The sequence below is a fragment of the Dactylosporangium sp. NPDC051087 genome, from assembly GCF_055586325.1.
In genome coordinates this window covers 207255-263710 of sequence record NZ_JBVJIJ010000002.1, presented here as the reverse complement: position 1 = coordinate 263710, position 56456 = coordinate 207255, and the positions used below count along the sequence as shown (strand labels likewise).

Annotated in this window: 54 protein-coding genes and 1 pseudogene (1 of these 55 only partly in view); 14 read left to right on the top strand and 41 right to left on the bottom strand. The window is 72.3% G+C overall.

Annotated elements, in window-relative coordinates; translation table 11 throughout:
• The 15 genes from lepB to ftsY all read right to left on the bottom strand — a co-directional run.
• Positions 1-720: the 5' portion of a signal peptidase I gene (gene lepB / locus ACZ6TV_RS04655; protein ID WP_465296106.1), read on the bottom strand. It extends 105 nt beyond the left edge of the window; only the first 720 of its 825 coding nucleotides appear in the window; it begins with the start codon at positions 718-720; its stop codon lies beyond the left edge, outside the window.
• An 808-nt stretch (positions 721-1528) separates the two neighbouring features.
• Positions 1529-1885: a 50S ribosomal protein L19 gene (rplS, locus tag ACZ6TV_RS04650; protein WP_465295360.1), complete on the bottom strand. Its 357-nt coding sequence runs from the start codon at positions 1883-1885 to the stop codon at positions 1529-1531.
• 99 nt (positions 1886-1984) lie between these two features.
• Complete coding sequence (gene trmD, locus ACZ6TV_RS04645; protein ID WP_465295358.1) at positions 1985-2701, bottom strand: tRNA (guanosine(37)-N1)-methyltransferase TrmD; 717 nt, start codon at positions 2699-2701, stop codon at positions 1985-1987.
• Entirely contained in the window at positions 2698-3246 is a 549-nt protein-coding gene (gene rimM / locus ACZ6TV_RS04640; RefSeq protein ID WP_465295356.1) for a ribosome maturation factor RimM, read from the bottom strand. Before rimM ends, trmD begins: the two co-directional genes overlap by 4 nt.
• Positions 3247-3249: 3 nt before the next feature.
• Entirely contained in the window at positions 3250-3507 is a 258-nt protein-coding gene (locus ACZ6TV_RS04635; RefSeq protein ID WP_033357826.1) for an RNA-binding protein, read from the bottom strand.
• Entirely contained in the window at positions 3482-3952 is a 471-nt protein-coding gene (gene rpsP, locus ACZ6TV_RS04630; protein WP_465295353.1) for a 30S ribosomal protein S16, read from the bottom strand. The genes ACZ6TV_RS04635 and rpsP overlap by 26 nt, the downstream gene beginning before the upstream one ends.
• Positions 3953-4106: 154 nt before the next feature.
• Positions 4107-4766 carry a ribonuclease FAU-1 family protein gene (locus tag ACZ6TV_RS04625; protein ID WP_465295351.1) on the bottom strand — a complete coding sequence of 220 codons (660 nt, stop codon included), beginning with the start codon at positions 4764-4766 and terminating at the stop codon, positions 4107-4109.
• On the bottom strand, positions 4763-5413 hold the full coding sequence (locus ACZ6TV_RS04620; protein WP_465295349.1) for a ribonuclease FAU-1 family protein: 651 nt from the start codon (positions 5411-5413) through the stop codon (positions 4763-4765). The genes ACZ6TV_RS04625 and ACZ6TV_RS04620 overlap by 4 nt, the downstream gene beginning before the upstream one ends.
• 7 nt (positions 5414-5420) lie before the next feature.
• Positions 5421-6515 carry an amidohydrolase family protein gene (locus tag ACZ6TV_RS04615; RefSeq protein WP_465295347.1) on the bottom strand — a complete coding sequence of 365 codons (1095 nt, stop codon included), beginning with the start codon at positions 6513-6515 and terminating at the stop codon, positions 5421-5423.
• On the bottom strand, positions 6499-8031 hold the full coding sequence (ffh, locus tag ACZ6TV_RS04610) for a signal recognition particle protein (RefSeq protein WP_465295345.1): 1533 nt from the start codon (positions 8029-8031) through the stop codon (positions 6499-6501). The genes ACZ6TV_RS04615 and ffh overlap by 17 nt, the downstream gene beginning before the upstream one ends.
• A gap of 56 nt (positions 8032-8087) precedes the next feature.
• Positions 8088-10331, bottom strand: coding sequence for a [protein-PII] uridylyltransferase (locus ACZ6TV_RS04605; RefSeq protein WP_465295343.1), 2244 nt, complete (start codon positions 10329-10331; stop codon positions 8088-8090).
• A 7-nt stretch (positions 10332-10338) separates the two neighbouring features.
• Positions 10339-10677, bottom strand: coding sequence for a P-II family nitrogen regulator (locus ACZ6TV_RS04600; protein ID WP_033358035.1), 339 nt, complete (start codon positions 10675-10677; stop codon positions 10339-10341).
• 27 nt (positions 10678-10704) lie between these two features.
• Positions 10705-12081, bottom strand: coding sequence for an ammonium transporter (locus tag ACZ6TV_RS04595; RefSeq protein WP_465295341.1), 1377 nt, complete (start codon positions 12079-12081; stop codon positions 10705-10707).
• A gap of 173 nt (positions 12082-12254) precedes the next feature.
• Entirely contained in the window at positions 12255-13043 is a 789-nt protein-coding gene (locus tag ACZ6TV_RS04590; RefSeq protein ID WP_033357818.1) for a phosphotransferase enzyme family protein, read from the bottom strand.
• Positions 13044-13098: 55 nt separating this feature from the next.
• Positions 13099-14322 carry a signal recognition particle-docking protein FtsY gene (ftsY, locus tag ACZ6TV_RS04585; RefSeq protein ID WP_465295338.1) on the bottom strand — a complete coding sequence of 408 codons (1224 nt, stop codon included), beginning with the start codon at positions 14320-14322 and terminating at the stop codon, positions 13099-13101.
• A gap of 104 nt (positions 14323-14426) precedes the next feature.
• Here ftsY and ACZ6TV_RS04580 point away from each other — a divergent pair, with 104 nt between their 5' ends.
• Entirely contained in the window at positions 14427-16091 is a 1665-nt protein-coding gene (locus tag ACZ6TV_RS04580; RefSeq protein ID WP_465295336.1) for an alkaline phosphatase D family protein, read from the top strand.
• On the opposite strand, the gene ACZ6TV_RS04575 is transcribed toward ACZ6TV_RS04580, so the two are convergent.
• The 6 genes from ACZ6TV_RS04575 to ACZ6TV_RS04550 form a co-directional block, all read right to left on the bottom strand.
• Complete coding sequence (locus tag ACZ6TV_RS04575) at positions 16084-16494, bottom strand: NUDIX hydrolase (RefSeq protein WP_465295334.1); 411 nt, start codon at positions 16492-16494, stop codon at positions 16084-16086. The two genes, ACZ6TV_RS04580 and ACZ6TV_RS04575, sit on opposite strands and share 8 nt — an antisense overlap.
• Before the next feature lie 77 nt (positions 16495-16571).
• On the bottom strand, positions 16572-18353 hold the full coding sequence (locus ACZ6TV_RS04570) for a discoidin domain-containing protein (RefSeq protein WP_465295332.1): 1782 nt from the start codon (positions 18351-18353) through the stop codon (positions 16572-16574).
• Positions 18354-18362: 9 nt separating this feature from the next.
• On the bottom strand, positions 18363-19286 hold the full coding sequence (locus tag ACZ6TV_RS04565) for a substrate-binding domain-containing protein (RefSeq protein ID WP_465295330.1): 924 nt from the start codon (positions 19284-19286) through the stop codon (positions 18363-18365).
• Positions 19283-20248 carry an ABC transporter permease gene (locus ACZ6TV_RS04560; RefSeq protein ID WP_465295328.1) on the bottom strand — a complete coding sequence of 322 codons (966 nt, stop codon included), beginning with the start codon at positions 20246-20248 and terminating at the stop codon, positions 19283-19285. Before ACZ6TV_RS04560 ends, ACZ6TV_RS04565 begins: the two co-directional genes overlap by 4 nt.
• Positions 20245-21735 (bottom strand): sugar ABC transporter ATP-binding protein, encoded by a 1491-nt coding sequence (locus ACZ6TV_RS04555; protein WP_465295326.1) that lies wholly within the window; start codon positions 21733-21735, stop codon positions 20245-20247. The genes ACZ6TV_RS04560 and ACZ6TV_RS04555 overlap by 4 nt, the downstream gene beginning before the upstream one ends.
• On the bottom strand, positions 21732-23120 hold the full coding sequence (locus tag ACZ6TV_RS04550) for an aldehyde dehydrogenase family protein (protein ID WP_465295324.1): 1389 nt from the start codon (positions 23118-23120) through the stop codon (positions 21732-21734). Before ACZ6TV_RS04550 ends, ACZ6TV_RS04555 begins: the two co-directional genes overlap by 4 nt.
• Positions 23121-23305: 185 nt before the next feature.
• On the opposite strand from ACZ6TV_RS04550, the gene ACZ6TV_RS04545 reads away from it, so the two are divergent.
• Positions 23306-23788 carry a glutathione peroxidase gene (locus ACZ6TV_RS04545; protein ID WP_465295322.1) on the top strand — a complete coding sequence of 161 codons (483 nt, stop codon included), beginning with the start codon at positions 23306-23308 and terminating at the stop codon, positions 23786-23788.
• Between the two features lie 44 nt (positions 23789-23832).
• Here the strand turns inward: ACZ6TV_RS04545 and ACZ6TV_RS04540 are convergent, their stop codons facing one another.
• From ACZ6TV_RS04540 to ACZ6TV_RS04530, 3 genes are all read right to left on the bottom strand, one after another.
• Positions 23833-24429 carry an HAD-IA family hydrolase gene (locus ACZ6TV_RS04540; RefSeq protein ID WP_465295320.1) on the bottom strand — a complete coding sequence of 199 codons (597 nt, stop codon included), beginning with the start codon at positions 24427-24429 and terminating at the stop codon, positions 23833-23835.
• Positions 24426-27998: a chromosome segregation protein SMC gene (gene smc, locus ACZ6TV_RS04535; RefSeq protein ID WP_465295318.1), complete on the bottom strand. Its 3573-nt coding sequence runs from the start codon at positions 27996-27998 to the stop codon at positions 24426-24428. The genes ACZ6TV_RS04540 and smc overlap by 4 nt, the downstream gene beginning before the upstream one ends.
• 489 nt (positions 27999-28487) lie before the next feature.
• The gene (locus tag ACZ6TV_RS04530) at positions 28488-28682 is read right to left on the bottom strand and encodes a hypothetical protein (RefSeq protein ID WP_033357811.1); all 195 of its coding nucleotides are present in this window, start codon (positions 28680-28682) and stop codon (positions 28488-28490) included.
• A gap of 305 nt (positions 28683-28987) precedes the next feature.
• Between ACZ6TV_RS04530 and ACZ6TV_RS04525 the strand changes: the two genes are divergently transcribed.
• Both ACZ6TV_RS04525 and ACZ6TV_RS04520 read left to right on the top strand, forming a co-directional pair.
• On the top strand, positions 28988-29641 hold the full coding sequence (locus ACZ6TV_RS04525; RefSeq protein WP_465295316.1) for a CAP domain-containing protein: 654 nt from the start codon (positions 28988-28990) through the stop codon (positions 29639-29641).
• A 26-nt stretch (positions 29642-29667) separates the two neighbouring features.
• Positions 29668-30435: a spherulation-specific family 4 protein gene (locus tag ACZ6TV_RS04520; RefSeq protein ID WP_465295314.1), complete on the top strand. Its 768-nt coding sequence runs from the start codon at positions 29668-29670 to the stop codon at positions 30433-30435.
• A gap of 137 nt (positions 30436-30572) precedes the next feature.
• Here ACZ6TV_RS04520 and mutM read toward each other — a convergent pair whose 3' ends face one another.
• From mutM to rsmD, 9 genes and pseudogenes are all read right to left on the bottom strand, one after another.
• Positions 30573-31439 (bottom strand): bifunctional DNA-formamidopyrimidine glycosylase/DNA-(apurinic or apyrimidinic site) lyase, encoded by an 867-nt coding sequence (mutM, locus tag ACZ6TV_RS04515; protein WP_465295312.1) that lies wholly within the window; start codon positions 31437-31439, stop codon positions 30573-30575.
• 17 nt (positions 31440-31456) lie between these two features.
• Entirely contained in the window at positions 31457-32668 is a 1212-nt protein-coding gene (locus ACZ6TV_RS04510) for a mannosyltransferase family protein (protein ID WP_465295310.1), read from the bottom strand.
• Positions 32661-33344 carry a ribonuclease III gene (rnc, locus tag ACZ6TV_RS04505; protein ID WP_465296103.1) on the bottom strand — a complete coding sequence of 228 codons (684 nt, stop codon included), beginning with the start codon at positions 33342-33344 and terminating at the stop codon, positions 32661-32663. Before rnc ends, ACZ6TV_RS04510 begins: the two co-directional genes overlap by 8 nt.
• A 50-nt stretch (positions 33345-33394) precedes the next feature.
• Positions 33395-34545, bottom strand: a pseudogene (locus ACZ6TV_RS04500) (phosphate acyltransferase PlsX).
• Between the two features lie 13 nt (positions 34546-34558).
• Positions 34559-34732 carry a 50S ribosomal protein L32 gene (gene rpmF, locus ACZ6TV_RS04495; protein WP_033357807.1) on the bottom strand — a complete coding sequence of 58 codons (174 nt, stop codon included), beginning with the start codon at positions 34730-34732 and terminating at the stop codon, positions 34559-34561.
• Between the two features lie 5 nt (positions 34733-34737).
• Positions 34738-35301 (bottom strand): YceD family protein, encoded by a 564-nt coding sequence (locus tag ACZ6TV_RS04490; RefSeq protein ID WP_465295307.1) that lies wholly within the window; start codon positions 35299-35301, stop codon positions 34738-34740.
• 91 nt (positions 35302-35392) lie between these two features.
• Positions 35393-35893 carry an ATP synthase subunit B family protein gene (locus ACZ6TV_RS04485; protein WP_465295305.1) on the bottom strand — a complete coding sequence of 167 codons (501 nt, stop codon included), beginning with the start codon at positions 35891-35893 and terminating at the stop codon, positions 35393-35395.
• A gap of 94 nt (positions 35894-35987) precedes the next feature.
• The gene (gene coaD, locus ACZ6TV_RS04480) at positions 35988-36467 is read right to left on the bottom strand and encodes a pantetheine-phosphate adenylyltransferase (protein ID WP_465295303.1); all 480 of its coding nucleotides are present in this window, start codon (positions 36465-36467) and stop codon (positions 35988-35990) included.
• Positions 36468-36525: 58 nt separating this feature from the next.
• Positions 36526-37092, bottom strand: a complete 567-nt coding sequence (rsmD, locus tag ACZ6TV_RS04475) for a 16S rRNA (guanine(966)-N(2))-methyltransferase RsmD (RefSeq protein ID WP_465295301.1) — start codon at positions 37090-37092, stop codon at positions 36526-36528.
• 315 nt (positions 37093-37407) lie between these two features.
• Here rsmD and ACZ6TV_RS04470 point away from each other — a divergent pair, with 315 nt between their 5' ends.
• Positions 37408-38706, top strand: coding sequence for a hypothetical protein (locus tag ACZ6TV_RS04470; protein ID WP_465295299.1), 1299 nt, complete (start codon positions 37408-37410; stop codon positions 38704-38706).
• Between the two features lie 440 nt (positions 38707-39146).
• Here the strand turns inward: ACZ6TV_RS04470 and recG are convergent, their stop codons facing one another.
• Positions 39147-41339 (bottom strand): ATP-dependent DNA helicase RecG, encoded by a 2193-nt coding sequence (gene recG, locus ACZ6TV_RS04465; protein ID WP_465295297.1) that lies wholly within the window; start codon positions 41337-41339, stop codon positions 39147-39149.
• A gap of 4 nt (positions 41340-41343) precedes the next feature.
• On the bottom strand, positions 41344-43191 hold the full coding sequence (locus ACZ6TV_RS04460; protein WP_465295295.1) for a DAK2 domain-containing protein: 1848 nt from the start codon (positions 43189-43191) through the stop codon (positions 41344-41346).
• Positions 43192-43410: 219 nt separating this feature from the next.
• Here ACZ6TV_RS04460 and rpmB point away from each other — a divergent pair, with 219 nt between their 5' ends.
• On the top strand, positions 43411-43602 hold the full coding sequence (gene rpmB, locus ACZ6TV_RS04455; protein ID WP_033357799.1) for a 50S ribosomal protein L28: 192 nt from the start codon (positions 43411-43413) through the stop codon (positions 43600-43602).
• A 133-nt stretch (positions 43603-43735) separates the two neighbouring features.
• On the opposite strand, the gene ACZ6TV_RS04450 is transcribed toward rpmB, so the two are convergent.
• Both ACZ6TV_RS04450 and ACZ6TV_RS04445 read right to left on the bottom strand, forming a co-directional pair.
• A complete protein-coding gene (locus tag ACZ6TV_RS04450; protein WP_465295292.1) occupies positions 43736-44203 on the bottom strand; it encodes a GNAT family N-acetyltransferase in 468 nt (155 codons plus the stop codon).
• A 21-nt stretch (positions 44204-44224) separates the two neighbouring features.
• A complete protein-coding gene (locus tag ACZ6TV_RS04445; RefSeq protein WP_465295290.1) occupies positions 44225-45187 on the bottom strand; it encodes a thiamine-phosphate kinase in 963 nt (320 codons plus the stop codon).
• A 163-nt stretch (positions 45188-45350) separates the two neighbouring features.
• Here ACZ6TV_RS04445 and ACZ6TV_RS04440 point away from each other — a divergent pair, with 163 nt between their 5' ends.
• Genes ACZ6TV_RS04440 through ACZ6TV_RS04430 form a run of 3 tightly spaced genes read left to right on the top strand, consistent with a single transcriptional unit; the run spans position 45351 to position 46588 of the window.
• Positions 45351-45584, top strand: a complete 234-nt coding sequence (locus tag ACZ6TV_RS04440; RefSeq protein ID WP_354784146.1) for an Lrp/AsnC ligand binding domain-containing protein — start codon at positions 45351-45353, stop codon at positions 45582-45584.
• Positions 45585-46094, top strand: a complete 510-nt coding sequence (locus ACZ6TV_RS04435; RefSeq protein WP_465295288.1) for a DUF3515 domain-containing protein — start codon at positions 45585-45587, stop codon at positions 46092-46094.
• Between the two features lie 47 nt (positions 46095-46141).
• Positions 46142-46588 carry a CHRD domain-containing protein gene (locus ACZ6TV_RS04430; protein WP_465295286.1) on the top strand — a complete coding sequence of 149 codons (447 nt, stop codon included), beginning with the start codon at positions 46142-46144 and terminating at the stop codon, positions 46586-46588.
• A 2-nt stretch (positions 46589-46590) separates the two neighbouring features.
• Here the strand turns inward: ACZ6TV_RS04430 and ACZ6TV_RS04425 are convergent, their stop codons facing one another.
• The 4 genes from ACZ6TV_RS04425 to ACZ6TV_RS04410 form a co-directional block, all read right to left on the bottom strand.
• Entirely contained in the window at positions 46591-47583 is a 993-nt protein-coding gene (locus ACZ6TV_RS04425; RefSeq protein ID WP_465295284.1) for a D-alanine--D-alanine ligase, read from the bottom strand.
• A gap of 61 nt (positions 47584-47644) precedes the next feature.
• Positions 47645-48754 (bottom strand): cystathionine gamma-lyase, encoded by a 1110-nt coding sequence (locus ACZ6TV_RS04420; RefSeq protein ID WP_465295282.1) that lies wholly within the window; start codon positions 48752-48754, stop codon positions 47645-47647.
• Positions 48755-48789: 35 nt separating this feature from the next.
• Positions 48790-49830, bottom strand: a complete 1041-nt coding sequence (locus tag ACZ6TV_RS04415; protein WP_465295280.1) for an NAD(P)H-dependent glycerol-3-phosphate dehydrogenase — start codon at positions 49828-49830, stop codon at positions 48790-48792.
• 16 nt (positions 49831-49846) lie between these two features.
• Positions 49847-50554, bottom strand: coding sequence for a lysophospholipid acyltransferase family protein (locus tag ACZ6TV_RS04410; RefSeq protein ID WP_465295278.1), 708 nt, complete (start codon positions 50552-50554; stop codon positions 49847-49849).
• A 73-nt stretch (positions 50555-50627) separates the two neighbouring features.
• Here ACZ6TV_RS04410 and cofC point away from each other — a divergent pair, with 73 nt between their 5' ends.
• The 5 genes from cofC (at position 50628) to ACZ6TV_RS04385 (ending at position 56322) form a co-directional block, all read left to right on the top strand.
• Entirely contained in the window at positions 50628-51260 is a 633-nt protein-coding gene (cofC, locus tag ACZ6TV_RS04405) for a 2-phospho-L-lactate guanylyltransferase (RefSeq protein ID WP_465295276.1), read from the top strand.
• A 102-nt stretch (positions 51261-51362) separates the two neighbouring features.
• Positions 51363-51560, top strand: coding sequence for a cold-shock protein (locus ACZ6TV_RS04400; RefSeq protein WP_465295274.1), 198 nt, complete (start codon positions 51363-51365; stop codon positions 51558-51560).
• A 336-nt stretch (positions 51561-51896) separates the two neighbouring features.
• Positions 51897-54062 (top strand): RNA degradosome polyphosphate kinase, encoded by a 2166-nt coding sequence (locus ACZ6TV_RS04395; protein WP_465296101.1) that lies wholly within the window; start codon positions 51897-51899, stop codon positions 54060-54062.
• A complete protein-coding gene (locus ACZ6TV_RS04390) occupies positions 54059-55456 on the top strand; it encodes a CYTH and CHAD domain-containing protein (RefSeq protein ID WP_465295273.1) in 1398 nt (465 codons plus the stop codon). The genes ACZ6TV_RS04395 and ACZ6TV_RS04390 overlap by 4 nt, the downstream gene beginning before the upstream one ends.
• Entirely contained in the window at positions 55444-56322 is an 879-nt protein-coding gene (locus ACZ6TV_RS04385; RefSeq protein ID WP_465295272.1) for an NUDIX hydrolase, read from the top strand. The genes ACZ6TV_RS04390 and ACZ6TV_RS04385 overlap by 13 nt, the downstream gene beginning before the upstream one ends.
• Positions 56323-56456: the final 134 nt, after the last annotated feature.

Below are 56456 nucleotides of genomic sequence, written 5' to 3'. Positions count from 1 at the left end.
CGGCGCTTTTGTCACGCGGGGTGCCCCTGGAGGACCCATTGGCCCGGACGCACTTCTGGGGACGTTCTTGAATGTGTCGGGCACCGGCAGCCATCCCCAGCGGTCACTGGGCCACAGGATGACGAAGGCCCGCCCGATGACGTTCTCGATCGGCACCTGCCCCTGGCAGCGGGAGTCCTGCGAGACGCCGCGGTGGTCGCCCATCACGAACATCTGTCCCGGCTCGACCTTGATCGGGCCGAACCGGCGGGCGGTGCACTGCTTCGGGTTGGGCGTGGCGTCCAGGGGCGAGTCCTCGTAGACATACGCCGACTCGTCCAGCGGGTAGCCGTTGACGAAGACGCGGCCCTGCACGTCGCAGCAGGAGACGGTGTCGCCGGGCAGGCCGATGACCCGCTTGATGAAGTCCTTCTCGCCGGGCTGGCTGAAGCCGACGAGGTCGCCGACGGTGCGGCCGAGCTCGGCGAAGAAGCCGGCGTCCTTGTCGACCTGGTTCTCCGGCGCCCAGTTGGCCGGGCCCTCGAACACGACGACCTCGCCGCGCTGGGGCTCCCGGATGTCGTACAGCACCTTGTTGACCAGGACCCGGTCGCCGACGAGGAGGGTGTTCTCCATCGAGCCGGACGGGATGAAGAACGCCTGCACCAGGAAGGTGCGGATGAGCACCGCGAGGCAGAACGCGACGATCAGCAGCAGCGGCAGCTCCTGCCACAGCGGCATGTTCTTGCGCTTGCGGCGGACCTTGCTGCTCCACGAGGCGGCGCTGTCGTCGTCATATCGCGCCGACGCGCCACGGCCGCGGTCGTACCCCCGGCCGGAAGCCTGACCGGAGCCCTGGCTCCGCTCACCGGAGCGGGCGCCACGGGCGTCGTAGCCGCGCTCGTCATGACCGCGGTCGTCGTAGCCCTGCTCGTCGTACCCGCGGTCGTCGTAACCCCGGTCGTCATACCCACGGTTGTTGTAGCCGCGCGCGTCATACCCCCGCGCGTCATAGCCACGGTCGTCGTAGCCACGGTCGTCGTAGCCGCGTGCGTCATAGCCGCGGTCGTCGTAGCCGCGGTCGTCGAACGCGCGGTCCCGCACGACCGGCGGCTCGTCGCGGTCCCACCGGCCACGGCCGCGTTCGGCGTACGGGTCCTCCCAGGACCTGCTGCCCCGGTTCCAGTCGCCGCGCTGGTCGTCGTCGCCGCGGTGCGCCGCACGGGCGCCGCCGCCACGGGCCTCGCCCCAGCCGTCCGCCGGGGCCTGGCCCCAGTAGTCGTGGCCCGGGTAGGTGTTGCCGCCGAAACCAGGCTGCCCACGCTCCCCGCCCTCCTGATCGAGGGGGCGGCGGCGTGGGTGTATGTCATCGCCGCGATCGTCGTAACCATCGCGGCCGTAGTCGCTTGCCATCGGCGTCAGCCTAGAGGCACAAGACCACTTTGGGGAGCCCAGCACCGGTTGACCGGAAAGCGAGTTTTCACGTGAACGACTTCGAGGAGGACCCGTCCACGGGCCCTCCTCGAAGGAAGTCGATCAAAGGCGCAGCTCAGCTGACCTTGGTCTCGCGCTTCTCCTTGATCTTGGCCTTCTTGCCCCGGAGGTCGCGGAGGTAGTAGAGCTTGGCCCGGCGCACGTCACCGCGGGTCACGACCTCGATGCGGTCGACGGCGGGGCTGTTGACCGGGTAGGTGCGCTCGACGCCGACGCCGAAGCTCACCTTCCGGACCGAGAAGGTCTCGCGCAGGCCGTCACCCTGGCGACGGATCACGACGCCCTGGAAGACCTGGACCCGGGACCGGTTGCCCTCGACGACCCGTGCGTGCACCTTGATGGTGTCACCGGCGCGGAAGCTCGGGATATCGGTCCGCTGCGACATTGCGTCGAGCGCGTCCAGCGTGTTCATCGCGGCTGTTCCTCGTCACTCAAGGCACGCCCGAATCAGTGGCGCGCGAACGTTAAAGATGATCGTGAGGTGCGCAGGCATCAGCCCGCAGCAACCCCACTACTTTGCCACATCGACACCCGGAACCTGAAATCCGGCCCCCTGGAGGAGGTCGGGACGGCGCTCGGCGGTGCGCCGCAGCCCCTCGTCCCGCCGCCAGCGGGCGATCTTCCCGTGATCGCCGGAGCGCAGCACGTCCGGCACGTCGAGCCCGCGCCAGCTGGGCGGCTTCGTGTACATCGGGGCTTCCAGCACACCCGCGGCGTGCGACTCCTCGACGAGGGAGTCGGCGTTGCCGAGCACGCCGGGCAGCAGCCGGGTGACCGCCTCCAGGATGACCAGCACGGCCACCTCGCCACCGAAGAGCACGTAGTCGCCGAGGGAGACCTCGCTCACCCGCATCCGGGTCGCCGCGTGCTCGATCACCCGCTGGTCGATGCCTTCGTACCGGCCACACGCAAACAAGAGGTGCGAATCGCCTGCGAGCGACCGCGCCATCGACTGGGTGAACGGCGCCCCCGCGGGCGAGGGCACGATCAGGTGGGTGTCGCCACCGGACAGCGCGTCGAAACAGAGCCCCCACGGCTCCGGCCGCATGACCATGCCGGGCCCGCCGCCATACGGGGTGTCGTCGACGGTGCGGTGCACGTCATGCGTCCACTGCCGCAGGTCGTGGACCTCCAGCGACAGGGTCCCCGTGCCGCGCGCCTTGCCGATGAGTGACAGGTCCAGCGGGGCGAGATAGTCCGGGAAGATCGTGACGACGTCGACCTTCATAGGTCGAAGAGGCCTTCCGGCGGGGTGATGACGATCCGCCCGCCGGGCACGTCGACCTCGGGGACGATCTCCCGCACGAACGGCACGAAACCGGTGCGCCCGTCGGTGAGGCGGACCTGGAGGAGGTCGTGCGCGGGCGCGTGCTCGATGCGCACCAGCTCGCCGATCTTCTCCCCCGCCTGGATGATCGCGAGCCCGACGAGGTCGTGGTCGCGGAACTCGTCGGGGTCGGTCGGCGCCGGGATGTCGGCACTGTCGACGCAGAGCAGGACGCCGCGCATGGCCTCGGCGAGGTTGCGGTCGTAGATGCCGTCGAACACGATGAGCAGCTTGCCCTGGTGGGGGCGGACCGACTCGACGGTGACGCTGGCCGGCGGGCGCCAGGCACCGGCCGGGACCTGCTGCAGATGCCGGACCGCCGTCGAGTCGGTCACGAGGACCGACCCGACGGCGAAACGATCTGCCGGATCATCGGTGCGGATGTCGACCACGAGCTCGCCGTGGACGCCGTGCGCACGAAATATCTGACCGACGACGAGGAGCATGGATCAGTACGCGTCGACGATCTCGACGCGGACGCCGCGACCACCGATCGACGTGATCACCTGGCGCAGCGCCTTCGCGGTGCGACCACCGCGACCGATCACCGTGCCGAGGTCCTCCGGGTTGACCCGGACCTCGAGGCGCTGGCCGCGACGGGAGTCGACCATGCGGACGCGGACATCGTCGGGATTGTCGACGATGCCCTTGACCAGGTGCTCCAGTGCGGGGCGCAACACGTCAGGCCTCCGTGCCGGCGCCGGCACCGGTCTGCTCCTCAGCCTGCGCGGCCGGGGCCTCGGCCGGAGCCTCGGCCTCGGTCTTCTTCTTGGGCTCGGTCTTCTTCGCCTTCGGCGCCTCGGCGAGACCGGCGGCGACCTGCGCCTCGGCCTCGTAGGTGGCGCGGCGGTCGGGCGCGGCGGCCTTGACCTTCAGCGGCTCGGCCGGCGCGGGCAGACCCTTGAACTTCTGCCAGTCACCGGTCTTGGAGAGGATCGCCTGCACGGCCTCGCTCGGCTGGGCGCCGACCGACAGCCAGTGCTGGACGCGCTCGGAGTTGACCTCGATGCGCGAGGGCTCCTCCTTCGGGTGGTAGAGCCCGACGAACTCGATCGCCCGACCGTCACGCTTGGTGCGCGAGTCGGCGATGACGATGCGGTACTGCGGGTTGCGGATCTTGCCCATCCGCAGGAGCCGGATCTTGACGGCCACTTGGTTGCTCGCTCCTGGATCTGTGTGGAAGCCGAGCGAACGTCCGGACACCGTGGGGATTGGCGCCTTCGGCTGCTCTGATGGAAAGGACCCGACGCCGGGTTAGAGGGCTCGACGCGAAACCTGATACCAGCCGTCCATTGTGCCAGACCCGCTACGGTCCGCAAAAACCGCGGTCCTGTCCCGCCGGCAGCGCGGGGATCGTCCAGTCCGCGGGCGGGGTGAAGTCGGTCCAGGTGCCGTCGAACGGGAAGTCGCCGGCCTCGATCTCCTTCACGACCCGCTCACCCTCGGCGCGGACGAACGCCTCGTCGGTCACCCAGTAGTGCTCCGGCAGGGCGAGGCGCTCCAGGAACTCCTCCTCGTCCTTCCACTGCCAGGTCCGGTCCGGTGCCACCACGATGTCGAGGTCCCAGTCGGTGACGTCGACGCCGGCCGCGCCGCCCTCGTCGCTCCAGCGCACCGCCGGGAGCTCCAGGTTGACGTACCAGTTCTTGAAGCGCCCGAGCTCGTCGTGGAACCACCAGACCGAGTGCGACGGGTCACCGGGCCGGTGCAGCTTGAGCACGCCCGGACCGTCCCAGGTGCCGTGCTTCAGCGCGGTGCCCCGGGTGACGAACTCCGCGAACGGCATGGTCCGCATCCCGAAGCCGTCGCCGGACACCTCGTTGACCACCGGCGTGCCGCGCTCGATCCACAGCAGCAGCCCGCGCTCGTCGTCGGAGACGACCCGGGCCGGCCTGACCCAGCCGATCCGGCCGAGCCGGACGTTGCGGTGCACGACGACCTGCCCGGGCGTGAACCTGACGCTCAACGACGCTCCCTCGGTCGGTCCCAGCCCTCGGTGACGGGCGGCGGGACGCTCCAGTCCGCCGGCGGCCGGAAGCCGGTCCAGGTGCCGTCGAACGGCCACGTGCCGGCCTCGATCGCCGGCACGACCCGCCGTCCCTGCTCCCACACCGCTTCGGGGTCGCCGACCCAGTAGTGCTCGGGGAAGGCGAGGCGCTCGTTGAGCTCGTCCTCGTCCTTCCAGTCCCAGCGCCGGTCCGGCCAGACCCAGATGTCCAGGTCCTGGTCGGTCAGGTCGACGCCGGCGACGGTTCCGTCGTCCCAGGTGACCGACGGCTCCTCCAGGTTGACGTACCAGGCCCGGAAGCGGCCGGCCGGGTCGAACAGCCACCACACCGAGTACGCGGCGCCGCGCGGGTTGAACTTCAGGGTGCTGGGGCCCCGGTACACATCCTGGATGATCTTCTTCGGCTCGCGGATCCATTCCGCGAACGGCATGTCGCGGGGTCCCCGGCCGTCGGTGGTGACCTCGCGGATGAGCGGGCTGCCGGTCGCCATCCACAGGCGGAGGCCGAGCTCGTCGTCGGCGACGACCCTTGCGAGGGGCGCCCAGACGAGCGTGTCACGGGCGAAGTGCCGGTGCAGGACCACCTGGCCGGGGCGCAGCGTCACCCTGCGCTCACCGGCAGACCCGGCCCTTGAGGATGATCCGGCGCGGCCGCAGCAGCTCGGTCAGGTCCGCGCGCGGGTCGCCGTCGTAGACCACCAGGTCGGCGAGGCCGCCCTCGACGAGCCCGGGGAAGCCGAGCCACTCGCGGGCGCCCCAGGAGCCGGCCCGCAGCACGTCCAGCGCCGGCATGCCGGCCTCGCGGTGCAGCAGCAGCATCTCCTGCGCCGCGAGCCCGTGCGCGATGCCGCCGCCCGCGTCGCTGCCGACGTAGATCGGCACGCCGGCCTCGTGCGCGGCCCGCACCACCGACGGGAAGCGGTCGCGCAGCGCGAGCATGTGCCGCGCGTAGCCCGGGAACTTGGCCTCCGCGGCGGCGGCGATCCCGCCGAACGTCGCGATGTTGATCATTGTGGGGACCATGGCGGTGCGGCGGCGGGCCATCTCGTCGATGTCGTCGAGCGACAGCCCGGTGCCGTGCTCGACGGAGTCGACCCCGGCGCGGACCAGCGCCGCCACGGACTCCTCGGCGAACGTGTGGACCGCCACGCGGGCGCCCGCGGCGTGCGCGGCGGCGATCGCGCCGGCCATCGCGTCGACGTCCCAGGCCGGTGCGAGGTCGCCGACGCCCCGGTCGATCCAGTCGCCGACCAGCTTCACCCAGCCGTTGCCGAGCCCGGCCTGCCGGGTGACCTCCTCGGCCAGGGACCCGGCGCCGACCTCGACCCCGATGTCGCGCAGGTAGCGCTTGGGCGGCGCGACGTGCCGGCCCGCCCGGGCCAGCCGCGGCACCTCCGGATCGTCGTCGAGGCTCGCGTACTGGATGGGGGAACCGGCGTCACGGATCGCCAGCACGCCCGCGTCCCGGTCGACGACGGCGAGGGCACGGGCCGCCCCGACCCCGTCCGACGGCACCCCGCCGGACGCGATGCCCAGGTGGCAGTGCGCGTCGACCAGCCCGGGCAGGACGAACCCGCCGTCGGCGACGGTCACGGCGCCCGCCACGGGCGACAGCGTCACCCGGTCGCCGACCAGCCAGATGTCGGTCTGCGTGTCGTCCGGGAGCAGGACGCCCCGGACGTGCAGGGCCTCAGGACTGTCCGTCACGCTTCTGCAGCTTCGAGAAGTCGAGCTTCGGCAGCTTGAAGCCGGCCGGCAGGCCCGCCGCGTTGGGGTCCATCGAGGCCGGGTCGAAGCCCGCGGGCAGCTGCGGCATGCCGCCGCCGAGCCGGGGCTGACGGCCGCCGCCACCGCCCTTGCCACCCTTGCGCTTGTTCTTCGGCGACTTGGTGGCCTTGCGGCGCATGCCGGGCATGCCCATCATGCCGCCCATCTGCTTCATCATCTTCTGCGCGTCGGCGAAGCGGTTGAGCAGCTGGTTGACGTCGGTCACGGTGACCCCGGAGCCGTTGGCGATGCGGACCCGGCGGGACGCGTTGAGGATCTTGGGGTTGGTGCGCTCGCCCGGGGTCATCGAGCGGATGATCGCGGTGACCTTGTCGAAGTGCTTGTCGTCGATCTCGGCGATCTGGTCCTTCATCTGCCCCATGCCGGGCATCATCGCCAGCACGTTGGCGATCGGGCCCATCCGCCGCACGGCCTGCAGCTGCTCGAGGAAGTCCTCGAGGGTGAACGTCTCGCCGCCCATGAGCTTGGCGGCCATCCGCTCCTTCTGGTCGTCCTCGAACGCCAGCTCGGCCTGCTCGATGAGGGTGAGCACGTCGCCCATGCCGAGGATGCGCGAGGCCATCCGGTCCGGGTGGAAGACGTCGAAGTCCTCGAGCTTCTCACCGGTGGAGGCGAACATGATCGGCTGGCCGGTGACGTGCCGGACCGACAGCGCGGCACCACCGCGGGCGTCGCCGTCGAGCTTGGACAGCACCACGCCGGTGATGCCGACGCCGTCGCGGAACGCGGTCGCGGTGGTGACGGCGTCCTGACCGACCATCGCGTCGATGACGAAGATGACCTCGTCGGGGTCGACGGCGTCGCGGATGTCGGCGGCCTGCTGCATCATCTCGGCGTCGATGCCGAGGCGGCCGGCGGTGTCGACGATCACGATGTCGCGCATCTGGCGCCGGGCGTGCTCGATCGACGCGCGGGCGACGCCGACCGGGTCGCCGACGCCGTTGCCGGGCTCCGGCGCGTAGACCTCGACGCCGGCCCGGCCGCCGAGGACCTGCAGCTGGTTGACGGCATTGGGACGCTGCAGGTCACAGGCGACGAGCAGCGGCTGGTGCCCCTGCGCCTTGAGCCAGCGGGCGAGCTTGCCGGCCAGGGTCGTCTTGCCGGAGCCCTGGAGGCCGGCGAGCATGATCACGGTCGGCGCGGTCTTGGCGAACTGCAGCCGGCGGGCCTCGCCGCCGAGCGTCGCGACCAGCTCCTCGTGCACGATCTTGATGACCTGCTGGGCCGGGTTGAGGGCCTTGGAGACCTCGGCGCCGCGGGCGCGCTCCTTGAGCCGGGCGATGAAGTCCTTCACCACCGGCAGCGCGACGTCGGCCTCGAGCAGCGCGAGGCGGATCTCCCGCGCGGTGGCGTCGACGTCGGCGTCGGTGAGCCTGCCCTTGCTCTTCAGCTTCGAGAAGATGCCGGAGAGCCGGTCACTCAGGGTGTCAAACACGACGAATCCGTCCTCGAGGTAGGCGCTGCTGCAAAGGGTAACCGACGCCCGATCGTCTAGGCGGGCGTCGCCGCCCGCAGCACGGCGTCCTCGACCCGGGCGCGGTCGTCGCCGGACAGCTCACCGGCCAGGTAGAAGGCGTCGACGACCTCGCCGCCGAGGGTGGAGATCCGGGCGGAACGCACGTCGGCGCCCACGTCCTCCAGCGCCCGCGCCACCCGGAAGAGCAGGCCCGGTGTGTCGGAGGCGCGCAGCTCCAGGACGGTGGCCGCGGTCGCGGCGCTCGACGGCTGCCACACGACCCGCGGCGGCACCGTGTTGCGCTGCCTGGCGGATCGCTCCCGGGCGGCGAGCCGCTCGGCGACCGGCAGCTCGCCCAGCACGGCGCGCCGCAGGTCGCTGGCGATCGCCTCGCGGTCGAGGTCGCCGCCGTACCGCGGCTGCACCGCGCAGACCATCCTGGCCAGCCCGCCGGAGCTGACCGTGTCGGCGGTGACCACGTCGAGGCGGTGCAGCGACAGGCACCCGGCGACCGCGGCCAGCAGCCCGCGCCGGTCCTGCGCGGTCACCGACACGGCGTCGGTCCCGATGAGGACGGCCGGCAGCCGGTCCGGCTCCGGCAGCGCCGCGGCGGGCGACGGCGGCGGCGCGACCACGCCGGTGTCCAGGGCCCGCTCGACGTGCCGGACGAGCTCGCCGATGAGCCGGCCCTTCCAGTCCGACCAGGCGCCGGGTCCGGTCGCGGCGGCGTCGGCGCGGGTGAGCGCGTGCAGCACGGCGAGGGTGGAGGCGTCGCCGACGGCATCGGCGACGGTGGCGATGGTCTGCGGGTCGCTCAGGTCGCGGCGGGTCGCGGTGTCCGGCAGCAGCAGGTGCAGCCGGACGACCTTCTCGACCCGTTCGACGTCGGCGTCCGGCAGGCCGAGCCGGGCGGCGATGTCGGCGGCGATCGGCGCGCCGACGATGCTGTGGTCGCCGGGCAGGCCCTTGCCGACGTCGTGCAGCAGCCCGCAGAGCACCAGCAGGTCCGGGCGGTCGACGTCGCGGGACAGCTTCGCCGCGTGGCGGGCCGTCTCGACCAGGTGCCGGTCGACGGTGAACAGGTGCACGGGGCTGTGCTGGGGCAGGCTCCGGACCCTGGCCCATTCGGGCAGCCAGTTCACGACGAGCCCGTAGCGGTCGCACGCCTCCCAGATCGAGATCATCGACGGGCCGCTGCCGAGCAGCGTGAGCAGGGCGTCGCGGGCCGGCGCCGGCCACGGCTGCGGCATCGGGGCGGCGAACCCGCCGAGCCAGTCCAGGGTGGCGTGCGCGATCGGCAGCTCGGCGCGGGCCGCGGCGGCGGCGACCCGCAGCCCCAGCGCCGGGTCGGGGCGCGGGGTCACGGCGGCCCGCGCGAGGACGACCTCGCCGTGCTGCTCGACGACGTCCCGGGCGAGGGGCCGGCGCTCGGTGTGGCCGCGGCCGGCGGGCGCGGACCAGCGCTCGACCGCGCGCCAGGCGTCGTCGCTGGCGTAGGCGATGGTGCGGGCGGCCTCGGCGATGCGCCGCAGCACCTCGTCGCGGTCGCCGAGGTCGAGCAGCTCGGCGACCTCGTCGCGGTCCTGCGCGAGGAGCCGGTCGACCCGGCGGCCGCGCACGGCGTGCAGCGCGTCGCGGACGTCGAGCAGGGTGCGGTGGGCGCCGCGGACCGGCGGGCGGGGGCCGTCGGCGACACCGGCGAAGCCGATGCCGCGCAGCACGCCGAAGTCGCGCAGGCCGCCGCGGGACTCCTTGACGTCGCCTTCGAGCAGGAAGGCGAGCTCGCCGTGGGCGTCCCAGCGGGTCTGGGTGAGCTTCCGCAGCGCGGGCAGCAGGTGCCGGGCCTCGCGCCGCCACTGCGCGACCGCGTCGGTGTGCAGGTGGGCGAGCAGGTCGGCGTCGCCGGCGACGAGCCGGGCGTCGAGCAGGCCGAGCGCGACCTTCAGGTCCTCGCGGGCCAGCTTCAGCGCGTGCTCGGGCGTGCGGGTGGAGTGGTCGAGCGCGAACTTGGCGTCCCAGATCTGATACCAGATCCCGCTGCCGAGCTCGTCGGCGACGACCGAGGGGTCGTGCAGCAGGACCAGGTCGAGGTCGCTGCGCGGGGCGCACTCGCCGCGGCCGAGCCCGCCGACCGCGACGAGGGCGAGCCCCTCGCCGGTGCCGCCGGCCGCGGCGTACACCGAGGCGAGCCAGGAGTCGAGTGCCGCGGAGCGGGCGGCACGCGCGGCGGCGCCCGCCCCGGTCGAGAGGATCGGGGCGGGCGCCGGCGGTTGTGTCATGTATCGGCTACAGCGCGTCGAGGCCGCGCTCGCCGGTGCGGACCCGGATGACCTCGTCGACCGAGGTGACCCAGACCTTTCCGTCACCGATCTTGCCGGTGCGGGCGGCGGTGACGATGGCGTCCACGACCTTCTCGAAGTCCAGCTCGTCGGTGACGATCTCGACGCGGATCTTCGGGACGAACTCCACCGTGTACTCCGCACCGCGGTAGACCTCGGTGTGGCCCTTCTGACGACCGTATCCCTGGACCTCGCTCACGGTCAGGCCGGCCACGCCAAGCGCGTGCAGAGCCTCTTTCACCGCGTCGAGCTGATACGGCTTGATGACCGCGGTCACCAGCTTCATGCCCATTCCCTCCGTCATCCCTCGACGCTAACCGGCAACTGATTCCGACGCCGGGGCTTGCGCCGCCGGTGCTGCACTTCCACCGATCCCGGCCAGAGCGAAGGCGCCGGCCGCGCTGCCGCCACCACTGCCCGGGTTGTTCAGGTCGTAGCCGCTCTCGGCGTGCTCCGTGATGTCGATGCCCTCGACTTCCGCCTCGGTGCTGACCCGGAACCCGACCGTCTTGTTGATGATCCATGCGAGGCCGAAGGCGATCACGAACGACCAGACCGTGACGATAGCCGCAGCGGCGGCCTGACGACCGAGCTGGGTGGCGCCGCCACCGAAGAACAGACCGTCCTGGGCGCCGACGGCCGACTCGATCGCGCTGTTGGCCTTGGTGTTGGCGAAGAAGCCGAGCCACAGGGTGCCGATCCAGCCACCGACGAAGTGCACGCCGACGACGTCGAGCGAGTCGTCGAAGCCGAAGCGGTACTTCAGGCTCACCGCGAGGGCGCAGAGGACACCGGCGACGAGGCCGAGCAGGACCGCGGCCCAGGGGTCGATGAAGCCACAGGCGGGGGTGATGGCGACCAGGCCGGCGATGGCACCGGACGAGGCACCGACCAGGGTCGGCTTCCGGTCACGGATCCACTCGACGAGGACCCAGCCGAGCACCGCGGCGGCGGTCGCGACCTGGGTGTTGATGAACGCCAGGCCCGTGACGCCGTCGACGGTCAGCTCGGAACCCGCGTTGAAGCCGAACCAGCCGAACCACAGCAGACCGGCGCCGAGGGCGACGAACGGCACGTTGTGCGGCTTCATGCTCTCCCGCGGCCAGCCGATGCGCTTGCCGAGGACCAGGGCGACACCGAGCGCGGCCGCACCGGCGTTGATGTGCACCGCGGTGCCACCGGCGAAGTCGAGCGGGTGGAACTGCTGGAAGATCCAGCCGCCGCCCCACACGTTGTGGGCGACCGGGAAGTAGACCAGGGTGGCCCAGCCGAAGGCGAACAGCAGCCAGCCGGCGAACTTCGCCCGGTCGGAGATGGCGCCGCTGATCAGCGCGACGGTGATGACGGCGAAGGTCATCTGGAAGGTCATGAAGACGTAGACCGGGATACCGGTGGTGCCCCAGAGGTCGGTCTCGGCCAGGAACGTCTTGGTCCCCGGGAAGCTGCTCAGCTTGCCCATGAGGCCGCCGGCGGTGTCCTCACCGAACGACATGCTGAACCCGTAGAACAGCCACATCACGCTGATGAGCCCGATGGACGAGAAGCTCATCATCATCATGTTGAGGACGCCCTTGGAGCGGTTCAGGCCACCGTAGAACAGTGCCAGACCCGGCGTCATGAGCAGCACGAGTGCCGTGGAGATCAGCAACCATGCGGTATTACTGCCGTTAAAAGGCGTCGGTTCCGGCACGCCGGCCTCCTATTAGTCGGATCCTCCCTCCGGCCTTCGAGGCAGCGTCGCCCTGTCAGCCGGTTGCGCGAGAGCTTTCAGGGCTCACGTTTCGCGCACCGGCGCTGAGCGGTTTCTCAGTCGTCACGTCATGTTTCCAGCGTGTGAAGAACTGCTCACTTGCTGGTGGGGCCCTATCGAAGGGCGTATTCGAGCGTGTGCCGCTCATAGTCGATGAGCCGCAGGTCACGGACCGGACGGCGGAGATGTCCCTTGTGCACGATCCGCACGAAAGCGGGGTCGCCGGCGGCCGCCATCCGTCGAATTCCCTCGATGTGATCGACGATCCGTTTCCGGATGACCCGCACGAGACGGTGCCGGTCGCGCGGGGTCAGCCCATACGCGTCTGCGAACATGCGCAGCCGGCGCGGCCGGTTCGGCCGCTTCCAGCCGAGCGTGTAGGAGTCCCGGTCGGAGAAGAGCGGGACCCAGGTCCAGGCGGCATACGCCACGTCGTAGATCCTGGCGCCCGGCGAGGCGAGGTCGAAGTCGATCAGCGACAACGTCCCGTCGGGCCGCCAGATCACGTTGTGCGGCGCCGCGTCGTGGTGGCAGATCACCTCGGTGTCCGGCGGCGGCGGGCCGAAGGAGCGCCACACCGCGTTGGGCGGCGGGCGGAACCCGGCCTGCGCGTCGTGGAACATCCGCAGCATCGTCGCCACGGTGACCATCGCCTCGTCCGTCACCCAGTGCGGGGCGAGCGGATAGCCGCCCGACTCGCCCTCCAGGTATGACAGGACCTCACGGCCCCGCTCGTCGATGCCGAACGCCCGCGGCGCGCCCGTGAACCCGACATACTCCAGGTGCCGCAGCAGTGCATGCACCGCCGGCGTCCAGGGGCCGGCGTTGCGGCGCACGGTGTCTCCCGAGCGCACCACGACGGAGGTGTTTCCGCCGTGGAGGGGGATCTCCTGCTGCGTCACGTGTAGTCCCTCATGTCCCGGTCGAGTCTCGCCCTGCCAAGCTTTCCGTCCGAGGTTACGCGTCCGTGCCAACGAGTGCGTCGACGAACTGCCGGGCATCGAAGGGTGCCAGGTCGTCCGGGCCCTCGCCGAGGCCGACCAGCTTCACCGGGATGCCCAGTTTCCGCTGGACCGCGATGACGATCCCGCCCTTGGCCGTGCCGTCGAGCTTGGTGAGCACCACGCCGGTGACGTCGACCACCTCGGTGAAGACCCGGGCCTGTTCCAGGCCGTTCTGCCCGGTGGTGGCGTCGAGGATCAGCAGGGTCTCGTCGACCGGCCCGTGCTTCTCGACGACCCGCTTGACCTTGCCCAGCTCGTCCATCAGGCCGACCTTGTTCTGCAGCCGGCCGGCGGTGTCGATGAGCACGGTGTCCACACCGGCATCGATACCCCGTTTGACCGCGTCGAACGCCACCGACGCCGGATCCGCCCCCTCGGGGCCGCGGACCACCTCCGCGCCCACCCGGCTTCCCCAGGTGACGAGCTGTTCGGCGGCGGCGGCGCGGAAGGTGTCGGCCGCTCCCATCAGGACCGTGTGGCCGTCGGCGACCAGTACCCGCGCGATCTTGCCGCAGGTGGTGGTCTTGCCGGCGCCGTTGACGCCGACGACCAGCAGCACCGACGGGCGGCCGGCGCGCCGGGTCGCGGCCAGGGTGCGGTCCATCTCCGGCTGCAGCGCGGTGACGAGCTCGTCGGCGAGCATGCCGCGCAGCTCGGAGGCGGTCGCGGTGCCGTGCACGCGGGCCCGCTCGCGCAGCTTGCCGACGATCTCGGTGGTCGCGGCGACGCCGACGTCGGCGCCGATGAGGGTCTCCTCGATCTCGTCCCAGGTGTCGTCGTCGAGCTTGTCGCGCGACAGCAGGGCGAGCAGCCCCTTGCCGAACACGTTCTGCGAGCGCGACAGCCGGGCCCGCAGCCGCACCAGGCGCCCGGCGGTCGGCTCGGGCGTCTCGACCTCCGGCACCTCGACGACCGGCGGCGCCTCCACCGGCGGCGCGGGCACGACCGGCGGCGGCGCCTCCACCACGGGCGGCGGGGGTGCCGGGGGCGCGGTCTTCACCGGCGGCGGGACGGTCTTCTTCACCGGCGGCGGGACGGTCTTCGCCGGAGGGGTGACGGTCGGCTTCTGCGCCGGTGGGAGGGTCGGTGGCTTGCGGAAACGGGGCGCTACCAGCGCGAGGGTCGCCCCGATCACCACGACGAGCAGCACCAGGCCGAAGACGATGTACGACTCCATGGCAGGAATCCTCCCAGACGACGCGCGCCGGGGCCCGAAGTGGCGCCAGGTCCGCCCACGCAGGATCATCACCAGTGCCCCCTAGCGTCCTGGAGGTCCATGACATGCCGGACGACGACCGGTCCCAGACCCTCGACGAGGACCGCGGCCCGCTGCTGCTCGGCCCCGTCCTGCGCCGGGTCGAAGGCGACCGCGCGACCATCTGGGTGGAGACGTCCCACCCGGCGACCGTCGAGGTCGACGCCGCCCCCGCCGGCGGATCCGCCCGCACGTTCACCGTGCACGGGCACCACTACGCCCTGGTCGTCGTGGAGGGACTGCCGCCGGACGCGGTCACCCCGTACACGGTGAAGGTCGACGGGAGCGAGGTCTGGCCGCCGCCGGACTCCGCCTCCCCGCCCTCGGCGATCCGCACCAGGCCCGACGGCGCGCCCGTCCGGCTGATCTTCGGATCGTGCCGCGAGTCGAGCCCGCTGAGCGTGACCCGCTTCCCGCCGGACGCGCTGGACGCCTACGCGGGCCGGCTCATCGAGTCGATCAACGCCGCCGCGCCGACCGAGTGGCCGGACATGCTGGTGCTGCTCGGCGACCAGGTGTATGCCGACGAGACCCCCGAGAAGATCCAGAAGTGGCTCCGCCGCCGCAAGCGCCGCGCCGACGCGCCGGACAAGCAGGTGGTGGACTTCCACGAGTACACGAAGCTGTATCTCGACTCGTGGGGCGACCCGGAGATCCGCTGGCTGCTGTCCACCGTGCCCAGCGTGATGATCTTCGACGACCACGAGATCATCGACGACTGGAACACCTCCGACCGCTGGCGCACGCAGATGGCCGAGCTGTCCTGGTGGGAGGAGCGCATCCAGGCCGGTCTCTCCTCCTACTGGGTCTACCAGCACCTGGGCAACATCGCGCCGAGCGCGCTGGCGGCCGACCCGGTCTACGCCGCCGTGCTCGGGTCGGGCGGTGACGCGACCGAGGCCCTGGACGCGTTCGGCACCCGCGCCGACCACGACCCCACCGGATACCGGTGGAGCTACGCGATCGACATCGACCGCACCCGCCTGGTCGTCGTCGACAACCGCGCCGCCCGCGTGCTGGCCCGCGGCCACCGGGCGATGCTCGCGGCGTCGGAGTGGCAGTGGCTCACCGAGCAGATCCCCGGCGACTACGACCACCTGCTGATCGGCTCGTCGCTGCCGTGGCTGCTGCCGCCGGCAATCCACCACCTGGAGGCCGCGACCGAGCGGATCGCCGAGTCGCCCCGCGACTGGGTGTCGAAGTTCGGCGAGAAGCTCCGCCAGGCGGTCGACCTGGAGCACTGGGCGGCGTTCAGGCGCTCGTTCGACTCGCTCACCGCGCTGCTCAGCGAGATCGGCGCGGGCCGGGGCGGCGTCTCACCGCCACCGGCGTCGATCAGCGTGCTCTCCGGTGACGTGCACCACTCCTACGCCGCCCGCGCCGTCCTCGGGCCGGAGGTGGTCAGCCCCGTCCACCAGCTGACCTGTTCGCCGGTCCACAACGACATGCCGCGGTACATCCGCCCGGCGATGAAGTTCGGCTGGAACGCGCCGGCCGCCCGCCTGATGCGCTCCCTCGCGCGCGCCGTGGGCCTGCCGAAGCCGCCGGTGCGCTGGGACAAGACCGCCGACCCCTACTTCGGCAACGCGGTTGGCGTGCTCCTGCTCGACGGCCGCTCCGCGCACGTGATGATCGAGGGCACCAAGCCCGACAAGACCCTCGGCAAGGTGGCGTCCCTGCAGCTCAGCTGACGTCCGGCACGATCTGCGGGGCACGGTCGAGGGCCGTCCAGGTCCACACGGTGGCGACCCTCGCCCGGCCGGTGAGATATGCCACAGCGGGCTCCCTGATGGGCGCGAACCACATGCGTCCCAGCCGCCGCACGGCCTCGTCGAGGTGGACCCACTCCCCCGACCCGTCGTGCGGGCCGACGCCGGTCACCTCGAAGCCGAGCGTCTCGAAGTCGTCGCCGCCGGCGGTGTACCGCGCGACCCACAGCAGCCGCTCGGCGGTCACGCTCGCGTAGCCGGCCTCCCGGGCCACCTTCGCGAGCAGCGGCTCGCCGGGCTCGACGGCACCGCCGGGCAGCGCGTCGCGGTCCTCCCCGACCAGCAGCACGGCTTTGCCCCGCCGGATGACGGCACCCACGGCCATGCCCCGACAGTAGCCACCCGGCCGACCTCGGAGACTCCGGCCCACCCCGGCGGGTCGGAGTCTCCGAGGTCGGCGGTCTACGAGGCGTACGCCTCCAGCTCGAAGATCCGGGCCGCCGTGTCCGAGTCGCTGGTCGGAGTGATGACGTTCAACCGGACGTGCCTGGCCGAACGCGGCGTGAAGGTGTGCGTCGTCGTGCTCGCCGTGTTGCCCCTGACCTGGGCGACCGTCGTCCAGGTGGTGCCGTCGAGGCTGGTCTGCACGTCGAAGTCCTTCGTGTTCCAGCTGGTCTTCTCGCCGCCGGCACCCGAGTGCCGCAGCACGACCTTGCCGACCTGCTGGTTGCTGCCCAGGTCCACGCGCAGCCACTTGGCGGCGCCGAGCGCGCACCACTTGTCGGCGAGCCCGCCGGTCCAGCTGCCGTTGACCGCCTTCGCCGGCGCCTCGGACGCCGCGCACTGCGAGGAGGCGGTCGCGGTCTTGTTCAGGGCGAGGTTGACCGGTGCGGCGGTGTCCGGCACGAAGAGCTTGATGTCGGTGAGGCTGGCGGAGCCTTCGTAGACGTTGGTGTACAGGTCACCGATGACGAACGAGTCCGGGTAGGCGGAGCCGGACGGCCACTGGTTCGGCCACGTGGTGCTGCCGAAGTCGTCGTTCTGCACCAGGTTGCCGTTGAACTGGCCGTTGTACTCGCCAGGCTTGGTGTTGTAGTGCCAGATCGGCACGTTGTTGACCACGAAGTCGCGGTGGAAGCGCAGCGTGCGCTGCCCGGAGCGGGCGAAGTTGCCGCTCGCCTCGAGCGTGTAGCCGGTCGCGTCGCGCTCGATCGCGAACGTGTAGTACTCGTTCGGCATCAGCTCCGGCTGCAGCTCGGCGGCGCTGGACAGCTGGTTCTCGGCGGCGCCGCCGGAGCAGCTGGTCATGAACCACTGCGAGTTGCCGGGCAGGCCGCCGGGGCCGGGGTTCCAGTTCGGCATGCCGGACAGCCACATGTTGACGGTGTTGAAGTTGCCGTCGCGGTAGTTGTAGTAGCTGTTCGTGGCGGCGTTGCAGACCCGGCCGCCGGTGCCGGAGCCGACCCGGTCGGGGTGCTGGCTGAAGGAGTCCATCAGCACCTTGCGGTGGTAGTGCCAGAAGTGGTTGTTGCGGGGCGCGGGGTTCGCGAAGTCCACGATCGACATGAAGTGGAAGCCGTTGTACCCGTAGTTGCCGGCCCGCACGTCCTGCCACTGGCAGTAGGGCACGGACGCGTCGCCGCTCCAGCCAGGGCTGTTGGAGCCCTCGCCCCACGGGTGCTGGGTCTTGCACCCGGCGGTGCTGTAGCCGTTGATCCGGTTGTCGTAGTTGATGGTGCCGTTGCGCTTGCCGCCGAAGTCGATCGTCTTGAGCTTGTACTCGACGCGGTACTGGTCCGGCAGTGCCTGGGTCGGGCGGAAGATCGCGCCGCCGGTGCTCTCGGGCACGTTGATGACGGCCGCGCTGGACCCGCCGACGGTCGCCGTGGTGATCGACGGCGGCGCCTCCAGGACGCCGTCCTTGTTGAAGTCGCGGGCGGACAGCGAGGCGGTGAGCCAGCCGTTCTGCCCGACCTGGAACTCCTTGCGGTACGTGTCGAACGAGTTGAACTGCGTGGTCCAGGCCGGGCCGTAGTCGTTGCGGTACCACTGCCCGGCGTCGTCGGTGATGGTGTCGAACGGGTTGGCGTAGGTCTCGCGGACCCACTGCGCGTTGCCGGGGTTGATCGGCTGGGCGAAGTTCTCGGAGTACAGCAGGCGCCAGGTGGGCGCGGCGGAGGCGGGCGCGGCCGGGATCGCGAACAGTGACCCGGCGACCAGGGCCCCGGTGAGCAGTCGTCTCACAACAGGCTCCTACAGGTATTGGGACGCGTTGTCCTTGGTGATCTGCGGCGACGGCACGACGGTGTCCTTCTCGACCTTGGCCCCGCCGAGGACCTCGACGGTGCGGTCCAGGGCGAGCTTGCCGATCACGTTCGGGCTGTTCAGGCCGGTGACGACGTAGTTGGTGCCGTCGAGGATGGCCTTGAGCGCCTCGGCCTGCCCGTCGACGCCGGCGAGCACGATCTGGCCGGCCTTGCCGGCCGCCGCGATCGCCCGCTGCGCGCCGAGGCACATCGCGTCGTTCTCGCAGAAGACGGCGACGAGGTCGGGGTGCTTGGCGAGCAGCCCCTCCATCACGGTCAGCCCGCCGTCGGAGCCCCAGTTGCCGAAGTCGGGGGCCTCGATCAGGGTGATGTCCGCCTTGGTACCGAGGACCGACTTCACCCCGTTGGTACGGGCGAGACCGATCGAGTTGTCGGCGGGCCCGCCCTTGATGATCGCGACCTTGCCCTTGACCCGGGCGGCCAGGAACTCGCCGTCCTGCCTGCCGATGGCCTCGTTGTCCGGCCCGATCCAGCTGGTGTACTCGCCGGTGGCGAACTTCCGGTCGACCAGGATCACGGGCTTGTTCGCGGCCTTGATCGCGTTCAGGGCGGCCGGCGCGGACTCGAGCGGGCCGCCGGAGATGATGATCGCGTCGACGTTCTTGCTCAGCAGGTCCTCGACGTTGGCGGCGAGCTTGGCGGCGTCGCCCCCGGCGTCGGTACTGATGATCTTCACGTTGCTCTTGGTCTTGGCCTGCGCGGCGATCGCGGCGTCCATGCCGCTGAAGTACGGCCCGCTGAGCAGGAAGTTCGCCACGCCGATCGTGTAGCCGTCCGGCTCGTCCTTCGACGAGGAGCAGCCGGTCAGCCCGAGCGCCGCCACCAGCAGCAGGGATAAAGCTCTTCTCATGCGCGTCCCTTCGCGACGGAACGCGGCAGCCTCGACCGTTGGACGAGGATGACCGCGATGATGATCAGTCCCTTGAGCACCTGCTGCCAGAACGACTGCACGCCGTACAGGTTCAGCAGGTTGTTGATCAGGACCAGGACGAGCACCCCGCCGAAGGCACCCTTCGCCGAACCCCGGCCGCCGGACAGGCTCGCGCCGCCGATGACGCAGGCCGCGATCGCGTCGAGCTCGAAAGCGACCCCGACGCTGGGTTGTGCGATGCCGACTCTGCTGGTGAGGATGATTCCGGCGAGTCCGGCACAGAAGCCGCTGATGCAGTAGGCGAGCACGAGGTGCCGCCGCACGTCGATGCCCGCGAGGCGGACCGTCTCGGCGTTGCCGCCGATGGCGATGATCGAGCGCCCGGGTGGCGTCCGGGCCAGGAACACGCCACCGGCCCCGAAGACGGCCAGCATGATCAGCGTGATTAGGGGGAAGGGGCCGATCATGGCCGAGCCCAGCGTGAGGAAGCCGGGATCGGCCGGTGCGATCGGCACCTCCGAGTAGACGAACGCGAGCCCGCGGATCGTGGTGAGCGACGCGAGGGTGACGACGAACGGCGCGAGCCCGAACCGGGCGACGAGGACGCCGTTGACCGCGCCGAACGCGACGCCGCTCGCGACGCCGACGAGCATCGCGACGGGGATCGGCAGGTCCGCCACGAGACCCGCGGTGACGATCCCGGCGAACGCGACGACCGACCCGACGGACAGGTCGATCCCGCCGGTGAGGATCACCACGAGCATGCCGAAGGCGAGCAGGCCCGTGGTGACCATCTGCTTGAGCAGGTTGGTGATGTTGGTACCGGTCAGGAAGCTCTCCGACGTGGTGGCGGCCACGACGATCAGCGCCCCGATCAGCAGCGCGAACGCGATCTCCACGGTCACGTCGCGGCCCTTGATCCGCACGGCGAGGGTGGTCATGCGATCGCCCTTTCCAGGACCTGTTCCTCGGTGGTGCCGGCGGACGGCAGCTCGCCGGCGAGCCGGCCCTGCCGCATGACGAGGACCCGGTCGGTGGCGCCGAGGACCTCGGTCAGGTCGGAGGAGATCAGCAGCACGGCGAGCCCGTCGCGGGCGAGACGGTCGATCATGCGGTAGATGTCGACGCGGGTGGCCATGTCGACGCCGCGGGTCGGTTCGTCGAGGATCAGCACCCGCGGGCCGGTGAGCAGCCATTTGGCGAGGACGACCTTCTGCTGGTTGCCGCCGCTGAGGTGGACGACCGGCATCCCGGCGCACTCCCGGGGCGCGATGGCCAGCCGCTCGATCATCGTGTGCGCGTCGGCCCGCTGCCGTTTGCGGTCCAGGAACGGGCCGCGCGCGGTGGACCGCCACGTGGTGAGGCCGATGTTGTCCCGGACGGTCATGCCGAGCACGAGGCCGCTGCCGGCCCGGTCCTCGGTCACCATGGCGACCCCGGCCCGGATCGCCTCCGCCGGACTCCGGAATGCCGCCCCGGGCCGGATCGCGCCTTTGCCGGGGGTCGTCGTGCCTGTCGCCGGTCGGGTCGCCCCGAAGACGCAGGCGGCCAGTTCGGTGCGGCCCGAGCCGACCAGGCCGAACAGGCCGACGATCTCGCCCGCCCGGACGGTGAACGACACGCCGTCGAACTCGCCCGGCCTGCCGAGGCCGTCGACGGTCAGCAGCGGCTCCCCCGGCCCGGGCCTGCGGTCCGGGTAGATCCGGTCGAGGGTCCGGCCCGCCATGAGCCTGATCAGCTCGCCCTCGTCCGTCTCCGCCGGGGTGGTGGTGGCGACGACCCGGCCGTCCTTGACCACGGCGATCCGGTCGGCGAGCTCCAGGACCTCGGCGAGGCGGTGCGACACGTACAGCACCAGCACCCCGCGGCCGCGCAGCCGCCGGATCAGCGCGAACAGCGCGTCGAGGTCGGCACCGGCGAGGACGGCGGACGGTTCGTCGAGCACGAGCACCCGCGGCTCGCTGACGAGCGCCTTGGCGATCTCGACCATCTGCTGCCGGGCGACCGACAGGCTGGCCGCCTTCACCCGCGGGTCGATCACGCCGAAGCCGGCCTCGTGCAGCAGCTGCGCGGCCCGCCGGTGCGCGGCCGGCCAGTCGATCAGGCCGTACCGCCGCGGGAAGCTGCCCATCAGGAGGTTCTCGGTGACCGACAGCTCCGGCACCAGCGACAGCTCCTGGTGCACCGTCCGGATGCCGTACGCGTGGGCGTCGTGCGGCGTGCCGAGGTCCAGCTCGGCGCCGTCCCAGGAGAGGCTGCCGGAGCTCATCGGCACCACACCGGAGAGCACCTTGATGAGGGTCGACTTGCCCGCGCCGTTGGCGCCCACGACGGCGAGGACCTCGCCGGGCTCGCCGTGCAGCGTCACACCGTGCAGGACCTCGACACCGGCATAGGACTTGTGGACGTCGCGAAGCCGCAGCGTCATCGGAAGGCGTCCATGACGACGACCGTCTTCTGCCTGGTGAGGTCCAGGACGGTGTCGTGGATGCCCTCCCGGTATCCGCCGGTGTCCTTGGTACCGCCGAACGGCAGGTTCTCGGCGCGCAGCGCGGTGGAGCCGTTGACGACGACGCCGCCGACGTCGAGCCGCCGGGCGATGCCCAGGGCCCGGGAGATGTCGCGGGTGAAGACGGCGGCGTGCAGCCCGTACGGCGAGTCGTTGGCGAGGCGGACCGCCTCGTCCGGGTCGTCGAAGCGGGCGACGGGCGCCACCGGCCCGAAGATCTCCTCGGCGAACGCGGGGCTGGTCGTGGGCACGTCGACGAGGACCGTCGGGTCCATGAACGCCCGCTTGCGGATCCCGCCGGCGGCGAGCCTCGCACCGTCGGCGACGAGGGTACGCACGGCGTCCAGGACCCGTCCGGCGGCCTCCTCGGTGATGAGTGGGCCGACGTCGGTGGACTCCAGGAGCTGGTCGCCGACGGTCAGTTTCGCGGTCTGCGCGACGAGCGCGTCGACGAAGTCGTCGTGGACGCCCGCCTGGACGTACACCCGCTTCACCGCGCAGCAGATCTGCCCGTTGCCGCGGGCGAGCCGGCCGAGGACGACGGCGCGGGCGGCCTCCTCGATGTCCGCGTCGGCGCAGACGATCAGCGCGTCGTTGCCGCCGAGCTCCAGGAAGACCTTCTTCAGGGTGCCGGCGGCGCGGCGGGCGATCTCCCGTCCGGCGGCGGTGCTGCCCGTCAGGGTCACCGCGGCGATCCCGGGCAGCTCGGCGAGCTGCCGGCTCACCTCGGCACCGCCCACGACGACCTGGTGGGCGTTCTCCGGTGCGGCCTCGTGGACCATGTCCGCGATCCGCAGCAGGCTCAGCGGGCAGCGGGCCGGGGGCTGCACCACGACCGCGTTGCCCGCGGCGAGCGCGGCGGCGGCCTTGTGCGCGTACAGCTCGACCGGGTAGTTGAACGGCGCGAGCGCGGCGACGACACCCAGCGGCTCGCGCACGGTGACGGCCAGGTGGTGCTCCAGGCCCGGCACGGCGTCCAGGGGGATCTGCCGGCCGAAGAGCCTGGTCGCCTCGCCGGCGGTGCCGCGGAAGATCCGGACGGCGGCCTGGACCTCGCCGCGCGTCTGCTGAATCGGTTTGCCGTTCTCGGCGGCGAGCAGCCGGGCGAGGTCCTCCTGCTCGGCCTCGATCCCGTCGGCGACCTTGCGCAGCAGGCCGGCGCGCTCGTGGGCCGGCGTGGCGGCCATCGCCCGCTGACCTTGCTGCGCGCGCTCGACGGTCGCGGCGACCCGCGCCGCGTCGGTCGTGGGCACCTCCCCCAGCACTTCCCCGGTGCCGGGATTGCGCACGGTGACAACGGCCATGATGGCTGGGCCCTCCTCGGGAACGGCGGTCGCGGGCGTGCCCCATTCGTGCAGGGCAGGTCCGCCGGCGCCGTCCGGCGAGGAACGTGGCGAAACCGCGGTGAGTGAGGGTGGGCTCACCGGAATCGGTCTTTGTTAATGTACCGAACGAACCTCTGAAGTCAAGGTCGGCATACGATCGGTGGATGAGCTTCTACGACGTGAAGATCGCCGGCCTGCAGGGCGACCCTCTGGACCTCGGCCAGTTCCGCGGGCACCCCGTGCTGGTCGTCAATGTGGCCTCGAAGTGCGGGCTGACCCCGCAGTACTCGGAGCTGGAGGCGCTGCAGAAGGAGTACGGCGACCGCGGCTTCTCCGTGCTCGGGGTGCCGTGCAACCAGTTCGGCGGGCAGGAGCCCGGCACGACCGAGGAGATCGCCGAGTTCTGCAGCACCACCTACGGCGTGACCTTCCCCATGACGGAGAAGGTCGAGGTCAACGGCGAGGGCCGGCACCCGCTCTACCAGCAGCTGGTCGACACGCCGGACGCCGAGGGCCACACCGGCGACATCCGGTGGAACTTCGAGAAGTTCCTGATCGCCGCCGACGGCACGGTCGCGGCCCGGTTCTCGCCCCGCGCGACGCCACAGTCCGACGAGGTCGTCAAGGCGATCGAGGCCGCGCTCTAGATTTTCCCCGCGCTCGGGTTTCGCAGCGCTGAGATTTCCGGTGCTTAGATTCCCAGCGCTTTTCTGGCGTAGCTCAGATCGTCGCCGGGCGTGTAGCGGTAGGCCGAGAGGCCTGCCGCTCGCGCCGCGCGGATGTTGCGGTCGGCGTCGTCGATGAACAGGCACTGCTTCGGGTGCGCGCCGACGAGGGCGCACGCGGCGCGGAAGTAGCCCGGCGCCGGCTTGTGCACGCTGATCTCCGAGGAGTTGGCGATCGCGTCGAACTGCTTGGCGATGCCGTGCCGGTCCAGGACCTCACCGAGGTCGTCCATGGCGTTGGTGGCCAGGCCGACCTTCATCCCGGCCTTGCGGACGTCCTTGACGAACTGCAGCACCTCGGGCACGATCTCGCCCTTGTCCTGGTCCCATTCCTGGACGACGGCCAGGTCGACGCCGAGCGCCCCGGCGATGGACTCCAGCCACTCCTCGCGCTTGATCTCCCCGGTGATCGCGGGCAGCTGCCGGTCCCATTCGAGCCCGGTGGCGAGGATCGCGCCCGGCTCCAGGCCGTGCCGGGTCTCGATCGCGGCGGCGATCGCCGGGTCGTGACGGCGCAGTACACCGTCGAAATCGATCAACAGGGCGGTCGGCCGGACCGTCATGCGGCTTCCTCCGTGCGCAGTCGCTGCGAGATGACCTCGGTGACACCCTGGCGCATGGTGACGCCGTACAGGGCGTCGGCGACCTCCATCGTGCGCTTCTGGTGCGTGATGATGATCAGCTGGCTCTTCTCGCGGAGCTGCTCGAAGAGGGTGATCAGGCGGCCGAGGTTGACGTCGTCGAGGGCGGCCTCGACCTCGTCCATGATGTAGAACGGCGAGGGGCGGGCCCGGAAGATCGCGCACAGCAGCGCGACCGCGGTCAGCGACCGCTCACCGCCGGACAGCAGCGACAGCCGCTTGATCTTCTTGCCCGGCGGGCGGGCCTCGACCTCGATGCCGGTGGTGAGCATGTCGTCGGGGTCGGTGAGCACCAGGCGGCCCTCGCCGCCGGGGAACAGCACCGCGAAGACCTGCTCGAACTCCCGGGCCGTGTCGTGGTAGGCGCTGGTGAAGACCTCGAGGATCCGGTCGTCGACGTCCTTGACCACGGTGAGCAGGTCGCGGCGGGTCGCCTTGAGGTCCTCGAGCTGGTCGGAGAGGAACTTGAAGCGTTCCTCCATCGCCGCGAACTCCTCCAGCGCGAGCGGGTTGACCTTGCCGAGGAGGTTGAGCTCGCGCTCCGCCTTCGCCGAGCGCTTCTCCTGCGTGGCCCGGTCGAACGGCACCGGCTCGGGCGCCGGACGGCCGTCGGCCTCGGCGGCGGCCAGCTCGGGCGCGGTCGGCGGCACGTCCAGGTGCGGCCCGTACTCGGCGACGAGGGTGTCGGCGTCGAGGCCGAACTCCTCGGCGGACCGCGCCTCGAGCTGCTCGATCCGCATCCGCTGCTCGGCCCGCGCGACCTCGTCGCGGTGCACGGCGTTGGTGAGCCGGTCCAGCTCGCCGGTGAACTGCTTCGCGCGGCCCCGGACCTCGGTCAGTGTCGTCTCCCGCTCGGCGCGGGTCTCGGCGAGCGCGTCGCGGGTCTCCTGCGCCTCGGCGATCGACTCGGCGAGGTTGGTGAGCGCCAGCTGCGCGGCGGCCGCGACGGTCTCGGCGACCTTCGCGCCGCGCGCCCGGGTGGCCTTGCGCGCGGCGGCCCGCTCACGGGCGGCGCGCTCCTGGGCGGCCTGGCGCAGCAGGGCGTCGGCGCGGCCGGCGAGGGCGCCGACCCGCTCCTCGGCGGTGCGGACGGCGAGCCGGACCTCCATCTCCTGCTGGCGGGCGACGGGCACCTCGGCGGAGAGGTCGTCGCGCTCCATCGTCGAGGGGTCCTCGTCGATCGGGGTCTCCTCGGCCAGGGCGAGGCGCTCCTCCAGCTCGGCGAGGCTGGTCACGCCGGACTCGCGGGCGGCCTCGGCCTTGGCCCGGGCCGCGGCGTGCCGCTCGACCTCGGCCTTCGCGGACTTCGCGGCGGCGCCGAACTCGGCGAGGCGGCGGGCGGCGGCGTTGCGGGCGCTGTCGGCCTCCTTCTTCGCCGCGGCGGCCTCCTGCACCTGCTGCTTGGCGCCGGTCGCCGCGTGCCGGGCGAGCGCGAGCAGCTCACGGGCCTCGGCGACGCGGTGCTCGGCGTCGACCTTCTGCTGCCGGGCCTCCTCGACGGCGGCCTGGACCTCGATGTAGCTGTGCTGCTTGCCGGACCCGCCGGCGGCCGCGTAGGCGCCGAGGACGTCACCCTCGGGCGTGACGGCGCGCAGGTTCGGCGCGTACGACACGATCCGCTTCGCCACCGCGAGGTCGGGCGCGAAGACGACGTCGCCGATCGCCCGTTCCAGGGCGGGCCGCAGCTCGTCGGGGGCGCGGACCAGGTCGAGGGCCCAGGCGGCGCCGGGCGGCAGCGGGACCCGCTCGACCGGCGGCGCCGTGTGCGTCGGCGCGGACGCGATCAGCAGCGCGGCCCGGCCGGCGTCGTCCTGCTTGAGCATCTCCACCGACGCGGTGGCGCCGTCGATGTTGGCGACCGCGACGGCGTCGGCGAGGGCGCCGAGCGCGGCGGCGAGCGCCGCCTCGTGCCCGGCCTGCACCGACAGCAGCGCGGCGACGCTGCCGAGCATGCCCGGGATCCGGTCGGCGCGGGCGAGCAGCGTGCCGGCGCCGTCCTTGCGGCGCAGACCGGTGGCGAGGGCCTCCTCGCGGGCCTTCCACTGCGCGGCGTCCTTCTCGGCCGCCCGCTCGGCGTCGCTGTGCTGCTTGACCTCGTTGTTGATCTCGTCGAGCTCGCGGGTCGCCTCCTGGTGGCGGATCTCCAGGTCGGCGTTGGCGTGGTCGGCGACGCTCGCGCCGGCGCTCGCCTCCTCGTAGAGGGCGGCGGCGTGCTCGGAGCGGGTCTCGGCCTCCGCGAGCTGCACCGACAGGCGCTCGATCTCGTCGGCCGCGGCGGTCGCCCGGCTGCGGGCGGACTCGACCTGGCCGGTGAGCTTCGCGAGGCCTTCCCGGCGGTCGGCGATGGCCTTGTGCGCGGCGACGATCGCCTTCTCCGCGAACGCGAGCCGCCGCTCCAGGTCCTGGCGCCGGTCGACGGCCTCGGCGAGCCGCTCCTGGCTGGCCTCCAGCGCGGCGCGGAGCTCGTCCTCCTGCTCCCGGACCTTCTCCGCCTCGGCGGTCAGCTGGTCGGGGTCGCGGCCGGGACGCTCGTCGACCGGGGCGGCCGACAGGTTGCGGTGCCGCTCGGCGGCGAGCTGGTGCAGCGAGCGATACCGCTCCTGCAGCGTGGACAGCTGGAACCAGGTGTCCTGCGCCTCGGCGAGCACCGGCGCGTCGGCGGCGTGCTCGGCCTCCAGCATGGCGAGCCGCTCGTTGATCGACTCGACCTCGGCCTCGACCTCCTCGCGGCGGGCCCGCAGCGCGGTCTCGTCGGCGATCTCCTTGTCGAGGGTGGTGCGCAGCGTGGCGAGGTCGTCGGCGAGCAGGCGCAGCCGCGCGTCGCGCAGGTCGGCCTGGATGCCGGCGGCCCGGCGGGCGACCTCGGCCTGCCGGCCGAGCGGCTTGAGCTGGCGGCGCAGCTCGGTGGTGAGGTCACCGAGGCGGTTGAGGTTGGCGGCCATCGCGTCGAGCTTGCGGATCGCCTTCTCTTTGCGCTTGCGGTGCTTCAGTACACCGGCGGCCTCCTCGATGAACGAGCGGCGGTCCTCCGGCCGGGCGTGCAGGACGCCGTCGAGCCGGCCCTGACCGACGATCACGTGCATCTCCCGGCCGATGCCGGAGTCGCTCAGCAGCTCCTGGATGTCGAGCAGGCGGCACTGGTTGCCGTTGATCTCGTATTCGCTCTCGCCGGAGCGGAACATCCGGCGGGTGATCGACACCTCGGTGTAGTCGATCGGCAGCGCACCGTCGGTGTTGTCGATCGTCAGGGTCACCTCGGCGCGGCCCAGCGGCGCGCGGCCGGCGGTCCCGGCGAAGATGACGTCCTCCATCTTGCCGCCGCGCAGCGCCTTCGCGCCCTGCTCGCCCAGCACCCAGGAGATCGCGTCGACCACGTTGGACTTGCCCGACCCGTTGGGCCCGACGACGCAGGTGATGCCCGGCTCGAGACGCAGCGTGGTCGCGGACGCGAAGGACTTGAAGCCCTTGACCGTCAGGCTCTTGAGATGCACGGATCTCCACGGGTCGAGGTGGGTGCTGTTCCAGGCAGACTACCGCCCGGCAGGATACCGAATCAGGCAGCGCCGCACACCATAATGCGCGTTACCCGTGCCTGCGGAATTGCACCGATCATCATTCGCAACCATTGTCGACGCTGCGTCGTTACACGACTGCACGCCGCTCATTCGTTCGTTGACATAACCGTATTCGGATGCCGCGGTCACGTATGGTCGCCGTCGCTCCGTTTGGCTTCGCTTCGGTTGCCCTGATCGCGCTTGCGTGCCATGGCCGCGTTTGCGCCGGTCTCCGTCGCGATTCGCCGGTCGAGCCCCGGCTGACCCGGTCGAGCCCCGGTTGACCTCGGTCGACTTCGCTTGAACATGACTGCGCGCCGATACCCAGAGGATGATCGGCGCGCGGGTTTGCTGTTCAGTTTCTGCTTAGGTGCCAGTGCAGAGCGCCGGATCCACCGGCGTTCTTCGTGCTTGCGAAGGCCTGGGTCAGGCCATCGCCGGCTCGACGAGCCGGACCAGGTGATCCGTCTCAGCGGCCGCCGCAGCGAGCCGGTCATTCTCGGCGCGCAGCCGGACGACCTCGAACTCGAGCGCCCGGACCTTGGCACGCAGTTGGGTGACCTCGTCTACGAGGCGCCGATCGGGCGCGCCGCCTACGTGGCCGAAGAGGGCCTTAGCCATATCGTCTCCTTGATAAGCGCAGCCGGTCGGATTCCGGCAAACGCGCGCCCAGCACCCGCGACCGAAGCACTAGGGCATGATTGGGCGCGACTGGCGACCCCTCTATGTTCGCCCCCCGGCGGCGACTTAGTCAAGCCAACCGGCACGCCAAACGTCCTGGCCAGGGTGTTCTCACTCACCCGGGTGCGTGATCACACCCCTGTAGCCGATCGTGGCAGTGTGCCACCGGTTGCCCGCAAGCGCCACTGCAAAGTAGCGTCGTGTCGGAGAAATTCTGATCTATGACACCCGTGAGGAGACCCGCGATGACGGCGCCCCAGCCCGGCTTGACGGCCCGGCTCGGACCCACCGGCATCGCCGCGATCGTCACGGCGGTCCTGATCGTCTTCGGCCTCGGCGCGATGATCGTGCCCGCGCTGACCGACGGCGGCGGCGAGCCCTCGGCCGCCGCGGCGGCCGCCGGTCCCGCCCCGGCGACGGTCGAACCCGTCGCCGAGACCACCGAGGCCGCCTCCAGCGCACCCCCGCCGAGCGCCGCCCCCACCACCGGCAAGGCCACCCCCACGGTCAGCGTCGGCTACAACAGCGGCTATGAGGACCGGGTGGTGCAGCTGGTCAACAGCGAGCGCCGCAAGGCCAAGTGCGAGGCCGTCCGCATGCACCCGCAGCTGCGGACCGCGGCGCGGGCACACAGCGCCGACATGGCCGTCCACGACTTCAGCCGGTCGCAGGGCAGCGACGGCAGCTCCCCCGAGGACCGGGTCGCCAAAGCCGGCTACAACGGCTTCGCCGACGAGCTGGTCGCCAAGGGCGGCGACGCCGGCGACGTCGTCAAGAGCTGGCTGCGCGACGGCGACGACCGCAAGACCCTGCTGGACTGCGCCACGAAGTCGATCGGCGTCGGTGCCGCCATGCGCGGCAGGACGCCTTACTGGACAGTGGACACCGGCCGTGCTTGAGGGGGCCCAGCATCGTTAGTCCGGTCGTGGACCGGGTTCCGACGCTCCTGCCACTGCGGGCGCATCCCCACGCCCGGCCGCACGCATGGGAGATCGTCGCGGGACACGGTGCCGCGTTCACCGTCGTCATCGACATCGCGGGCGGACCCGGCAGCGGGCGCGACCCGGCCTACACGGCTGCCCTGAGCAAGCTCGCCACGGCGGGCGTCCGGCTCCTCGGCTACGTCGACGTCGACCTGTCCACCAGGCCGATCGAGCGGATCCGCGCCGACGTGTACCGCTGGGCCGGCTACCCGGTGCGCGGCGTCTTCCTCGACAAGGTGCCGGTCAGCCCGCACTCGATCGGCCCGGTGGCCATCGCGGCCCGGCTCGCGCAGCGCGCCGACCTGCCCGACGTGGTGCTCAACCCGGGCGCCCCGCCGGACCAGACGTACCGCGACCTGGGCCTGCCCATCTGCGTCTTCGACGGCAGCTGGCGCGACTACCGCCGGTGGAACGGCGCGGGCGCCCTGCCCGGCGACGGCCACCTCGTGCACGCGGTGCCGCCGTGGGAGCTCGACGAGGCCGCCCGGCTCCAGGTCTCCCGGGGCGCGGGCTTCGGCATGGTCACCGACCTGGGCGCTCCCGACCCGTACTCGGACCTGCCCGCCTGGTGCGGCCAGGTGCCGGGGCTGGCCGAGCTCAACCCGCCGACCCCGCTGCCGCGCCGCCCCCGCCCGCACCGCCTGATCAACGCCGGCTCCGCCCCACCGAGCTCCGCCGCCGCGGCCGGCCGGACCGGCCGCACGGGTTGACGGACCGCCCCCGCGCGCGGCTGCGATCTGGTCGCCGCCCAGCGCCACCAGAGCGCATCGGCCGGCGCGCCGCGGGGATGCGGACCGGGCACGACCGGACCGATGCGGGGTTGCGGGGAAACGCTGAGGGATGGGGCTCAGCGCGGTGACCGGGCCGCCGGGACTCGGGGGCGGGGCTGGCAGCGGGGACAGGAGAAGGACGACCGGTTCATGAACGACTCGCGCCGGATCGGGGCGCCGCAGCGGTTGCACGGCTCGCCCTCGCGGCCGTAGGCGTTGAGCGAGCGGTCGAAGTAGCCGCTCTCGCCGTTGACGTTGACGTAGAGGGCGTCGAAGCTGGTGCCGCCCTGGCCGATCGCCTCGTTGAGCACGTCGCGGACGTGGGCGAGGAGGCGGCGGACCGCCGGGCGGGTCAGCTGGTCGGTCGGGCGGGCGCCGTGCAGCCTGGCGCGCCACAGGGCCTCGTCGGCGTAGATGTTGCCGACGCCGGAGATCAGCGTCTGGTCGAGCAGGGCTCGCTTGACCTCGGTGCGGCGGCGGCGGAGGTTGTCGACGAACGCTTCGTCGGAGAACGAGGGGTCGACCGGGTCGAGCGCGATGTGGGTCAGTTCCAGGGGCAGGATCGCGCCGCCCGCGGAGACCGCCAGGCCGCCGAACGTGCGCTGGTCGACGAAGCGCAGCTCAGGGCCGTCGTCGTCGAAGCTGAACCTGACCCGCAGGTGGATCTCGGCGGGTGCTTCGACGGGCTGCATGAGCAGCTGGCCGGACATGCCGAGGTGGCCGACCAGGGCGTCCTCGTCGTCGAGCGGGAGCCACAGGTACTTGCCGCGGCGCTGGACGGCGCCGACGCGGCGGCCGGCGAGGACGTCGGCGAAATGGACGGCGCCGGGCAGGTGGCGGCGGATCGCCCGCGGGTGCAGCACCTCGACGGTGGCGATGCGCCGGCCGGAGACCCACTTGTCGAGGCCGCGGCGGACGGTCTCGACCTCGGGCAGCTCAGGCATCAATCTCCAAACAAGGGTCAGATCGCGTAGTGCCAGACGGTGATCAGGTAGGCCCCGTACCACAACCCGAACGCCGCGCAACCCGACAACACTAGCGCCGCCGTGCGGGGCTTCGCCCGGCCGAGCGCGACCGCCGGCGGGATCAGGACGATCAGCACCGGGACCAGGAGCCGCGGCTTGGAGTGGTAGTAGCCGCCCTGGCCCAGGACGAGGACGAGCGCGATCAGGCCGTACACCAGCAGCGGCGGCCAGACGCGTTGCGCCACGGCTGTCGCGGCCAGCACGACGACGCCGATGACCATCCAGGCGATGCTCACCTGGATCCAGCCTTCGCCGGTCCGCAGGGCGTCGCGCACGAAGGCGAACGTGGACGTGCCGTAGTCGAACGTGGTGCCCCAGCCGGCGGTCTGGATGTCGAACCACGCGCCGAGGTCGCCGACCCGCAGGCCGACCCACAGCAGGTACCCGGGCACGCCGGCGAGCGCGACGGCCGCCGCCAGGATCGGTTGCCAGACCGGGGTCCGCGACCCGGCGGAGCCGGAATCAGAGTCGGGGTCGGAGTCGGGGTCGGAGTCGGGGTCGGAGGAGACCCGGGCGGGGGTGCGGTAGCTGCGGTACACGGCGATCGCGGCGGCGACCGCGAGCCCGATCGCGGCGGCGGCGCCGGTGGGCCGGGACAGTGCCGCGCCCAGGCCGAACACGCCCGCGGCGAGCCAGTCGCCGCGGTGCGCGAAGAGGAACATGCCGGCGACCATCGCGACGAACAGCGCTTCCGAGTACGCCATGGACAGCGCCATCGACATCGGCTGCGTGCAGAACAGGGCGGTCAGCGCCAGCCCGACGCGCTCGTCGTAGAGCCGGGTGCCGAGCGCGCAGATGAGGACCGCGGCGAAGGCGCCGGCGATCCACGCGACGGTGATCGCGGCGGTGCCGACCTCGAGACCGGTCGCCAGGTGTACGACGCGGACGAGCATCGGGTAGCCGGGGAAGAAGGCCAGGCCGTTGCCGGTGAGGGCGCCTTCGGTGGTGTAGCTGTAGCCGGTCGGGTAGCCCTCCTCGGCGAGCCGGACGAAGTGCCCGCCGTCCCAGGCGAGCAGCCGGCTGCGGACCTCCCCGTTGTCGGCCATCCACCAGACGAACGCCAGCTGGAACAGGCGGCTCACGGCGTACACGGCGAGGGGCAGGGCCCACAGGATCCGTGTGTCGCGCCGCCGTGCCACCTCAGTCACCGCGGTCAAGGTCACCTCTCAGTGGCTCCGACGGTTCCGGTGGCCGCGCGGACAGCTCCCGCCAGGCTGCCTCGGCGGCCCGCTGCTCGGCTTCTTTCTTGCTGCCGCCCTGCGCTCCGCCGTAGCGGCGTTTGGCGACGATCACCCAGGCGGTGAACCGCTTGGCGTGGTCGGGGCCCTCCTCGTCGATGCGGTACTCGGGGACGCCGAGGCCGCGACCGGCGGTGAGCTCCTGCAGGCTGGTCTTCCAGTCGAGCCCGGCGCCGCGCAGGGCGGCCTCCGCCATCAGCTCGTCGAACAGCTTGTGGATCACCGTGGCGGCGGTGTCCAGGCCGTACTGGAGGTAGATCGCGCCGATGAGCGCCTCGAGGGTGTCGGCGAGGATGCTGGCCTTGTTGCGGCCGCCGGTCGCTTCCTCGCCCTTGCCGAGCAGCAGGTAGGGACCGATGCCGTCGGGGCCGAGCCGCCGGGCGACGTCGGCGAGGGCGCGCATGTTGACCACGCTGGCGCGGAGTTTGGCCAGCTGTCCCTCGGCGAGGTCGGGGTGGTTGTTGAACAGCGCGGTGGTGATCACCACGCCGAGCACGGCGTCGCCGAGGAACTCGAGCCGCTCGTTGGTGGGTAAGCCACCGTTCTCGTAGGCGAAGGACCGGTGGGTCAGTGCCCGCCGGAGCATGTCTGGCTCGAAGTCCACTTCGAAGGCGGTTTCGAGCGGGGTCGGGTTCGTCACGAGCGCTCTCCCAATGCGTCACGGATGGTGAGGCCGCCGGCCGAGGAGAGTTCGGTCAGCAGATCGTCGGCGAGCCCGGCGACAGCGGGGATGACCCGCTCGCGGTGCAGGCGGGCGGCGAGGGCGATGCCGGATGCGATGTCGGGGCCGTCGGCGGAGCCGTGGCAGACGACGACGGTGCCGGCGATGCCGAGCAGGGCGGCTCCCTGTTCGGCTCTGCGTTGGCCGGCGGTGGCACCCTCAAGGCCTTTGAGCAGGATGTTGCCGGTGAAGCCGTCGGTGACGACCACGTCGGCCGGGCCGCCGAGCGGTACGTCGTGGCCTTCGACCAGACCGATGTAGCGGCCGCCGGCGGGCAGTGCCCCGTCGTGCAGGGCGACGGCGACGGCCCGGCGGAGCCGGTCGCCCTTGCCGGGTTCGCTGCCGATGGACAGCAGCCCGACGCGGGGGGCGGCGACGCCGAGGGCGGCGCGGGCGTACGCGGCGCCGAGGACCGCGTGCTGCACCAGCTCCAGCATCGTGCCGTCGATGGTCACGCCGACGTCGAGGAGCAGCACCGGGCCGTGCGGGGTGGGAACCTGCGCGGCGAGCCCGGGCCGGCGCACGCCGCGGAAGCGGCCCAGGACGTGGGCGGCGGCGGCGACGACGGCGCCGCTGGCACCGGCGGAGACCATCGCGTCGGCGTGACCGGCGTAGATCGCCTCCGCGGCGGCGCGCACGGTGGATTCCCGCCGGACGTGGCGCAGCGGGGCGTCGCCCATGCCGACGGTGCGGTCGACCACGCTGACGGTGACGGGGGGGGGGGGCGGGGGGGGGGGGGGGGAGAGGGAACCGGCTGGGGAAGTCGGGGGGTAGCAAAGGGGGGGAGGGGGGGGTGGGGGTGTTTTTCCCACGTGCGAAGGGTGGGTCGCACTGCTTGGCTTGTTGTCGTTTTGTGTCTGCTCCCCCCCCCCGCGCCGATGACCTCGTCGGCCGACTCGCGTGGCCCTACGAGGAGGAGATGCAGGTCTGGGTCGGCGCTGCACGCGCGCAGAGCGCCGTCAACCACGACGGCGGGAGCGCTGTCCCCGCCGAGGAGGTCGACGGCGATCCGCGCGGTGCCGGACGGGGCGTGCCCGCCGTGCGGCGACCTGTCGGATCGCGTCACCCGGATCCGGAAATCAGACCTCGATGACCTGACGGCCGTTGTACGTGCCGCAGACCGAGCAGGCAGCGTGGGGCAGCTTCGGAGAGCGGCACTGCGGGCACGGCTGCGTCTGCACCGCGACGGCTTTCCACTGGCTCCGGCGCGACCGGGTGTTGCTGCGCGACATCTTCCGCTTGGGAACGGCCACGGGTCTTACTCCTCTGAGTGCTTGATCTGGGTCAGGGCGGCCCAGCGCGGGTCGAGCTGCTCGTGGTTGTGACCGGCGGGCAGCTCATCCAGCGGCACCCCGCAGTCGGGGCACAGCCCTGGGCAGTCTTCACGGCACACGGGGTTGGCGGCCAGGGAGAGCACCACCGCGTCCCGCAGTGCCGGCTCCAGGTCGATCAGGTCGCCCTGCAGCCGTCCGACCTCGTCCTCGTCGGTCGTCTCGTCCGTGGTGCTGTGCTCATAGGCATAGAACTCTTGGATCGGGACGTCCAACGTGGCACTGATCGGGCGCAGGCAGCGTCCGCACTCGCCCACCAGCGGGCCGGTGACGGTGCCGGAGACGAGAACGCCTTCTGACACCGACTCCATCCGAAGCTGGAGGTCGAGCTCGGCGCCGACAGGCACGCCGATCAGCTCCAGACCGAGGTCCTCGGGTGCCGGCACCTGTCGCGAGACCGCGTGCATCGCGCCCGGTCGGCGCGGCAGGTCCACGGTTTCGAGGACGAGCGGCTTGCGGGGATCGAGGTGCGGGTGCGTGTGATTCGGCATCTTCAGACTCCGGCCAGGCAGGGCCGACGGACAAGGCTACCCGAGCGGCAGAACTCCCGTCGAATCGCCCCACCCCGTGGCTCCATCAGCTTCAGAAGGGCAGCGGCCGGTCGTCGTCGCCGGACGGTGTGAATGAGCCTATCTCGCGCAGCGCGTGCATCTTGTCGCGGCCGCGCTCGATCGAGGCGAGGGAGCGGGTGAGGAACTGCTCGAAGTTGGCCAGGGCCGTGTCGACGTAGTCGTCGACCTCGTCGCGGAGGCGCTGGGTCTCGGACCGCGCCTCGTTGATCATGCGGGAGGCCTCGTGCTCGGCGGAGACGACGATCTCGTTGATCGAGACGAGCCGGTTGTGCTCCGACTCGGCCTCCGTGATGATCCGCTCGGCCTCGCGGCGCCCCGCGTCGACGATCTTGTCCCGCTCGTCGAGCAGCGCGGAGGCGCGCCGAAGCTCACCCGGCAGGTCGGCGCGCAGCTGGTCGAGCAGGTTGATCATCTCGGCGCGGTCGGCCACGAAGTTGCTCCGCGACATCGGCGCCGACCGTGCACCCTCGACCAGCGCGATGATCTGGTCGATGCTCTCGAGCGGATCCACTTGCGGTCACTCCCTGTCCCCACGGCAAACAACGACACCATCATGCGGCCCAAACCATGATGCCGCTCCATCGCCACACGGAAAGCCCTGAGTTTCAGGGATTCACGAGCCGTTCTCGCAGCAGGTTTGCCACAAGGTCGGGCACATGCGGCGAAACGTCGCCGCCCCATTTCGCGACCTCTTTGATGAGGCTCGACGAGACGAAGGAGTACTTCGGGTTGGTCGGCATGAACAGCGTCTCGATCCCGCCGAGCCCGTAGTTCATCTGCGCCATCTGCAGCTCGTAGTCGAAGTCGCCGGCGACCCGGACGCCCTTGACGATCGCGCCGACGTCGTTGGAGTGGCAGAAGTCGACGAGCAGGCCCTGGAACGCGTCGACCCGCACGTTGGTGTACGGCGCCGTCACCTCCGCGAGCATCTCCTTGCGCTCCTCGACCGTGAACAGCCCGGCCTTGCTCGTGTTGATCAGCACCGCGACGACGACCTCATCGAACATTTTCGACGCGCGCCCGATGATGTCCAGGTGTCCGTTGGTCACCGGATCGAACGAACCGGGACACACCGCGCGCCTCATTGCACCAGCCCAAGCCTCATGAGCGGGGACCGTACCAAAGCCGCTCATGCCAACCGCGTCACACGCCCGCGTCGCGTTCGGCATACCACAGCGTCGTCTCGCCGTAGCGCCGCTCCGCGAGCTGGCGGAGGCCCTCGGGCCAGCGCATCGGGGCGCCGCGGGTGCCGCGCTCGACCACGACGACGGCACCGTCGGCGAGCCAGCGGGCGACGAGCGCGTCGAGGACCGCGCCGACCCGCTCGTCGGTCACGGCGTAGGGCGGGTCGGCGAACACCACGTCGAACTTCTCGTCCGGCTCCTGCTGCAGGAGGCGCTCGACCTTGTCCGCGACCAGCTTGACGGTGGCGCCGACGTTCAGGGTGGCGATGTTGGCGCGGACGATCCTGGCGGCCTTCGCGTCGGCCTCGGCGAGCAGGACGTGGGCGGCGCCGCGCGAGCAGGCCTCGAAGCCGACGGCGCCGGAGCCCGCGTACAGGTCGGCGAACCTGGCGCCATCGAGGTCGACCAGGGTCTCCAGGCTGCTGAACAGGGCCTCGCGGACCCGGTCCGAGGTCGGTCTGGTGCCCTGTCCCGCCGGTACTGTCAGTCGCCGGCCGCCGAGCGAGCCGGCCACGATGCGTGTCACGCCGTCCAGCCTAGGCTCGGCCGCGGAGTGACCCGCACCACTCTCCAATCAGACATTCCCGATTTTTCATGTTGTACTGCGATTCAATTGGGCATGACTGCTCTGCGTGCTCGACTACGGAGAGTAGTTGGCGTCTGAGCAGGTCTTTTCAACGCTGCGTAGCTGGTCTTACGCTTCATGGAGTCGCGACAAACCGTTACGACTACCCATGAATTGGGGAGACGTTGATCCGGGCCGAGAACAATCGGTCACCGCTTTGCGGCCCGGGGAGTCAGTGGTGAGACCGCCCCCAGACTGCGAACTCGGGGGCACGTCTTGCGGAAGACCCTGCTCGTTCTCGGCAGCACCCTGCTCTTCGGGGGCGCCTTCGCCGGTACGGCCTTCGCCTCGTCGGCCATCTCCTCGGCGTCCTGCGTTTCGGCCGCTTCGGCGACGTACCGGCACACGTTCGACGGCCCGGCCGGCACCGCGACCATCACCTCGACCGCACCGCTGTGCGACGGCGAGCGGCAGGCCTTCACGCTGGTCTCCTACACCGCCCCGGCGAAGTCCTTCGGGAACCCGCAGTTCGTGTACGCCACGCACACCGCCTCCGTCACCGCCTCGACGCCGTCGGTGACCCTGCACGTCGACGTGCCCACCTGCTACACCCAGGTCGACACGATCTTCGGCACCAACGTGATCAACCCGATCGTCGACGGCGGCCCGCGCTACGGCACCACCAAGGTCGGCGACACCGCCGCTCCCGGCAGCCGGTCGGCGGGCGTGCGGGCCTGGTACAACGGCGGCAGCGCGACCTGCGCGCCGAAGCCCGCGGCGACCTTCACCAGCGCCTGCGACGGCACCCTGACCGCCCACCTCACCAACGCGCCCGCCGCCAACGTGGACGCCGTGTTCGAGCTCGCCGGCAAGATCGTCCGGGTCGCACCGGGCGCCTCGCTCGACGTGCCGGTGGCCGCCAAGCAGGTCACGGTGAAGGACAACACCTTCAAGACGGTGACCGCCGCCTGGACCGAGCCGGCCTCGTGCTCGACGCCCGAGCCGACCACCTCGCCGTCCGCCTCCGTCTCGCCCTCGGCCTCTGTCTCGCCTTCGGCCTCTGTCTCGCCCTCCGCCACCGTCTCGCCGTCGGCTTCGGTGTCCGAGTCGCCGTCCGGGTCCGCGTCGGCCTCCCCGTCCGTCTCTTCGTCCGTCTCTTCGTCGGTCTCGCAGTCCGCGTCGCCGTCCGCTTCGGTGTCGGAGTCGCCGTCGGCGACCGCGTCCCCTTCGGTGACCGCCACCGCCTCCCCGTCGGTGACCGAGTCCGCCACGGTCGAGCCGTCGAAGTCCGCGCCGGTCTCCGAGTCGCCGGCCGGGCCCGCGTCCCCGTCGGCCACCTGGACGAACAACCCGGTCGAGACGGTCACCGAGATCACCCCCGGCAGCGGTACGGGCAACGGCGGCGGCACCGAGATCGTCTCCACCACCGGCGGCTCCCCCACCGGCTCGACCGGCCTCCCGGTCACCGGCGTGAACACCACCGTCCTCGGCGGCGCGGCCATCTTCATGATCGCGTTCGGCGGTGGCCTGATCCTGCTGAGCCGCCGCCCCCGCCGCGGCCGCCACGCTGCCTGACACCCGCACCACGAACGTCACGCACCACCCCGCAGCACCGCCCGGCACCGCTCGGCACCGCTTCGGGCACAGCACCTCCCCCGCAGCACCGCCCGGCACACAGCACCGCCCAGCACCGGCACGGCAGCAATGCACAGCAACCCCGCCGCGCCGCCCGCAGCACCGCCCAGCACCGCCCAGCACCGCCCAGCACCGCCCAGCACCGCCCCGCAGCACCGCAGCACCGCAGCACCGCAGCACCGCAGCACCGCAGCACCGCAGCACCGCAGCACCGCAGCACCGCAGCACCGCAGCTGAGTCTCAGCGGGTCGGCTGGCATGGCCGGCGCCGTGGCAGAGGGATTCGGTGAGGGCCGGATCGACCATCAGGTCGGTCCGGCCCTTTGCCGTGTCCGGGGCGGGCCGGGCCAAACGTGTGGCGCGGTCACGGCCGGGCGGTCGTCAGCCCTTCTCCAGGTATTCGGCGCGTTCCTCGTCGACGAGGTGGGAGACGGTGGCGGCGAGGCCCGGGTGGCGGGTCAGCTCGCGGTCGTCCTCCAGCAGCTCGAACGCCTCGGCCCTGGCCTCGCCGATCAGGTCGGCGTCGCGGAGCAGGGACAGCAGCTTCAGGTGGGAGCGGCGGCCGGACTGGGTGGCGCCGAGGACGTCGCCCTCGCGGCGTTGCTCCAGGTCGAGCTCGGCGAGCTTGAAGCCGTCGGTGGTCGACGCCACCGCGTCCAGGCGGGTCCGCGCGGCGGTGCCCTCGCCGGACTCGGTGACGAGCAGGCAGAGGCCCGGCGCGCTGCCCCGGCCGACCCGGCCGCGGAGCTGGTGCAGCTGGGAGACGCCGAAGCGGTCGGCGTCGAGGATCACCATCATCGTCGAGTTGGGCACGTCGACGCCGACCTCGATCACCGTGGTGGCGACGAGGACGTCGAGGTTGCCGGCGGCGAAGGACCGCATGACGCCGTCCTTCTCGTCGGCGGGCAGCCGGCCGTGCAGGACGCCGATGCGCAGGCCGTGCAGCGGGCCCTCCTCCAGCTGCGGCGCGACGTCGAGGACGGCGAGGGGCGCGCGGCGGTCGTCGTCGCCGGGGGCCAGGTCCTCGCCGTCGGACTTCGCGTCGCCGATGCGGGGGCAGACGACATAGGCCTGGTGGCCGGCGGCGACCTCCTCCCGGATGCGGCGCCACGCCCGGTCGAGGAAGGCGGGCTTGTCCGTGGCCGGCACCACGTGCGACGCGATCGGCGAGCGCCCGTTGGGCAGCTGGCTGAGCACCGACGTCTCCAGGTCGCCGAAGACGGTCATCGCGACCGTGCGCGGGATCGGGGTGGCCGTCATGACCAGCACGTGCGGCGGCTGGTCGGCCTTGGCGCGCAGGGCGTCGCGCTGCTCCACGCCGAAGCGGTGCTGCTCGTCGACGACGATGAGGCCGAGGTCTTTGAAGGTGACGCCCTCATACAGCAGCGCGTGCGTGCCGACGATGATCCCGGCGGCGCCGGAGCCGATCTCCTCCAGCACCTTGCGCTTGGCCGCGGCGCCCAGCGAACCGGTCAGCAGCGCCACCCGGGTCGCGTCGGGGGCGGCGTCGAGCTCGCCGGCGCGGGCCATGCCGCCGAGCAGGTCGAGCACGTTGCGGTGGTGCTGGGCGGCGAGGACCTCGGTCGGGGCGAGCATCGCGGCCTGCCCGCCCGCGTCGACGACCTGCAGCATGGCCCGCAGCGCGCACACGGTCTTGCCGGAGCCGACCTCGCCCTGCAGGAGCCGGTGCATCGGGTGCGGCCGGGCCAGGTCCGTGGCGATCTCGGTGCCGACGTCGCGCTGGCCGCGGGTCAGCTCATACGGCAGGCCGGCGTCGAACGTCGACAGCAGCCCGTCGTCGCGCGACGGGCGCGCCCGGGCGGGCCAGTCGGCGGCGCGGTGCTTGCGCTGGACCAGGGTCAGCTGGAGCGCGAACGCCTCGTCCCACTTCAGCCTGCGGCGCGCGAAGAACAGCGACTCGCGGGACTCGGGGCGGTGGATCTCCCGGAGCGCCTTGTCGAGCGAGGACAGCTTCCGCTTGGCCCGCACCGTCGCCGGCACGGGATCAGGGGTCGGCGGCAGCACGTCGAGCACCGTGCGCACGGCCGCCGCGATCCGCCACGTCGGCACCTTCGCGGTCGCCGGATAGACGGGGATGATCGCGCCGGCGAACTCCTCGACGCTCTCCTCGCCCTCGGCGCCGTCGAGCAGGACGTAGTCGGGCTGGTTGAGCTGCAGTTTGCTCTGGAAGCGGCCGACCTTGCCGGAGAACAGGCCCCACCTGCCGGGCCGCAGCTGCGACTCCCGCCACGCCTGGTTGAAGAACGTGACGCTGAGCTCGCCGCCGCTGTCGTCGCCGACGACCACCTCCAGCAGGGACCCGCGCTTGCCTGCGGTCTTGCCCCGCTGCTGCACGAACGTCCGCGACGACACCCGCTTCACCTGCCCGAAGACGGTGACCTCGGTGTCCATCTCCAGGGAGCGGATGTCGGTGTGCTCGCCGCGCTCCTCATATCGCCGGGGGAAGTGATAGACCAGGTCACCGACGGTGTGCAGGTTGAGGCTGTCGGCGAGCAGCTTCGCGCCGTTGCCGATCACCTTCTGCAGCGGTGTGGTCAGGTCGATCTCGGTCACCGGCTCACTCCACCCCGACCAGCAGCGGATAGTGCGGCTGGTCTCCCTCGTAGCACTGCACTTCGACGAACGGCCACACCCCCGCGACGTGCCGCCGCAGCGTCTCCCCCAGCCCCGGGGGCGCCCCCTGACCCGTGATGAGGGTGACCAGCTCGCCGCCGGCCAGCAGCATCCGGTCGAGCAGCAGGCACGCGGTGCGCTCCAGGTCCTGCCCGACGAGGTTGACCTCCCCGTCGACGATCGCGAGCACGTCACCGAGCTGGCATCGCCCGGCGACGGTGAGCGCCTCCCGGGCCGCGACGGTGAGCTCCGCCGACCGGCACCGCGCGGCGGCCTCCGCCATCGCGATCACGTCGTCCTCGAACCTGCGCCCCGTGTCCCGCACGGCCATCGCGGCGAGCGCCTGCACCGGCGACCGCGTGGGCACGACCCCGGCCCGGATCCCGGCCGCCCTGGCCTCCTCCGCCGCCGTGTTGGCGACGGCGAGGACATTGGCGTCGTTGGGCAGGACCACGACCCTGGACGCGCCCGTCGCCCGGATCGCGGCGAGGACCTCCCCCGTCGACGGCGTCCCGGTCACCACCGTGGCCCCCTCGGCGGCGAGCAGGTCGGCGAGGCCCCGCCCGCTGCACGCGACCACCACCCCCGACGCGGCGGACCGCAGCGCGTCGCCGGACGGCTCCCGCAGCGGCTCCGACACCCAGAACGACCCTGTCGACTCGGACCCCACCGCGAGAGCAGCGGAAGCACCGGCGGAGGAGCCGGACGGGTCGAGCGCCGCTGAAGACACAGAAGCCGCCCCGGACGATGCGGAAGCCGCCCCGGACGATGCGGAAGCCGCCCCGGGCGATGCGGAAGCCGGGACGGGCGATGCGGAAGCCGGGACGGGCGGGCCCGCCACCTGAGCCGGCAGACCGGCGATCTGCTCGGCGAACCTCGTCACGCTGATCCTGCTCGGCCGCCCGGCCGCGATCCCGGCCTCGATCGCGGCGCCGACGTCATTGACGTGGACATGGACGTGCCAGGTGGGGTCGTCGCCGACGATCACGAGCGAGTCGCCGAGCGCGCCGAGCGCCTCCCGCAGCGGCTCGATCGCCGGCTCGGGGGCGTCGAGGAGGAACTGCACCTCATAGCCGAACTCGACCGACCCGGCCTCGCGCTCCATGAACCCGGCCGGGACGGTGGCGGCACCGGACGGCGCGGTGTCGAACCCGGGCGCCGCCTCCCCGGTCAGCGACGTCACGAACGCCTCCAGCAGCACGACCAGGCCGCGCCCGCCGGCGTCCACGACCCCGGCCCTGGCCAGCACGGGCAGCTGCTCCGGGGTCCGCGCGAGCGCGACCCGGGCCGCCTCGGCCGCCGCCCGGGCCACCTCGACGACACCGCCCCGGCCCGCCGGTGACCTGCCGGAGACCGACATGGCGGCGGACGCGGCGGCGGACGCGACCGACAGCACCGTGCCCTCCACCGGCGCGGCGACCGCCGCGTATGCCGACTCCGCGGCCCGCCCCAGCGCCGCCGCGAGCTCGGACGGCCCGACGGCCCGCGCCGTGGCCAGGGAGGACGCGAGGCCCTTCAGCAGCTGGGCCAGGATGATGCCCGAATTGCCGCGGGCGCCCAGCAGCGCGCCGCGCGCCGCGACCGCGAGCAGCTCCGCCGCCCCCGCGGAGGCCGGGGCGGCGGACACGGCGGCGGTGGCGGCGGACATGGTCAGCGCCAGATTGGTCCCGGTGTCGCCGTCAGGCACGGGATAGACGTTGAGCGCGTCGATCTCGGACCGGTGCCGGCGCAGCGCGTCGAGACCGCCGGCACACCACCGGCGGACCGCAGCCGCGTCCACACTCTCTGGCACGCGCCAGAGCCTATCGGCGACCACCGACATTTTCCCGGCCCGCCACCCGCGCCCCGCGCAGCGGGCGCCCGGCAAGGGCCGATTGGGTGTCCGCGGGTCCCATCAGGTAACCTTGCGGGGTTGCCCGCCGGTTCGCCGGTCGGTGACACCTGGAATCCGCCGCCGGCCCGCCCGGTGGAGGGCTCCAGCCCGAGACGCAATCAATCCCAGGAGATCCCCGTGGCTAGCGTGTGCGACGTCTGCGGCAAGGGACCGGGCTTCGGCCACAACGTGTCCCACTCGCACCGGCGGACCAACCGCCGTTGGAACCCCAACATTCAGACGGTGCGCACCCCTGCCGGTGGCGGCACCACGCGGAAGGTGCAGGCATGCACCTCCTGCCTCAAGGCCGGCAAGGTCGTTCGCGGCTGATCGCCTGCACAAAAGCAAAAGCGAACGCGTAAAGCAGAACGCCCAAGCACCAGTACAAGCGACGGCCGGAGCAGAGCGCGACAGCACGGAGAAGCCCCGCGGCGCATCGCCACGGGGCTCTTTCGTGTGGAAGCTACAGGTCCCGCCCGAAGGACCGGACACTCGGATAGCCCTTGTAGTGCCCGAAGTCGGGAATGAGCGAATACCCGACCGCCGTGTACAGGGCGATCGCCTCCGGCTGCGCCGTCCCCGTCTCCAGCCAGACCCGCTTGCGCCCGGCGGTACGGGCGGAATCCTCGACGGCGGAGACCAACGACCGGGCGAGGCCCAGCCCCCGGAACGCCGGCGCCACGTAGAGCCGTTTCAGCTCCGCGGTGCTCTCGTCCTCGGCGAAGGTCCGCCAGCCGCAGCACCCGGCGGGTTCGTGGTCGGCGTACGCGACGAAGAAGCCGCCCAGCGGAGGGTCGAACTCGCCGGGCTGGATGGGGGTGGTGTCCCCCTCCCCGCCGTAGCGCCGGCTCAGGTCGGCGAGCGTGGCGCTGATGAGTTCGGAGGCGACCCGCGAGCCGTAGCGGGTCAGTCGGATGTCGATCTCGGTCACGGGTGAAGGCTACAGAGCCCGTTACCGGAAGTGATCCCAGCCCGGTGCTCCGCCGGTGTACCGCCGGCCGTCCACGGTCACCCCGTCACCGGCCGTGAACAGCGAAGCAGGCAGGACCTCACCGATCACGCGCCAGTCGTCGGGAAGCTCCACGGACGCCGGGAAGGTGGCCGCGAGGGCGTGGTCGTCACCGCCGGCGAGGATCCAGCCGTACGGGTCGACGCCGAGCGCGGTCGCCGCGTCGCGCATCTGCTCGGGCACCACGAACGCGGAGCGGTGCAGGTCGATCCCGACGCCGCTGGCGGTCGCGACGTGGCCCAGGTCGGCGAGCAGCCCGTCGGAAACGTCGATCATGGAGGTGGCGCCGAGCCGGGCGCCCGACGGACCGGCGGCGTACGGCACCTGCGGCCGCCGGTGCGCCTCGACCAGCAGCTTCGGGGAGCGGAAGCCGCGGGAGAGGATGGTGTAGCCGGCCGCCGCGTACCCGATCCGGCCGCAGACGGCGACGACGTCGCCCGGGCGCGCCCCGGTGCGGACCAGCGGCGCCCGGCCCTCCAGGGTGCCCAGGGCGGTCACCGCGATGGTCAGCGTGGGACTGGCGGACATGTCACCGCCGACGACGACCGCGCCGACCTTGCCCGCCTCGGCGGCCAGACCGTCCGCGAGTTCCTCCGCCCAGGTGATCTCGAGGTCGGCAGGGGTACAGAGCGCGACGAGCAACGCCGTCGGCCGGGCCCCCATCGCGGCGATGTCGGCGAGGTTGGCGGCGGCGGCACGGTGGCCGATGTCGCGGGCCGAGGACCAGTCGCGGCGGAAGTGCCGGCCGTCCACGAGCACGTCGGTGCTGGCCACGACCCGGCCGTCAGGTGCCGCGACCAGGGCCGCGTCGTCGCCGGGCCCCAGCAGGACCAGGGGCGACGCCGCCCCGAGCCGGGCCGTCACCCGTGAGATGAGCCCGAACTCCCCGGCGGTTGCAACGGTCACCCGTCCTCCAAATTCAACAAGAAATCGATCATCGCGTGCGCGATGTTGCGGTTGACGCAGCGTGTCGTGGCACGATCACGCACGGCTGCTGCTCCGCCACCTTCAATGGTGCGGTAGGTTCAGCGCTGATCAGCGCTCGCGCGGCGCAGGAAGGAGTCGTGTCGTGGTCCAGGCATACATCCTGATCCAAACAGAGGTCGGCAAGGCACGCGATGTGGCGACCGCCATCCAGGAGCTGGGCGGGGTCGTCCGGGTCGACGCGGTGACCGGCCCTTATGACGTTGTGGTGCTCACGGAGGCGCGCAGCGTCGACGAGCTGGGCAAGCTGATCGTCAGCAACGTGCAGCTGGTGCCCGGCATCACCCGCACGCTGACCTGCTCGGTGGTGCACTTATAGATGACGGCTAGCCCCGCCAGGCTCGCCACCGTCACCGCGATCCCCGTCGCGCTGGTGGTGGGAGTCCTGGCGTTCTGGCTGCTCGGGGGCTTCCCGAAGGCGGCGGCCACCGGCCCGGTCCGCACCGACGCGGCGTCGATGGACGACACCACGGCGGGGATCTGCCGTGCGCTGGTGGCGCGCCTGCCCGAGTCGCTCGGCGGGCTGCACCGCCGCCCCGTCAGCGCCGGCCCCGAGCAGAACGCGGCGTTCGGCGACCCGGCGATCGTGCTGTCCTGCGGCGCCGCCGAGCTGCGGGCGATTCCGCAAGACGCCCAGCTCCTGGGCCTGTCGGACGTATGTTGGTATCCGGAGGAGCGTTCGGGCGAGACCGTCTGGACGACGGTGGACCGCCAGGTCCCGCTGCGGGTCGTGGTGCCGGCGAAGGCCGACGGCGCGTGGCTGGTCAACCTCTCGGCGCCGATCGTCGCGGCCGTGCCGTTCGCCGATCCGGGCACGACCCACTGCTAGACACCGATCTCCCCTCGGTCAGCACCAACCGGACGAGAGGGAGATCCATGCGTACTGTGCTGGCCGCCGCGGCGGCCGTGATCGTCAGCGCCACGACAGCCACCCCGGCGGTCGCCGCGCCCGCACCCCGTTCCGTGTCGCTCGGCGCGTACCTGACGGGGAAACAGGAGCCGAAGGGCAAGGGCGACCCGGACGCCACCGGGATCGCCCTGCTCCAGCTGCACCGCGACAACCGGCTCTGCTACGTGATCCGCGTCCGCGACGTCGACGGCACGATCGACGCCGCGCACCTGCACACCGGCCGGCCCGGCAGGAACGGGCCGGTCAGCGCCACGCTGATGAAGCCGGTGTGGGCCGGGTCGGTCGCGGCGTGCACCGACCTCGGCGGGAAGCTGGCCCGGCGGCTGCGCGACGACCCGGAGCGCTACTACGTCAACGTGCACTCGTCGAAGTTCCCGGACGGCGCGCTGCGCGGGCAGCTGCACCGCTCCTGACGTCAGTGCAGGCCGGTCCCCCGCCGGACCGCGGCCTTGACCAGCCTGGAGATCAGCGTCCGGTACGAGACGCCGCCGGCCTGCCACACGACGGGGAACGCGGCGCCCGGGTCGAAGCCGGGCATGGTGTCGATCCTGTCGAAGAGGACGTCGCCGGCGGGTGTGACCGTGCACTCGACCATGGCCAGGCCGGCGCAGTCGAGCGTGACGAACGCCTCCACGGCCAGGTCACGGACCCGGCGCTCGACGTCGCGGTCCAGGTCGGCGGGGGCGGTGACGGCGTCCCCGCCGAGCTCGCCGGGGACGCTCGCCTCGGGACGGTCCGCCGCGCCGGTGTCCAGGACGCCGACCGTGATCCGCCGGCCCGCGGGCGCGGCGGTGACGACGACCTTGGTGTCGACGGTGCGGGCGAGGTCGACGGCCGCGGGCAGCGCGGCCCAGTCGGTGACCTCGGTCACACCGCCGGCGCCGCGGGCCGGGCGCACGACGACGGGCAGCCCCAGCTTCTCCCGGTCGGCCGCGGTGACCTCCGCGGTGCCCCTGAGCACCACGTACGGCGCGACGGGCAGCCCCGCGGCGACCGCGAGCTTGCGTGAGAAGTCGTGGTCCACGGCCACGGAGGCCGCCAGCACCCCGGAACCCACATACGGCAGGTCGGCCATCTCCAGCAGACCCTGGATGGTGCCCTCGTCGCCGAACGCGCCCTGCAGCACGGGGAAGACCACGTCGATGCCGCCGAGCCGGGCGACGCCCTCCCGGGCGTCGACGACGGTGACCGCCGCACCCGCCGGGACCAGGTCGGTGGACGGACCCCCGGACCGCGCGGCGGCGCTGAGCACCCAGCGGCCCTCGCGGGTCACGCCGATCGGCACGATCTCGAACTCGTCGGTGTCGAGGGCGTCGAGGAGGTCGGCGGCGCCGACGCTGGACACGGCGTGCTCGGTGCTGCCACCGCCGAACACGACGGCGACCCGGGTCTTCTCTGGCGTTTCCACGCGCCGACCCTAACCGCAAGGTCAAGCCGGCGCTGTCGGCCGGTCAGCACCCCACCCTGGGTCAGGAGCCGAGTGCGTCCAGTGCCCGCCGTACATCGGCGACCAGGTCATCGGTGTCCTCGACGCCGCACGAGAAGCGGATCAGGCCGTCGGGGGTGTCGTCGCCCCACTGCGCGCGGCGGTCGGCGGAGGTGTGCAGGCCGCCGAAGGACGTGGCGGCGAACACCAGGGACGCCGCCTCCAGGAACCGGTCCGCGGCGGCCTTGCCGGCGAGGGTGAACGTGACCACGCCGGGAACGCGGCGCATCTGCCGGGACGCGACCGCGTAGGCGGGATCGTCGGGACGCCCCGGCCAGCGCACCGACCCGACCGCCGGGTGCGCCGCGAGGACCTCGGCGACGGCCGCCGCGTTGGCGGTCTGGCGGGCCAGGCGCAGGTCGAGGGTGCCGATCGAACGGTGCGCGAGCCACGCCTCGAACGGGCCCACGATCGCGCCGGTGGCGGCCCGCCACGCCGTGAGGGCCGCGGCGTGCCCGGCGTCGCGGGTGCAGACGTAGCCGAGCAGGATGTCGGAGTGGCCGGTCAGGGCCTTCGTGCCGGACGCGACCGAGAAGTCGGCGCCCAGGTCGAGGGGGCGCTGCCCGAGCGGGGTGGCGGTGGTGTTGTCGACCGCGACGAGCCCGCCGCCGGCGTGGACCCGCGCGGCCAGCTCGGCGATGTCGCACACGTCGAGCCCCGGGTTGGCCGGGGTCTCCAGCAGCAGCAGCCGGACGTCCTCCAGCGCCGGATACGGCCCGGCGGTGGGCACCTCGAGCACCGTGACGCCCCGCTCGGCCAGGTGCGAGGACGCGAACGCCCTGGTCTTGTAGTAGCCGTCGCCGGGCACGACGACGGTGTCGCCGGGGCGCAGCACGCTGAGCAGCACCGCGCTCACCGCGGCCATGCCGGAGGCGAACGTCACACACTCGCCGCCCTCCAGGCCGCCGATCGCCGCCTCCAGGGCGCGCCAGGTCGGGTTGTCGGTGCGGCCGTAGCCGTCGACGCCGGGCCGCGGTCCTTCGACGGGATCCAGGTGGTACGGCGCGCCGAAGGCCGGACCTGGCAGGAACGGCCGGCCGGGCACGGGCTCGGGCAGCCCCGCGTGCACCACCCGCGTGCCGTCCCCGGTCATGACGTCACCTCCGCGTCGCTCCGCTGCGGGCCCGGTCATGACGTCGCCTCCCCCGTGGAGGGCACTCCGGGCCGCTCGGGCTTCGTCTCGCGGGCCATCAGCGCGGCGAGTGCCCGCAGCGGGTCGACGCCCTCGTGGCAGACCAGCTCGACCTGCTCGGTGATCGGCATCTCCACGCCGACGCTGCGTGCCAGGTCGCGGATCGACAGGCAGCTCTTGACCCCTTCGGCGGTCTGCCGGGTCGCGGCCTGGGCCTGTTCGAGGGTCTCGCCGCGGCCGAGGTGCTCGCCGAACGTGCGGTTGCGCGACAGCGGCGACGAGCAGGTCGCCACCAGGTCGCCGAGGCCGGCCAGCCCGGCGAACGTCATCAGGTTGGCGCCCAGCGCGCCGCCGAGGCGGGTGGTCTCCGCCAGGCCGCGGGTGATCAGCGTCGCCCGGCTGTTGTCGCCCAGCCCCAGCGCGGAGGCCATGCCGTAGGCGAGAGCGATCGCGTTCTTCACGGCACCGCCGAGCTCGCACCCGATGACGTCGTCGTTGGTGTACGGCCGCAGGTAGCGCGTGCTGATCGCGCGCTGCACGAGCTCGGCCCGGCGGATGTCGGTGCAGGCCACGACCGTCGCGGCGGGCTGCTCCGCGGCGATCTCGGGGGCGAGGTTGGGGCCGGTGACGACGGCGATGCGGTCGGGCTCGACCCCGGCGGAGTCGACGATCACCTCGCTCATCCGCTTGAGCGTGCCCAGCTCGATGCCCTTCATCAGGCTGACGAGCGTGGCGTCGGAGCGGATCGTGCCCGCCCAGGCGCCCAGGTTGTCGCGCAGCGTCTGGGACGGCACGGCGAGCACGACCAGGTCGGCGCCGTCGATCGCCTCGGCGGCGTCGCACGTCGCGGTGATCGCGCCGGGCAGCCACGTGCCGGGCAGGTAGTCCGGGTTGACGTGCCGCTCGCGGATCGCCTCGGCCACGGCCGGCCGGCGGGCCCAGACGGTGACGTCGGGGGTGCCCGCGTCCGCGAGGAGCTTCGCGAAGACGGTCCCCCACGATCCGGCCCCGAGCACGGCGGCCCGTCGAATGCTCATCTGCGCTCCGTCTCACTCATGCCATCGTCTTGCGGGGCGTCCACAGCGGCGGCGGGGTCCCGCCGCGGATCTCCACGAGCATGTCGCGCAGGTGCAGCATGATGTGGTCGGTGATCTCGTTGAGCGTCTGGGCGGTCGGCTGCGCGTCGGCCCAGGCCGACAGATCGATCGGGTCGCCGGCGATGATCCGCACGTCGGCGCGGGGCAGCAGCTTCAGCTTGCTGGTGCGCGGGTCGTAGATCCGCTCCGGGCCCCACATGACGATCGGGATCATCGGCGCGCGGGTGTCCAGCCACAGCCGCGCGGCGCCGGTCTTGCCCCGCATCGGCCACAGGTCGGGCTCGCGGGTGGTGGTGCCCTCCGGGTAGATGACCACCGCCTCGCCGTCGCGGACGCCGGTGCGGGCGGCCTCCAGGGCCTTCACCGCGTCGGTGGTGCCGCGGTGGACGGGGATCTGGTGGTTGGCCCGCAGCAGGTAGCCCAGCACCGGGACGTTGAACAGGCTGGCCTTGGCCAGGAACGACGGCCAGCGGCCCGCGTCGTAGATGTAGTGGGCGACGGCGAGCGGGTCGGCGTGGGAGATGTGATTGACCACGATGATCACCCCGCCCTCGGCGGGGATGTGCTCCATGCCGGTCCAGGTGCGGCGGGTCAGCACCCGCATCGTGGGCTTCACGGTCGCGACGGCGAAACGCCGCCAGAATCCGAGCCTCCGGCGTGTCATCTCACCCTCCCCTCACGGTTCTGCTGCGAATCATGCCACTGCCAGGCGTCCGGGCGCCGTGTCAGGATGGGTCATGCTCAGCACCTGGATGGCCACCTGGACTGCCGTGGTGCCGGTCAAGCCGCTCAGCGCGGCGAAGACCCGGCTGCGCGGCGCCGTCCCGGAGGCTACGCATCCCGGGCTGGTCCTCGCCATGGCCCGCGACACGGTCGCCGCGGTGCTCGCCTGCCCGGCGGTCGCCACGGTGGTCGCGGTCTGTGACGACCCGCTCGTGCGGGCCGGTCTGGTCGCCGCCGGCGCCACCTGCCTGCCCGACACCCCCGCCGCCGGGCTCAACGCCGCCCTGACCTTCGGCGCCCGGTCCGCCGCCGGCGCCGCGGTGGTCGCGCTGACCGCCGACCTGCCCGCGATGCGCCCCGCCGACCTCACGGACGTCCTGGCCGAGGCGTCCCGGCTGGGCCGCCGCGTCTTCGTGCCGGACCTGGAGGGCAGCGGCACGGTCCTGCTCGCCGCGCCCGCCGGGGTGCCGCTCGACCCGCACTTCGGGCCCGGCTCGGCGGCGGCGCACCTGCGCTCGGGCGCGGTCCGGCTCGACGGCGACTGGCCCGGCCTGCGCCGCGACGTCGACACCGCCGCCGACCTCGACGCCGCCGCCGGCCTCGGCCTCGGCCCGCACACCGGCGAGGCCCTCTGCACCCGCGCGTGACCTCGCACCCGGCGCCGCGGCGCACCCGCGCGTAACAGACCTGACGCATCGCCGCAGTCATGTGAAACACCCATCGAAATCCACGCGCGGTAGCGTGGACTCATGCAGGGGACAGTGGCGACGTTCGACGAGGACACCCGCACCGGGACGGTGCTGCTCGACGACGGTGCGCAGCTGCAGTTCCCAGCCGCCGCGTTCGATGCGTCGGGCCTGCGCCACCTCCGCCTGGGCCAGCGGGTCCGCATCGACCGGGACCCCGCGGGTGTCGTTGTGAAGGTCACACTGCCCACGCTTCCGTAGCCGCCAAGCAGCGGGAAGTTCATGTTCAGACCGGCACAAACAGGCCATGATGATCTGGTGGACGAGACGCCTACCGGTCGCAGCCGCCCCCGTAACGGAGCACAACGCCCCGACCAGCAGAGCGCGCCGCCCAACGCCGCACCGCCCAACGCCGCGCCACGGAAGAACGCCGCACAGCGCCCCGACCCGCAGAGCGCGCCGCCCAAGGCCGCCCCGCGCAAGGCGGCACCGCGACGGGCGGGCACCGCGGGCGCGGCGCCACGTGTCCGCCGGGCGACGAAGGCCGCGGCACCAGCAACTGGGGAAGACGTCCAGGTCGAGCCCGAGGAGGTCACCATGAGCGAGACGGTGACAGAGCAGTCCGCGCTGGTCCCCACCCAGAAGACCCCCGACGGGTCGGCGGTGGGGGCGGAGCACGACGCGCTGGTCGTGCCGAGCGAGAAGCCGCTGCCGGAGGACCGCTACCTCAACCGGGAGCTGTCCTGGCTCGACTTCAACGCCCGCGTCCTGACCCTCGCCGAGGACCCCTCGACCCCGCTGCTGGAGCGGGCGAAGTTCCTCGCCATCTTCGCCAGCAACCTCGACGAGTTCTACATGGTCCGGGTCGCGGGCCTGAAGCGGCGGCTGCAGACCGGCATCCCGGTGCGCCGCCCCGGCTTCCTGGCGCCGACGGAGCAGCTGGAGCAGATCGCGGAGCGCACCACCGCCCTGGTCGCCCGCCAGTCGCGGGTGTTCGCCGAGGAGATCGCCCCGGCGATGGCCGAGGAGCACATCCACATCGTGCGGTGGAGCGAGCTCGACCCGGCCGAGCGGGAGCGGATGCGCACCTCGTTCCGCGAGCAGATCTTCCCGGTGCTGACGCCCCTCGCGGTCGACCCCGCGCACCCGTTCCCCTACATCTCCGGCCTGTCGCTCAACCTGGCGGTCGTGGTGCGGGAGCACGACGGCGGCGCCGAGCTGTTCGCCCGGATCAAGGTCCCCAACAACGTGCCGCGCTTCTACGCGCTGGACCGCATCACCCGCGACGGCGTCCGCACGGTGCGCTTCCTGCCGGTCGAGGAGCTGATCGCGGCGCACCTCGGGCAGCTGTTCTCCGGCATGCAGGTCGTCGAGCACCACCTGTTCCGGGTGACCCGCAACGCCGAGGTCGAGCTCGACGAGGACCGCGACGAGGACCTGCTGCAGGCCCTGGAGCGGGAGCTGGCGCGGCGCCGCTTCGGCCCGCCGGTCCGCCTGGAGGTCGCCGCCTCCATCTCCGACCACGTCCTGGAGCTGCTGGTCCGCGAGCTCGACATGGACTCCCACGACGTGCTGCGGGTGCCGGGCCTGCTCGACCTGACCGCGCTGTGGGAGATCTACAACGGCGTGGACCGGCCGTCGCTGAAGGACAAGCCGTTCGTGCCGGCGACCCACCCGCACTTCGCCGAGGGCGAGACCCCGCGCAGCGTCTTCGCCCGGCTGCGCGACCACGACATCCTCGTGCACCACCCCTACCACTCGTTCTCCACCAGCGTGCAGCGCTTCGTCGAGCAGGCCGCCGCCGACCCCAACGTGCTCGCGATCAAGCTCACGCTGTACCGGACCAGCGGCGACTCACCGATCGTCGACGCCCTCGTCGACGCGGCCGAGGCCGGCAAGCAGGTCGTCGTGCTGGTCGAGGTGAAGGCGCGCTTCGACGAGAAGGCCAACATCGGCTGGGCCAGGACGCTGGAGCGGGCCGGCTGCCACGTCGTCTACGGCCTCGTCGGGCTCAAGACGCACACGAAGACCGCGCTGGTCGTGCGCCAGGAAGGCAACCACATCCGGCGGTACTGCCACGTCGGCACCGGCAACTACCACCCGAAGACCGCGCGCCTCTACGAGGACTACGGGCTGCTCACCGCCGACCCCGAGGTCGGCGCGGACCTCACCGACCTGTTCAACGTGCTGACCGGGTACAGCCGCCAGACCTCCTACCGGCGGCTGCTGGTCGCGCCGCACGGGGTCCGCCGCGGCATCATCGACCGCATCGACCGGGAGATCGCGCTCGGCGAGCAGGGCCTGGTCCAGCTGAAGGTCAACTCCCTGGTCGACGAGGAGATCATCGACTCGCTCTACCGGGCCAGCCAGGCCGGGGTGAGCGTCGACCTGATCGTGCGCGGCATCTGCGCGATCCGCCCCGGCGTGCCGGACCTGTCGGACAACATCCGGGTCCGCTCGGTGCTCGGCCGGTTCCTGGAGCACTCGCGGGTGTTCCGGTTCGGCCGCGACGCCGCCGCCGAGTACTGGATCGGCTCCGCGGACCTCATGCACCGCAACCTCGACCGGCGGGTCGAGGCCCTGGTCAAGGTCACCGACCCGGCCGCCGCCGGCGAGCTCGACCGGGTGCTGAAGCTCATGATGAGCGACGAGACCGGCGCCTTCGAGCTGTCCGGCGACGGCACCTGGCACCGGCGGTCCGGCAAGAACCCGCAGGAGGCGCTGCTGCGCCGCATCATCGACAGGATCGAGCCCGCCACGTGAGATTTCTCGTCCGGGACGGCTTCACGCTGCCCGACCTGGCCGGGTCCGCCGGGCCGGGCGGAGCCGTCACCCTCGACGCCACCTTCCACGACACCCCGGACAGCGCGCTCGCGCGGGCCGGGGTGTCGCTGCGCCAGCACCGCGACGGCTCCTGGTCGCTGCTGCTGCCGGGCCGCGGCCGCGAGCTGCACCGCCCGGCCGCCGGCGCCGGGGTCGTCCCGCCGGACCTGCTGGACGCGGTGACCGCGTTCCGCCTCGACGCCGGCGTCGGCGCGGACAGGACGGTCCGCGCGGCCGTCCACGTGCTGTCCGCAGCCGGTGCCGTCCTGGCCGAGGTCCGCGTCCTGTCGGCGCGCGGCACCGGCCGGCGGCCCAGACGGGTCGAGGTGGTCCTGGTCGACGGCGGCGCCGAGGACCTGGCCCGCGTCGCGGAGCGGCTGACCGCCGCCGGCGCGGTCCCCGACCCGGACGCCGACGCCGACCCTGCTGTGGATGCCGGCCCGTCCCGGGCCGACGGCAGCGCCGGCGCGGTGGTCGCGGGGGCGCTGCGGTCCGGGGTGGCCCGGATCCTGCGGCACGACGCGTTCGCCCGGCTGCGCGAGACGATGCCCAACGGCGACACCCCCGTGCACCAGATGCGGGTCGGCACCCGGCGGCTGCGCAGCGACCTGCAGACGTTCCAGGCGCTGCTCGACCCGGCCTGGAGCCGGCCGCTGCGGGCGGAGCTCGGCCGGCTGGCCGGCGCGCTCGGCGGCGCCCGCGACATCGAGGTGATGCGGTCCCGGCTGCACGTGACCGCCGCGGCCGACCCGCTGGTGGCCGTCGACGCCGAGTCGGTCGCCCGGATCGACGCCGCGCTCGCCGGCCGGCAGGAGACGGCGCTGTCGGCGCTGGACGAGGCGCTGCGCTCACCGCGGTACGTGCCGCTGCTCGGCGAGCTGGTGCGCCCGCCGCGGCTCGCCGGCCGGCACTCGGCCTCCGCCGTCAAGGTGCTGCCGGGGCTGGTGCGCAAGCCGTGGCGGCAGTTCGAGGCCGGCGCGGCCGCGCTCACCCCGGACCTGCCCGACGACGACTGGCACGAGGTGCGGAAGCTGGCCAAGCGGGCCCGTTACGCCGCCGACGCCGTCGCGTGGATCGTGGGCCCGGAGGCGGCGGTGCTGGCGAAGCGGATCGCGAAGGCGCAGAAGGTCCTCGGCGAGCACCAGGACGCCGCGACCGCCGCCGACACGTGGTTGTTCGTCGCGCGGTTCCTCGACCGCGGCGACCACCGCCTCGCCGTGACGGCGGGCAGGCTGTTCGAGCGCGAGCGGGCCGCGGTCACCCGGGCGCGCGCCGCGTTCCCGGCGGTGTGGGCGGCGGTCTGTGAGGAGAACACCACAGCATGGTTGAAGTGAACACGGTCGTCCGCGCGGCGGGTGGCGTGGTGTGGCGCCCGGCGGGTGGCGGCGCCGAGGGTGTGGAGATCGTGCTGGTGCACCGCCCGCGGTACGACGACTGGTCCCTGCCCAAGGGCAAGCTCGACGCCGGCGAGCACGAGCTGGCCGCGGCCGTGCGGGAGGTCCACGAGGAGACCCTCGTGCGGGGTGTGCCGCAGGCGCGGCTGCCCTCGATCCGCTACCTGACGAGCGAGCCGGGCGTGGAGAAGGTCGTCGAGTTCTGGGCGATGCGGGCCCTGGTGTGGCAGGACCGGCCGGCCGACGACGAGATCGAGGAGGCGCGGTGGGTACCGGCGGAGCAGGCGCCGGCGCTGCTGAGCTACGCGCACGACCGGGGCGTGGTGAAGGCGTTCCTGGACCTGCCGCCGGTGACCGCGGTGGTGGCGCTGGTGCGGCACGCGCGCGCCGGCAGCCGCAAGGGATGGACCGGCCCGGACGCGGAGCGTCCGCTGGACCAGGCCGGCGTGGGGCACGCGGAGGCGCTGAGCGGCCTCCTGCGGCTCCTGCGGCCGCAGTGGGTGGTGTCGGCCACCCCCTTGCGTTGCCGGCAGACGGTGGAGCCGCTGGGCCTCGCGTACGACCTGGACGCCGCGTTCGACGAGGGCCGCTCACCCGGGGCGGCCGCGGACGCCCTGCGGGGCATCGCGGCGCGCGGCGGCACGACGGTGGTGTGCAGCCAGGGCAAGCTGATGCCGCCGCTGCTGACCGCATTGACCGGACGGACCAATGTGGACTTCCACACCCGCAAGGGCACCGGGTGGATGCTCACCTTCAGCGGTGAGCGGCTCCTCGGCTGGGATCCGGTGCGCCCGGTGCGGGCCTGACGGAGCCCGGACGGCAAGGGGCGGGGGGGGGGGGGGGGGGGGGGGGGGGGGGGGTTGTTTTTTGTCTTTTTGGGGTGTGGTTTTTTTGTTTTTGGTCTTTTTTTTTGTTCGTGTTGGGCGGGGGGTTGTGTGTT

Bases quoted from the DNA above. Each gene is read 5' to 3' on its own strand.
- rplS (WP_465295360.1), bottom strand. From the start codon at position 1,885: ATGAACACGCTGGACGCGCTCGACGCAATGTCGCAGCGGACCGATATC.
- trmD (WP_465295358.1), bottom strand. From the start codon at position 2,701: ATGAAGGTCGACGTCGTCACGATCTTCCCGGACTATCTCGCCCCGCTG.
- rimM (WP_465295356.1), bottom strand. From the start codon at position 3,246: ATGCTCCTCGTCGTCGGTCAGATATTTCGTGCGCACGGCGTCCACGGC.
- ACZ6TV_RS04605 (WP_465295343.1), bottom strand. From the start codon at position 10,331: ATGACACAACCGCCGGCGCCCGCCCCGATCCTCTCGACCGGGGCGGGC.
- ACZ6TV_RS04600 (WP_033358035.1), bottom strand. From the start codon at position 10,677: ATGAAGCTGGTGACCGCGGTCATCAAGCCGTATCAGCTCGACGCGGTG.
- ftsY (WP_465295338.1), bottom strand. From the start codon at position 14,322: ATGGAGTCGTACATCGTCTTCGGCCTGGTGCTGCTCGTCGTGGTGATC.
- ACZ6TV_RS04580 (WP_465295336.1), top strand. From the start codon at position 14,427: ATGCCGGACGACGACCGGTCCCAGACCCTCGACGAGGACCGCGGCCCG.
- ACZ6TV_RS04575 (WP_465295334.1), bottom strand. From the start codon at position 16,494: ATGGCCGTGGGTGCCGTCATCCGGCGGGGCAAAGCCGTGCTGCTGGTC.
- ACZ6TV_RS04565 (WP_465295330.1), bottom strand. From the start codon at position 19,286: ATGAGAAGAGCTTTATCCCTGCTGCTGGTGGCGGCGCTCGGGCTGACC.
- ACZ6TV_RS04560 (WP_465295328.1), bottom strand. From the start codon at position 20,248: ATGACCACCCTCGCCGTGCGGATCAAGGGCCGCGACGTGACCGTGGAG.
- ACZ6TV_RS04555 (WP_465295326.1), bottom strand. From the start codon at position 21,735: ATGACGCTGCGGCTTCGCGACGTCCACAAGTCCTATGCCGGTGTCGAG.
- ACZ6TV_RS04550 (WP_465295324.1), bottom strand. From the start codon at position 23,120: ATGGCCGTTGTCACCGTGCGCAATCCCGGCACCGGGGAAGTGCTGGGG.
- ACZ6TV_RS04545 (WP_465295322.1), top strand. From the start codon at position 23,306: ATGAGCTTCTACGACGTGAAGATCGCCGGCCTGCAGGGCGACCCTCTG.
- ACZ6TV_RS04540 (WP_465295320.1), bottom strand. From the start codon at position 24,429: ATGACGGTCCGGCCGACCGCCCTGTTGATCGATTTCGACGGTGTACTG.
- ACZ6TV_RS04530 (WP_033357811.1), bottom strand. From the start codon at position 28,682: ATGGCTAAGGCCCTCTTCGGCCACGTAGGCGGCGCGCCCGATCGGCGC.
- ACZ6TV_RS04525 (WP_465295316.1), top strand. From the start codon at position 28,988: ATGACGGCGCCCCAGCCCGGCTTGACGGCCCGGCTCGGACCCACCGGC.
- mutM (WP_465295312.1), bottom strand. From the start codon at position 31,439: ATGCCTGAGCTGCCCGAGGTCGAGACCGTCCGCCGCGGCCTCGACAAG.
- rnc (WP_465296103.1), bottom strand. From the start codon at position 33,344: ATGCTCCGGCGGGCACTGACCCACCGGTCCTTCGCCTACGAGAACGGT.
- ACZ6TV_RS04490 (WP_465295307.1), bottom strand. From the start codon at position 35,301: ATGCCGAATCACACGCACCCGCACCTCGATCCCCGCAAGCCGCTCGTC.
- coaD (WP_465295303.1), bottom strand. From the start codon at position 36,467: ATGAGGCGCGCGGTGTGTCCCGGTTCGTTCGATCCGGTGACCAACGGA.
- ACZ6TV_RS04435 (WP_465295288.1), top strand. From the start codon at position 45,585: ATGACGGCTAGCCCCGCCAGGCTCGCCACCGTCACCGCGATCCCCGTC.
- ACZ6TV_RS04430 (WP_465295286.1), top strand. From the start codon at position 46,142: ATGCGTACTGTGCTGGCCGCCGCGGCGGCCGTGATCGTCAGCGCCACG.
- ACZ6TV_RS04420 (WP_465295282.1), bottom strand. From the start codon at position 48,754: ATGACCGGGGACGGCACGCGGGTGGTGCACGCGGGGCTGCCCGAGCCC.
- ACZ6TV_RS04415 (WP_465295280.1), bottom strand. From the start codon at position 49,830: ATGAGCATTCGACGGGCCGCCGTGCTCGGGGCCGGATCGTGGGGGACC.
- ACZ6TV_RS04410 (WP_465295278.1), bottom strand. From the start codon at position 50,554: ATGACACGCCGGAGGCTCGGATTCTGGCGGCGTTTCGCCGTCGCGACC.
- cofC (WP_465295276.1), top strand. From the start codon at position 50,628: ATGCTCAGCACCTGGATGGCCACCTGGACTGCCGTGGTGCCGGTCAAG.
- ACZ6TV_RS04400 (WP_465295274.1), top strand. From the start codon at position 51,363: ATGCAGGGGACAGTGGCGACGTTCGACGAGGACACCCGCACCGGGACG.
- ACZ6TV_RS04395 (WP_465296101.1), top strand. From the start codon at position 51,897: ATGAGCGAGACGGTGACAGAGCAGTCCGCGCTGGTCCCCACCCAGAAG.
- ACZ6TV_RS04385 (WP_465295272.1), top strand. From the start codon at position 55,444: ATGGTTGAAGTGAACACGGTCGTCCGCGCGGCGGGTGGCGTGGTGTGG.